Source organism: Streptomyces winkii, assembly GCF_032248595.1.
GTDB lineage: Bacteria > Actinomycetota > Actinomycetes > Streptomycetales > Streptomycetaceae > Streptomyces > Streptomyces winkii.
Genome location: NZ_JASTTH010000003.1, coordinates 567,742 through 624,284, shown reverse-complemented (window position 1 = coordinate 624,284; position 56,543 = coordinate 567,742). Strand labels below are relative to the sequence as shown.

The window sequence follows — 56,543 nt, the reverse complement described above, 5'->3', positions numbered from 1 at the left end:
AACGTCCCCGGCAGCAACGCCTCCCCCGCATGCCCCGACGCCAGCTCGATCGCCGCCTCACCGCGCTTGTTCTGCCGGGGGATGGCGCGCGAGAGGTAGTCGTCGAGGTACGAGCGCAGGGCCGGTGAGCGGTCCGCCACGTCGCGGAACTCGTCCGCGCGCAGGGCCAGTACGGTGCACTTCGTCAGCGCGGTCAGGGTCTGCTCCCACTCCCCCGGATCCGGGGTGAGGGCCTGTTCGCCCGTGTGGTCGCCGCCGGCGAGCACGCCCAGGGACATCTCGTCGCCGTACTTGCCGGTGCCGGTGCGCCTGACCTTGCCGTGGGCGACGAGGAGGAGCTGCGCCGGGTCGCCCGGCGAGACCACGGTGTCGCCGGCGCTAAACTCCCGCTGCTCGAACCGCCCGGCGAGGGCGCTGAGGGCAGCCTCGTCGGTCAGGCCGCGCAGCAGCGGGATCTCGCGGAGCTCCGCCGGGATCACGGCGATGTCGGCGCCGGTGACGACGAATTCGATCCGTCCGTCGCCGAGGGTGTGCGTCAGGCGCCTGTTGACACGGAACGTGCCGCCGGTGGCCTCGACCCACGGCAGGACCTTCAGCAGCCAGCGGGAGGAGATCCCCTGCATCTGCGGGGGCGTCTTGGTGGTGGTGGTCAGGTTGCGGGCCGCGGCGGGAGCGAGGCTGAGGCTGTGCTCCGCGGCGCGGTCGGGTGTCGGACCGGGCTGGGTGGTCATGGACCGGGAGACCTTCCGTGCTGGGGCGTGCGCTGGAACCGGCGCTGGTACGGGGGCAGGAGGCAGGGCCGTGGAAGAGGACCGGAGACGGGACCGAGGACGGTTCGGAGACAGGGCCCGAGACGGAGCCGGAGTCAGGGGAAGAGACAGAGCCGGACAAAGGGCGGGGCACAGAACCGGATAGCGGGCCGGAAATGACGCCGCCTTACGGCGGCCGCCGCTCCGTCAGCGGAACTTCAGTGCCCGATTTCGACGTCTTCGAGGATTCCCAGGGCATCCGGGACGAGTACGGCGGTGGAATAGTAGGCGCTCACCAGATAGGAAATGAGGGCCTTTTCGTCGATGCCCATGAAGCGCACCGACACCCCGGGCTGGAATTCGTCGGGAATTCCCGTCTGGTGGAGGCCCACGACTCCTTGCGCCTTCTCTCCCGTACGCATCACCAGCACCGAGGTGCTGCCGGAGCCGGTGACCGGGATCTTGTCGCAGGGCAGCACGGGGACGCCGCGCCACGCGGGCACGCGGTGCCCGTCCAGCTCGGCGCTGTCGGGGTGGATGCCTCGGCTGTTGCACTCGCGGCCGAAGGCGGCGATCGCCTTGGGATGCGCCAGCACGACGCTGGGCTCCTTCCACACGGTGGCGAGGAGTTCGTCGAGGTCGTCGGGGGTGGGCGGGCCGGAGCGGGTGTGGATGCGCTGGGAGAGAGCCGCATTGTGCAGCAGCCCGAAGTCCCGGTTGTTGACCATCTCGTGCTCCTGACGCTCCCGCAGCGCCTCCACCGTCAGCCGCAACTGCTCCTCGACCTGGTTCATCGGGTCGTTGTACAGATCCGCCACCCGCGTATGCACCCGCAACACCGTCTGCGCCACACTCAACTCGTACTCACGCGGAGCCGGCTCGTAATCCACGAACGTCCCCGGCAGCAACGCCTCCCCCGCATGCCCCGACGCCAGCTCGATCGCCGCCTCACCGTCGGGAGTGTGCCCTTCCGTCGGGGCGGAGGCGGCCGACTCGATCTGGGCGCGCAGGCTCTCGGACCTGCCCGAGATCTCCTCGAACGACTCGCGCGCGAGCGTGAGTACGGTGCCGCTGGTCAGCGAGGTGAGGGTGATGTCCCACTTGCCCGGCTCGCCGGTGAGCCGGTCGGACCCAACGTGGTCGCCGTCGGCCAGGACCCCGACGACGCTCTCGCCGCCGTACTTGCCCTCGGTCGTCTTGCGCAGCTTGCCGTGCGCGACGAGCACGAGCTGGTCGGCGGGGCGCCCGGCCTCGACGATCGTCTCTCCCGGCCCGAAGTCGCGCTGTTCGCAGCGGTTCGCGAGCGCTTCCAGCACGGCACGGTCCTCGAAGCCGCTGAGCAGCGGGAGTTCGGTCAGCTCCAGCGGGACGACCTTCACCTCGGCCCCCGTCGTGGTGAACTCGACCCGGCCGTTGCCGAGGGTGTGCGTCAGGCGCCTGTTGACGCGGAACGTGCCGCCGGGGACGTGGACCCAGGGAAGGACTTTCAGCAACCACCGTGAGGTGATTCCCTGCATTTGCGGGGGCGTTTTGGTGGTGGTGGTGAGATTGCGCGCGGCACCTGTCGCAAGACTCGACTGTGCCTGGGCCGCCTCCTCGCCGCCGGAATTCATCTCCACCGCAGTCGCCATATGGATACCGCCAATCTCCGTGTCCGCACCGACGATTCGCTCGTTGCGCAACCGAAGCTAAGCCGCCGGGCTCACGGCGGGCAATCGCTCAAAAGAGATCGCATTCCGCGGAATGCGACGCCAATTCGCTGGGTAACGGAGCCGATTCGCCGGCGAAGGTGCTCCGGAAGGGGCCTGACACCCGGTGCCTCTCCGAGGGCACCCCTCCCCCCGACTCCGCCGCCGCGGGGAGTAGGGTCGAAGCTCCACGAGGGGGTGGCCACCAGCCCGGGCGATGACCACGTTGCGGGTGATTTGAGTCTCTTTGGCCTGTTCCCACGCATGTACCTCTCGCCATGAGGTACTTACGGACGTGGAGAAGGGGGTGAGAAGTTATGCGCGCGATCGTCGGCCTGTGGCGCTGGCGCGGCAACCCGCTGTGCCGCCGCAGCGACCGCCGCGAAGCGTGGCTGGCACTAGGTGCCATGGTCCTTGCCGTCGTCCTCGCTCCGCTCGCCGGGTGGCTGGGAGGCTCCGCGGCGCAGGGAGCACTGCTCGAGAACGCGAAGGAACAGCAGCGCCGTCACCACCAGGTGTGGGCGACGGCCGAATCGGTCCAGGACCGGGCTCCGTTGGACGCCGATCCCGAGTCGGCCTCGCAGCAGCCCGACCGCCGTCACGTGGTCGCCCACTGGGCGGGCCCGGACGGCAGCGCCCACAAGAGCACCGTCACCACGCAGCACAAGGTCCAGCCAGGTGAGCGTTTCCGGATCTGGACGGACGCGCGCGGCATGCCCGCGAACCGTCCGATGGCCCCGGAGACCGCGCTCTCGTACGCCGCTCTCGCCGGGCTCGTCACCGCTGCCGGTGCTGCCGGAGCAATGGAGGCCGGACGCCGGCTGACCATGCGCCAGTTGCTGCGCCGCCGGTACGCCGTATGGGACGCGGAATGGTCCCGCATCGGTCCCGACTGGGGACGCACGGGGTCCAACAGCTGAGACTTCCGCTTACCCGGGCTCCAACCCCCGGGAGTCCGGCGGCCGATCGGCCCTGACCGGCGCCGTGCCCCGTCCGAAACCGGTCCGCAGCCCGCCCGAATCCCGTCTGAACGCACAAGCAGCGGACGGACGGTGGTCATCGTGCGCCCGAAGTGCGGACACGTGACCGCGCGCTCCCGCGCGCACGCTACGGTGGTCCGACTCCGGTGCGTACCTTTGTCAACGCACCACAGGTACTTCGAGGTTGGGGCACAACTGTCCATGGCACAGGGCTCGGTGCAGGTGACGCACGCCGGTTCGTCGCGGTGGCGGCGCCGCACAGGAGAGTACGGCTCTGTGTCGGCCGCCTTGGAGGCCGCCACCGACGGTGATGTGATCACCCTGGCGCCCGGCACGTACCGGGAGAACCTGGTGCTGGAGCGCACCGTCACCCTGCGCGGCCCCGAGCGCGCGGCCGCGGGCTCGGTGCGCATCGCCCCCGCCGAGGGCGTGGCCCTGACCGTGCGGTCCTCCGCCGTCGTGCAGCATCTCCAGATCGAGGCGCAGGACGCGGCCTCGCCCGCGCTGCTCGTCGAGGACGGTGCCGCGGAGCTCAACGGCCTGCGGGTGATGACGCGTTCGGCCTCCGGGATCGAGGTTCGCGGCGGCGCCCGCCCCACGGTGCGCCGCTGCACCGTCGACAACCCGGCGGGTGCGGGCATCACCGTGACCGGCGGCGCCGGCGGCGTCTACGAGGAGTGCGAGGTCGTCTCGGCAGGGCAGTCCGGGGTGTCCGTGCGCGACGGAGCGCATCCGCGGCTGGAGCGCTGCACTGTGCACCACGCGTCCGGCGCGGGGCTCTCGCTGCACGGCGAGGGCAGCGCGGCCGAGGCCGTCGGCTGCGAGGTGTACGAGATCAAGGGCAGCGGCGTCCAGGTCGTCGCCCGCGCCACGGGGCATCTCACCGACTGCCGTGTCCACCGCACGACGGCGGACGGCGTCACTCTCGACACCGACGCCGTCCTCACGCTCGCCGACTGCGACATCCACGACATCCCCGAGAACGCCCTGGATCTGCGCTCCCGTTCGGTGCTCACCCTCACGCGCTCCACGGTGCGGCGCTTCGGCCGCAACGGCCTGTCGGTGTGGGACCCGGGCACCCGCGCCGACGCCAACAGCTGCGAGATACACGACAGTACGGGCGACTATCCGGCCGTGTGGATCAGCGACGGCGCGAGCGTCGTACTGGACTCCTGCCGCGTGCACACCGTGCCGGACGCGCTGTTCATCCTCGACCGCGGCTCGCGCGCCGACGTCGTCGACAGCGATCTGGCCCAAGTTCGGGGCACGGCCGTCTCGGTGAGCGACGGCGCGACCGTGCAGCTCGACGACTGCCGCATCCGCGAGGCCGCGACCGGCGCGTGGTTCCGCGACCACGGCAGCGGCGGCACGCTCGCCAACTGCACGGTCGACGGCGTCGCGACGGGCTTCATCGTCACCAAGGGCGCCGACCCCGACATCGACAGGTGCACGGTCACCTCGCCCTCCGAGGCCGGTTTCTACGTCTCCGCCGAGGGCCGCGGCACCTTCCACGGCTGCCGCGTGAGCGGCTCGCAGGGGTACGGCTTCCACGTCATCGACGGCTGCCGTACGACGCTGCGCCGCTGCCGTACGGAGCGGTGCGCGCGCGGCGGCTTCGAGTTCGCGGAGCAGGGCCCCCTCGTCGAGGACTGCCGCAGCGACGACACCGCCACCGTCACGGCTCCGGGCGACAAGGGCGCGGCGGAGTCCGGCGGTGCGGCACCGCCGACGGCTCCGAAGGGGTCCGCGGACGGAAAGGGCGCGCCCCCGGCCCTGCTGCCCGCGACGGCCCCCGCCGCACAGCAGCAGCCCACCGCGCGCAAGGCGGCCGACGCCCGCAAGTCCGGCCCGGCGGCCGGAGAAGAGGCGGAGTCCCCCGCCGTACCGGCCCGGCCGGCCCAGGAGGTCCTCGGCGAACTGGACACGCTTGTGGGCCTGGAGAGCGTCAAGCGCGAGGTGCGGGCGCTCACCGACATGATCGAGGTGGGACGCCGCCGCCAGGAGGCCGGTCTCAAGGCGGCGTCCGTGCGCCGCCATCTCGTCTTCACCGGCTCCCCGGGCACGGGCAAGACAACCGTCGCCCGGCTGTACGGCGAGATCCTGCACGCCCTCGGAGTGCTGGAGCGCGGGCACCTGGTGGAGGTCTCCCGCGTCGACCTCGTCGGCGAGCACATCGGCTCCACGGCGATCCGTACTCAGGAGGCGTTCGACAGGGCGCGGGGCGGAGTGCTCTTCATCGACGAGGCGTACGCGCTCTCTCCGGAGGACGGCGGGCGCGACTTCGGCCGCGAGGCCATCGACACCCTGGTGAAGCTGATGGAGGACCACCGCGAGGAGGTCGTGGTGATCGCCGCGGGCTACACGACGGAGATGCAGCGCTTCCTGGCCGTCAACCCCGGTGTGGCGTCCCGCTTCTCACGGACCATCACCTTCGGCGACTACACGCCGGAGGAGCTGCTGCGGATCGTGGAGCAGCAGGCCGAGGAGCACGAGTACCACCTCGGGGAGGCCGCGACGGAGGCGCTGCTGAAGCACTTCACGGCGCTGCCCAAGGGCCCGTCGTTCGGCAACGGACGCACGGCGCGGCAGACGTTCGAGTCCATGGTCGAGCGGCACGCGGGCCGGGTGGCGCAGCTGTCCGACCCGAGCACCGAGGACCTCACGCTCCTCTACGCGGACGACCTGCCCGAATCGGTCTGAGAGGCCGCGGCGTCCGCCCCGGCCTCATCGGTTCCGTCGCCGGTTCCGTCCGGGCTGTCCGTGCCGGCCGTGCCGTCTTCCGCGGCGCCCTGCCTCGGTACGGCTCCCTCCGTGCCCTTCGCCGCACTGCCGGCCGCGGGCTCGTGGCTGCGCAGGCGCAGCAGCAGGCGGTCCCTCTCCTCGTCGAAGACGGGGTCGGCCTGGTACTCGCCGTGGCCGAGAATCGGTGCGGGCAGCGGGTGTTGGAGGGTTCGGCCGTATTCGAGGGGGTCGAGCAGCGGCCCGTGGTCGACGTCGGCGCCGCCGTTGACGCGCACGGGGCCGCCGATGGGATCGGTCAGCCGCCACAGATTGCGCCAGCAGTCCACCTGCTGATGGAGGTCGTGGAGCTGCCGCGGCCCGAAGTACGCGGGGAACCAGCGCCCGTAGAGACGTTCCAGCGGCGAACCGTACGTCAGCAGCGCGATCTGACCGCGGGTCACGCGGTCCAGGTGCCAGACGGCCGCCGCGGCCAGCACGCTGCCCTGTGAGTGCCCGGAGATCACCAGCCTTCCCCCGGTGCTCTCCGTCCAGGTGGCCATCCGCCAGGCCAGATCCGGGACGGCGCGCTCCGCGTAGCAGGGCGGCGCGAAGGGGTGTGCGGCGCGGGGCCAGAAGGTGCCGACGTCCCACAGGATGCCGATCGTCCGCCGGGCGGACGGGTCGCGGTAGGCGCGGCGGCCCCAGGTGATGAACAGGACGAAGGCGAGGCCGATGAGCCACGAGCCGAGCACCTGGACGGTGTCGGCGAAGCCGTCGAGGATCGCGGGCAGTCCGTCCGCGGCGCGCCCCGGCACCTCTCCGGTGAGCCAGGCGCCGAGCACTCCGGCGCCGCCGAGAAGGAGCGTCGTCGCCGCGATGGTGCCGGTCAGCCGGGGCGCCGCGTCGGTGAGGCCGGCCAGCGCGATGGTGGAGGCGATGCGGCGGGAGCGGGAGGCGTCGGGAACGGCGCCGGGGTAGCCGCGCTCCACGTCGTCGGTCATCTCCCGGCTGCGGCGGGAGACTTGGAACAGATACCACAGCGCCATCGCGAGTGCCGCGCCCAGCAGTACGGGGATGGCGGCGGACTGCCAGGTCAGCAGCGTCGGCGGGCCGTCGATGAGCCCGCCGCCCATGCCGGAGGTGCCGGGCCCGTCCAGCCAGTCGCCGACGCGCTGCGTGACACCGCCGGACATCACGCCGCCCAGCGCGCACGCGACCATCGCGACCGACGCGGAGCCCAGTCCCCTCAGCGCCGTACGGTCCGCGGGCCGCCGCCGGTGCAGCACGACGCCGAGCACGCCCATCGCCGCCACCAGCAAGCCCTGCGCGACGGCCAGCACCCCGAACGTCTCGTCCCCCGGCAGCTCACCGCCGCGCGAGACCCACTCCGGCCGCGACCACGCCGCATGCACGACCGCCAGCACCAGTACGCCGACCGCGATGCCGGGGAGTGCGCGCACGGTGAACTCGTCGAGGGCGTCGTCCGGTTCGCTCTCCTTGCGTCCGCGGCGGCACACCACGTACAGCACCCACAGCGCGCACGCGACGAGGAGGATCTCGGTCAGCCACCCCACGGCGTCCAGTGCTGCGCTGCCGCCGGGCTTGCGGTCGTGGCGGGTGGCCGCGGCGGCCACGGCGGCCGCGACGGTGAGGAACCCGGCGGCGGTGTGCGCCGCGCGCAGCCGCGCCACGAGCCGCTTGCCGTACCAGAAGCCGGGCAGGCACAGCGCCGGACGGTCGCGGGCCTCGCGGTCGTACTCGTCGACGGGCCTGCGCAGCGGCGGCTGCGACTCGTACGCCGCCCAGGTGCGGTGCGAGAGCCACCACAGCAGCAGCGTCAGCGCGGCGGGCACCACGGCGGCCAGCGCCAGCCGGCGGCCCGGCTGGCTCCACCAGCCGCCGTCTCCCGAAGGGCCCTGCGCCATGAAGGCCAGCCACGAGTGCTCCTCGGCGCACCCGGCGGAACCGGCGCACTGCCAGGCCACGAGATCGAGGGCGACCTCGCAGGCGGCGGCGACCAGCAGCACCGTGAGGCTGAGCGCGATCAGACGCACGAGCACGCCGTGCACGCGCGCCAGCAGGAGGCGGGGACCGTAATCCGCGGGCCGCATCCAGTGCGCGAGATTGGCGACCATGAACGGCAGCAGGATCAGCCACAGGGCACGGGCGCCGTTTCCGGACGTCAGGTTGGACCAGGAGTACGCCTCGGCGACCGGCCGGTCCCGGTAGTCCTGCGGACGGGCTTCCGCGTCGACGTCGTCGGTGCGCCGGTAGACGGCTGCCGTGGTGTCGCCGGTCACGCGCTCTATGCGCGGGTCCCCGAGCATCTCCTGCGGAGTCGTGCCGCCCACGCCGTGGACCAGCAGTTCCAGATTCAGACCCGGCGGCGGCTGGACCCCCGACTCCCCCGGGACGCTCCGTGCGACATCCTCCGCCGGCCCGTCGCCGCTCTCCACCGTCTGCAATTCTCCGCTCCCCCGAGCCTCTTCGCTCTCTGCCCTGCCGATGCTGCACCCTCCAGCATCCTGCCCGTGACGGGCCCTCACAGCCCGCCCACACACAAGCCACGCGAAATCGTGACGCGCGCTCCCATCTTCGGCGGTGGCAGTATGACCGCGCGGGAGAGCGCAGCGGCGAAGGGACGGACGGCACGGTGAACTCGGTGGGCGACAACCAGAACCTGCTCGCGGAGCAGCGGCGTGCGCTCATCCTGGAGGAGGTCCGCGAGCGCGGCGGGGTCCGGGTGAACGAGCTGACGCGGAAGCTGATGGTCTCCGACATGACGGTCCGCCGCGACCTGGACGTACTGGCCCGGCGCGGCGTGCTGGAGAAGGTCCACGGCGGCGCGGTGCCGCTCGCGGACGCGAGCACGCACGAGCCGGGCTTCGAGGCGAAGTCGTCGCTGGAGCAGTCCGCGAAGGAGGACATCGCCCGCGCCGCGGCGGCGATGGCCGAACCGGGCGGCGCGATCGCCCTGTCCGGCGGCACCACGACGTACGCGCTGGCCCAGCAGCTCACAGAGGTGCCCGACCTGACGGTGGTCACCAATTCGGTGCGGGTCGCGGACGTCTTCCACGCCGCACACAGCCGCCACGGAGGATCGAGGACGCGCGACGGTGCGGCCACTGTCGTCCTCACCGGCGGTGTGCGCACGCCGTCCGACTCGCTGGTCGGCCCCGTCGCGGACGCCGCGATCCGCACCCTCCACTTCGACGTGCTCTTCCTCGGCGTGCACGGCATATCCACCGAGGCGGGCCTGTCGACCCCGAACCTGGCGGAGGCGGAGACGAACAGGCACCTCGTGGGCTCCGCACGGCGGGTCGTCGTGGTCGCGGACCACACCAAGTGGGGGACGGTGGGCCTGAGTTCGTTCGCGTCCCTGGAACAGGTCGGCACGCTCGTCACGGACGGCGGCCTGCCGCACGCGGCACGCGAGCGGATACGGGAGCGGATTCCCGAACTGGTCGTCGCGGGCGGGACGGAGAGCGAACCGGCGGCGTCCGAGGACTGACGGCCGCCCTTCCCGGACGGCGCCGCCGTCAGCCCGTCCAGTCGCCCGTCGCCAGGAAGGTCTCGATGGTCTGGCAGTACGGGGCGATGTCGAGGCCCTGCTCGGCGAGCCAGTCGTCCGAGTAGTACTTGTCCAGGTAGCGGTCGCCGGGATCGCAGATCAGCGTGACCACGCTGCCCGTACGTCCCTGCTCCGCCATCTCCGAGACGATCTTCAGGGCGCTCCACAGCCCCGTACCCGTGGAACCGCCCGCGCGCCGGCCCATGGCCCGCTCCAGCGCGCGCACCGACGCCACGGCCGCGGCGTCGGGGACCTTCATCATGCGGTCGACGGCGGACGGCACGAAGCTCGGCTCCATGCGCGGGCGCCCGATGCCCTCGATGCGTGAACTGCCTTCGCAGTACGCCTCGTTGTCGCCCGTGAGCCAGCCCTCGAAGAAGCAGGAGTTCTCGGGATCGGGAACGCACACGCGGGTGTCGTACTGCATGTAGCGGACGTAGCGCGCGATGGTCGCGGAGGTGCCGCCGGTGCCGGCGGTCGCCACGATCCAGGCCGGTTCCGGGAAGCGTTCGAGCCTCATCTGCTCGTAGACGGACTCGGCGATGTTGTTGTTGCCGCGCCAGTCGGTCGCGCGCTCGGCGTAGGTGAACTGGTCCATGTAATGGCCGCCGGACTCCGCCGCGAGTGCGGCGGACACCTCGTACACCGTGCGGGGATCGTCCACGAGGTGGCACCGCCCGCCGTGGAACTCGATGAGCCTGGTCTTCTCACGGCTGGTCGTGCGCGGCATCACCGCGATGAACGGGACGCCGATCAGCTTTGCGAAGTACGCCTCGCTCACCGCGGTCGAGCCGGACGACGCCTCGATGACGGGCCTGCCGGGGCGGATCCAGCCGTTGCACAGCCCGTACAGGAACAGCGACCGGGCCAGGCGGTGCTTGAGGCTTCCGGTGGGGTGCGTCGACTCGTCCTTGAGGTACAGGTCGATGCCCCAGGCCTCGGGCAGCGGAAAGGACAGCAGGTGAGTGTCGGCGCTGCGGTTGCTGTCCGCCTGCACCTTGCGGACGGCGTCCTTGAGCCAGCCCCGGTACTCCGCGTCGCTGCGGTCCACGTCGAGGGTGGCGGCGGCGGCTCCGGGGGCGGTGACCGCCGCGCTGATGGAGGGCTGGGCGGGCTCCGGGGCGGAGGGCGGCTCGGTGGTGCTCACGCCGCCGATCATAGAAGGGCCCTCTGGTGGAGCCCGCAGCTTGCGGGCACACTTCACAGAGGGTAGGGGCGGCCGGCCCGGGGCACCCGGGGCCGCGAGGACTGGTGGGAGGCAATCGTGGCGGAGCCGGAGTACGACGCTGGCGGGGTCCGGATACGGCGGATGCTGCGCTCACTCACACGTGCGGGTCATGTCCTTGTGCGGGACGGGCAGTTGGTGCTGATGACCAGTTACGGAAGCGAGATCGACAGCGCTCCCGTCGACAAGGTCCGCATCAACGGCTACGGCCCGCCGGACAGCGCGCTGGCGACGCTCAGCGGCACCCGCTATGTGCTCCAGTTCGGCCTCGGCCACCGCGCCGGGCTGCTGAACGCGGTGCGCACGGCGCGGGCCAAGGCCGCCGCGGACCAGGGCACGCTCGGGGCCTGAGCGCCTCGCCGGATGCCTGCCCGGAACACGCTCCGGGTGGCCGGAGAGCGGTCTGCCAGGAGAGCGGTGGGCCAAAGGCGCCTGTACGAGGGGCGCCGGGAGAGCGGCGGAAGGGCGGTCCCGCTCGCGTTGCGGGACGCGGGGTGCCGTCTCATCCTGAGCGTGTGTCTTTCATCACATACTTTCTGTTTGTCGCTGTTCGCTCCCTGACCGCCGTGTCCGGGGAGCCGCTGCCGTGACCGCCCGTGCCACCGGGAGGTCGCGCACCCACTGCGCGGTCGAGTTCCAGGCGCTGCCCTCACGGATCGGGCAGGTGCGCCGCATCGTCACCGCGCAGCTGCGCTACTGGCGGCTGGAGCCGCTCATCGACGCGGCCGCGCTCGGTGTCACCGAGCTGCTCACCAACGTCCACAGGCACACCGGTTCCGACAAGCACTGCACCGTCGAGCTCGTCTTCCGCCGGGACCACCTGACGGTGTCCGTACGGGATCACGATCCGCGGCTGCCGCGGGTGCGGACGGCGGAGCCGTCGGCGACCAACGGCCGGGGGCTCGCGCTCATCGAGGCCGTGAGCGCCAGCTGGGGCATGCGCGCGCAGAACGACGGCTCGGGGAAGATCGTGTGGTTCACGCTGCCCGTCGGCATCGGCACGCCGCCCCAGCGCGGGGTGGCCGTGCCCTCGGAGCTGCCCGCCGGCTCGGCACTGCCCGACGGCTCGGCGCTGCCCGCGTTCGCCGCGGCACCGGGCGGCGGCACGGGAGGCGGGATGCCGGACGGCACGGCCGGGCCCGGACGAGGTCCGGGGTACGACTCGGCAGGCCCGGGAGCCGCGTCCCGTCCCTGAACCGGGGGCCCGCGACGCGAAGGACGCCGGAGACGTGCGGGACCGCCGCACCCGGTCCAGGTGCGGCAGCCCCACTCGTTACCCCCCGGCGCCCGGGTCCGGGCGGCCCGGCGTCACTCCGTGGCGACGGCGCGCAGCACGTTCATCCGCGCCGCCCTGCGGGCGGGCCGCAGCCCCGCGACGAGTCCGGCCGCGACGCCGACGAGCGCGACCACCGCGAGACGCAGCGGCGGCAGATCGAAGGTGCTGGTCCCGGCGGAGTCCGCGGCCCGTACCAGCGCCCAGCCGAGGATGCCGCCGAGGAGCAGCCCGCCCAGCGTGCCGAACGCCGCCACGAGCAGCGACTCCCAGCGCACCATCGCCCGCAGCTGCGGGCGGGTCTGCCCGACGGAGCGCAACAGCCCCAGCTCCCGGGTGCGTTCGTGCAGGGCCAGGGTCAGGGTGTTGGCGATCCCCAGCAGTGCGATCAGTACGGCCAGCGCGAGCAGCGCGTAGACGAGCGTGAGCATCATGTCGATGCCGCCAGCGGAGCTCTCCGCGTACTCCTCGCGCGTCTGCACCGACGGATTCCCGTACGGTCGCGCGGCCTCGGTGACCGCCGCCTTGCCGTCCGCCGGCGTGACGCCGTCCTCGAAGGCGACCGCCAGCAGCGTGTCGGAGTCCTGGGTGCGGTGCGGCGCCCAGGCCGAGCGGCCGACGACGTAGTCGCCCGCCAGCTCGTTGCTGTCGTAGACGGCCTCGACGGTGAAGCGCTGCCGGTCGCCGTCGGTGAAGCCGAGCCGGACGGTCGAGCCGGGCCGCCAGTGGTGCTTGTCCGCCTCGCCCGAGGAGACCGCGATCCCGTCCGTGCCCAGGGAGTCCAGCGATCCGCGCACCCCGGTCAGCTCCAGGACGTTCTGGAGGCGCGCCGGGTCGGTGACCGTCAGCTCCTTGCCGGCGCCCTCGACCCGCGCCACGCCCTTGCCGAGACCGAGCGCCGTGTCGACCTCGGGCAGCCGCTCGACGCGGGAGGCGAGCCGGGGGCTGAGGCCGCTGCCGCCCGCCCCGAACGCGGGGGCGCTGACGGCGACATCGCCCGCGAAGGAGCGGGAGACGGCCGCGTCCATCGTCGACTTGAGCGAGGACGCGAAGACGGTGAACAGCGACACCACCGCGACTCCCGTCATCAGCGCTGTCGCCGTGGCGGCGGTGCGCTTCGGGCTGCGCAGCGCGTTGCGCTGGGCGAGCGCGCCCGTCACGCCGCGCAGCCTCGCGACCGGGGCGCCCATGACCCGTACGGCGGCCGCGGCGGCGGCCGGTCCGAGCACGAGGAAGGCGGCGAGCAGGGCGATCGCTCCGCTCCCCGTGAGCCACAGCGAAGGGCTGCCGCCCGCGGCGCCCCACACCGTGCCGGCGACGCCCGCCACGGCGAGCGCGGCGCCCATGGCGGTACGGCCGCGCGGCACGCGCGCCGACTCGGCGGACGTCTCGCGCAGAGCGGCGAGCGGCGCCGTGCGCGAGGCCCGTACGGCTGGCGACAGCGCCGATCCGGCGCACACGAGCACGCCGACGCCGAGCGGCAGCGTGAGCGACAGGCCGCTGACGACCAGGGCGCCCTCCGGGAAGGGGAAGCCGATCGCCGGGAAGAGCGCCTGAAGCCCGGCCGCGATGCCGATGCCTCCGGCGAGACCGGCGGCGGAGGCGACCAGCCCCACGACGGCGGCCTCGGTGAGCGTGGCGCCGAGCACCTGCCGCCGCGAGGCGCCCAGGGCACGCAACAGGGCGTTCTCCCGGGTGCGTTGGGCGACGACGATGGCGAAGGTGTTGTGGATGGAGAAGACGGCGACGAGCAGGGCGATGCCGGAGAAGACCAGCAGGAGCGTGGTGAAGAGGGTCAGGAACTGACCGGAGATCATCTCCTGGTCCTCCTCGGCGACCTGCTGGCCGGTGACCGCCTCCACGCCCTTCGGCAGGACGGGCCGGAGCGCGCTCACCAGCTCCTCCTGACCGGTTCCGTCCTCCGCGCGCACCTGGATCGCCGCCGCGCGGTCGGCCTCGGGCATGAGGTACTTCTGGGCGTCGGCGAGGGTCAGCCCGGCGAAGGTCACCTGGCCCATGCCGTCCTGGCCGCCGAAGGACGCGAGCCCCACGATCCTGATGCGGACGGGGCCGGGCGTGCGCAGCGTCGTGGTGTCGCCGATGCTCAGGCCGCCGCGCCGGGCGGCGCCCTCGTTGAGCACGGCCTCTCCGGAGCGGCGCGGGGCCCGTCCCTCCGCGAGCGTGTACGGGTTGAGCCGCGAGTCCCCGATCCAGTTGCCGGCGAGCGTGGGCGGGCCCTGGCCGCCGACGGGCTTGCCGTCGGCGCCGACGATCTGCCCCATACCCTCGACGGACGGCTCCGCCGCGGCGACGCCCGGCACCTTCGCGATGCGGGTGAGGACGCCGGTGTCGAGGGGCTGCCGCGTGCCCTGCGCGTTGCCGGAGGTGGTGATGACGCTGTCGCTGCGTACGACGGCGTCGGTGCCCTCGGCTGCGTTGCCGAACATCGTGTCGAAGCTGGCGCGCAGGGTGTCACCCATGACGAGCGTCCCCGCGACGAAGGAGACGCCGAGCAGCACGGCCGCGAAGGTCCCGGCGAACCGGCGCCTGTGGGTGCGCAGCGAGGAGAAGCTGAGCCGGAGCGCGGCCCGCACGCCCCCGCGGCGTCGCGGAGGCTCGCGGCGGGCGGTCCCTCCGGGACTCCCGGGGCCGCCGGACGCGGCGGCGCGTCCCGTACTCCCGGTCGTACGGCCGGACTTGGTGACGGTGCTCATGCCGGCACCCCCGCCGCGTCGAAGGCCTTGAGCCGGTCCAGGACGCTCTCGGCCGTCGGCGAGACCATCCGGTCCACGAGCCGCCCGTCGGCGAGGAAGACCACCTCGTCGGCGTGCGCCGCGGCGACCGGGTCGTGGGTGACCATCACGACCGTGCGGTGCGTCTGCCGCACGGCGTCGCCGAGCAGCCGGAGCACCTCCTCGCCGGAGCGGGAGTCGAGGTTGCCGGTCGGCTCGTCCGCGAAGACGACGTCGGGCTCGCCCGCGAACGCGCGGGCCACGGCGACACGTTGCTGCTGTCCGCCGGAGAGCTCGGCGGGCCGGTGGTGGAGCCTGTCGCGCAGGCCGACGACGTCGATGAGCGCGTCGGTCCACTCGGTGTCCGCCCGCCTGCCCGCCAGATCACGCGGCAGTCTGATGTTCTCCGCGACGGTCAGCGTCGGCACCAGGTTGAAGGACTGGAAGACGAAGCCGATCCGTTCCCGGCGCAGCAGCGTCAGCTGCTTGTCGCTGAGCGCGCCCAGTTCGGTCTCCCCGATGTGGGCCGTCCCGGAGGTGAGGGTGTCCAGCCCCGCCGCGCAGTGCATGAGGGTGGACTTGCCGGAGCCGGAGGGCCCCATGATGGCGGTGAAGCGGCCGGCGGTGAAGCCGAGGGTGACGCCGTCCAGCGCCCGCACCTCGGCCTCGCCGCTGCCGTAGACCTTCACCGCGCCGGTGACGCGTGCGGCGAGATCGCTCATGCCGGACCGTCCTTGTACGGCCGGCCGCCCTTCTGGAGTACGGAGAGCCGGCGCCAGTACTCGTCCTCGTCGATCTCGCCCTCGGCGAAGCGCCGTCCGAGCAGATCGACGGGAGAGTTCTCCGCCCGCGGTCCGCCTGCGGGTGCGGGGCCGCGCCCGTGACCGCCCCAGTGCCAGGGCCCCCCGCGGCCGCGCCAGACGGTGCGGCGGAGCAGGACGACCACACCGGCGATCACCGCCGCCCAGATCACGGGGAAGAGCAGGATCCACGGGCCGGGGCCCGCTCCGTCGTGCCACTGTGCAAGGTCGAACATGCCGGTCAACTCCTCGGTCGCGAAGCGGTTCTGCTTCTGTTCCTTCGCTACCGAGAGTCGTCCTGGGAGGGGGTCCGCGTCGTCGTACGGCCAGCGGCTCCTCGGCTACCTCCCGGGGAGTATCAGCGGGCCGGGCGGCTGCTTCCGCCGGGCGCGGGGGTGCTCGGCGCGCCCTCCAGCGCCGGTGTCACAGGGTGACGGCGATGCCGATGTGCGGGCGCTTGCCGAGCCTGAACAGGGCCGCGCCGGAGTCGGTGAGGCGGAACTGCCATCCGTACTTGCGGGCCATGGCCCGGCGCACCCGGTCCAGTGCGCCGTCCTCCGTCATCAGCCGCGCGGTGCCCTCGGCGGGCTCTGCTCCCGTGGCCGTACGGCCACGGGCGTCGCACGGGGTGACGGTGACGCGGGCGCCGTTGCGCACCCGCTTGACCTTGCCGCTGTCGTCGCGGGTCCACACGAGCAGTTCACCGTCGTCCTCGACCGCCCAGACGGGCGTGGCGACGGGGGTGCCGTCGCGCTTGAAGGTCGTGAGGCTGACGTAGCGGCTGTCCGCGATCCGGGGTGTCATCACGTGCCGAGGCTAGTGCCCGCGGCTCCGGATCGCTGTGCGCCCGGGCCGAGTTCGCGGCGCATGCACACCCGGGGCCAGCGGTCCAGGCCCGCGCGTGCCTCCTCCGCGCGGATGCGGCGCAGGCCCGGCGTGAGTTCGTCCTCCGGCAGCACGCGGAAGCCGCAGCGCTCGTAGTACGGCGCGTTCCACGGCACTTCGGCGAAGGTGCACAGCGTGAGCGCGGGCAGGCCGGCGGCCTCCGCGCGGCCCGCGACGTGCTCGATCAGGGCACGGCCGATGCGTCGGTGCGCGCTGTCGGGATGGACGGACACCTGCTCGATGTGGGCGTTGCCGTCCACGAGTTCGGTCAGCAGGTACGCGACGGGACGGTCACCGGCGTCGTGCGTGCCGTGGGCGTGGTGCGTGCCGTGGGCGCCGGACTCCCGGTCCGGGCCGCCCGCGCCGTCCGCCGCGTCGACGGCGACCCAGAGACCGCCCGTGTGCGCGAAGCGGCGCAGCACGGGAAGCGGGGGCGGGGCGTCGTCGGCGACCCGGTCCATGCCGAGTTCGCGGAAGACGCCGCCCGCGGCGCGCTCGATGTCCTGAAGGCGCCGCAGATCCCGCTCGGCGCCGGCTCTGATGTGCACGGTCCTCATCCCGTCAGCGTTCCGAGGGGGTCGTCGAGCACGGGCTGCCATGCCAGTTCGGCGGCGCCGACGAGGCTGTTGTGCGCGAGCGAGCTGGGCAGTACGGGCACGCTGCCGGTCCTCCCCCACAGGCTGCTGTCGGCGATGACCGCCCGCAGGCGTTCGCCGTCCGTCTCCAGCAGGGTGCGGTGCAGGCCGCCGAGGACGATGCGGTCGGGGTTGAGGATGTTCACGAGGCCCGCGAGGCCCAGCCCGAGCCGGTCGATGAGGGTCTCGACGGCTGCCCGCACCGCGGGGTCGGTGCCGTACTCGGTGCGGATCAGCTCCTGGCTGCGCTCCAGCAGCGAGACCTCCGGCCCGGGTTCGCAGCCGGCGGCCTCCAGGAAGGCGAGCGGGTCGGTCTCGACGTCCAGGCAGCCGCGGCTGCCGCAGTGGCACGGGCGTCCGCCGGGGTCGACGGTGAGGTGCCCGACCTCCAGGGCGAGGCCCGAACTCCCGGTGTGCAGCCGCCCGTCGAGGACGAGGGCGCCGCCGACGCCGCGGTGCCCGGTGCTCACGACGAGCAGATGCCGCGCGCCGCGCCCGGCGCCGTGCCGGTGCTCGGCGAGGGCGGCGAGGTTGATGTCGTTCGCCGCGTAGCCCTCCCCCTGGGCCATTGCGGCCCGGGTGGCGCCCCCAGCGGTTTCGTCTCCGGACGTACTGAAGACGCCGGCCTCGGCCAGCGCCCGCGTGAAGATCTCCCGTACGGGCGCGCCCACTTCCCAGGCGAGGTGCAGCGGATTGATCGCGGTGCCCTCGGGCTCGGCGACGGCGGACGGCACGGCGAGCCCGGCTCCCACGCAGCGGCGCCTCGTGCTCGCCAGCAGCCCGGCACCGACCTCGACGACCTCGCCGATGATCCGCGCGGGATCGGCCGCGACCGTGCCGGAGCCGGTCGCCGTGGTGGCGATGTGCCCCCCGAGCCCGACGAGCGCGGCACGGAATCCGTCCGCGTGCACCTGCGCCGCGAGCACGACCGGGCCCTCCGGGTTCACCGCCAGCCGGTGCGAGGGACGCCCCTGCGTCCCCGAGGCGGCGCCCGGCCGCGAGTCGACCGTGATCAGGCCGAGCGATTCCAGCTCGGCGGCGACGGCTCCGGCGGTCGCCCGCGTCACGCCGAGTTCGGCGGTGAGCGCGGCGCGCGTGGGTGCTCTGCCGGTGTGGACGAGTTCCAGCGCCGGACCGAGGGCGCTACGGCCTCGCTCCAATTTGGTTGTACGCGTCGGGGTCACCCCTCTATTCTCGCTTTGTGCCGACACTGAACAAAATACGGTCGGCGCTGGCCGGCGCGATGGGGCTCGGCAGCCGCGGCGAAGCCGCCTCCCCGCGCCCCGCCCTGCGCCGTCTCCGTACCGCGATCACGGTCTTCTTCGCGCTGGACGGCTTCGTCTTCGCCGGCTGGGTGGTGCGCATCCCGGCGATCAAGGAGCAGACGGGGGCCTCGCCGAGCGCCCTCGGGCTGGCGCTGCTCGGCGTCTCCGCGGGCGGCGTGGTCACGATGATGCTCACCGGACGGCTGTGCCACCGCTTCGGCAACCACCCCGTGACCGTCGCCTCGGGCGCACTGCTCTCGCTCAGTGTCGCCTTGCCGCCGCTGACCCACTCCGCCGTGTCCCTCGGTCTCGTCCTGCTCGTGTTCGGTGCAGCCTACGGCGGTCTGAACGTGGCGATGAACGCCGCGGCCGTCGATCTGATCGCCGCACTGCGACGGCCCGTCATGCCGGGATTCCACGCCGCGTTCAGCCTCGGGGGCATGGCGGGCGCGGGGGCGGGCGGCCTGGTGGCCGGGCAACTGACGCCGACCCTCCACCTGCTGATCCTCACCGCGGCGGGACTGGCCGTCACGGCGCTCGCGGGGCGGGTGCTGCTCACGCACGCGGCCCCGGCCGCCGGGCCGCCGTCCGGGCGCCCGCCCGTTCCGCGGCAGCAGGGCCCCGGCGTACGGGACGCCGCAGCGGATTCCGGCCGGACGACCGGGCGGGAGTCCGGCCCGGATTCCGGTCGGGACGCCGGGCGGAAGGGCGCGGAGACGGACGCCGGGAACGCCGCGCGGGCGGACGCGCGCACGGATGCGGGCACCCGTACGGCACCGGCCCGTGCGCGCCGTCTCGTCCTCGTGCTCGGGCTGGTCGCGCTGTGCACGGCGTACGGCGAGGGCGCGCTCGCCGACTGGAGCGCCCTGCACCTCGCCGAGGACCTCCACGCGGGCCCGGGCGTCGCCGCCGCCGGATACTCCGTCTTCGCGCTCGCCATGACAGCGGGCCGCCTCTGCGGGACGCGGCTGCTCGAACGCCTCGGCCAGAGCCGCCTGTTGACGGGGGGCGGCGTCACCGCGGCCGCGGGGATGCTGCTCGGGTCGCTGGGGCCGGAGGTCTGGCTGGTCCTCACCGGTTTCGTGATCGCCGGGCTCGGGCTGGCGAATCTCTTCCCCGTCGCCGTCGCCCGCGCGGGGGCGATCGCGGGCCCGGACGGCGTCGCCGCCGCCTCGACTCTCGGCTACGGCGGAATGCTGCTCGGCCCGGTGGCCATCGGCTTCCTCGCCGAGTGGTTCTCGCTGACCGCCGCCCTGACCACCGTCGCCCTGCTCGCGGCGGTCGCGGCGGCGGTGGCCCGGTCCGTGCGCGGTGCGCTCGCCGCCGGAGGGGAGTGAGCGCGGCGCGCCCGTGCCCCTCCGGACGCGGCCCGGGAGCGGACCGCGCCACACATCAGCGGATCAACGGATCAGGTGAGGGTGAGCGTGGTGTGCAGCCCGGCCTCCGAGCTGCCCCCGGCGTAGATCCCGAACTCGCCCGGCTCGACGAGGAGTTCGCCTTCCGGGTTGTTGGTGTGGAAGCCCAGGTCGCCGGCTCCGAGCTCGAAGGAGACCGTACGGCTCTCGCCCGCTTCGAGCGTGACCCTCTCGAAGCCGCGCAGCCTGCGGACGGGCTGGGCGATGCTGGCGACCTTGTCGTGGATGTAGAGCTGCACCACCTCGTCCCCCGCGCGGCGTCCGGTGTTCTTCACCTTCACCGTCACCTTCACGCTCGCCCCGCCGTCGCGTACGGCCTGTGCGCTCACGCTCTTCTCGCTCAGTACGAGGTGCGAGTAGGCGAAGTCGGTGTAGCTCAGGCCGTGCCCGAAGGGGAAGAGCGGACCGTGCGGCAGGTCCAGGTACTTGGAGGTGTACTTGTTGTCCGGGTCGTAGGGGCGGCCGGTGTTCTCGTGCGCGTAGTACTCGGCCAACTGCCCTACGGCGCGCGGGAATGTGGCCGGCAGCTTGCCGCCGGGGTTGACCTCGCCGACGAGCACGTCCGCGACGGCGTTGCCGCCCTCGATGCCGGGATGCCAGCCCGCCAGGACCGCCGGCGCGTGCTCGACGATGCCCGACAGCACCAGGGGCCGCCCGGCGAGCACCACGACGGCCAGCGGCTTCCCCGCCTCGGCGACGCGGCGGATCAGCTCCTCCTGCACGCCGGGGAGCGTGATGTCGCTGCGGGCGGCGGCCTCCCCGCTGTGGCTCGCCTTCTCGCCCACGACCACGACGGCGGCGTCCGCAGCCCGTACCGCCGCCTCGGCCTCCTTGAAGCCGCCGGTGTCGTCGCCCGTGACGTCGCACCCGCGGGCGAACGTCACCTTCGCGTCGGGCAGGGCCTTCTTCAGCCCCTCCACGACGGACACGGCGGGGAACTTCCGGGCGCCCGGCCCGGCCCACGTGCCGTGCAGCTCCTGGGTGTCGTCGCCGAGCGGGCCGACGACGGCGACGGAGGCGGTGTCCCTGGCGAAGGGGAGCGTGTGCTCGTCGTTCTTGAGCAGCACCGCGCAGCGGGCGGCGGCCTCCCGGGCCTGCTTGCGGGCCGACCGGGTGGGCTCGGCGATCTCGCCGTCCTCGTCGGTGTACGGGTTCTCGAACAGGCCGAGCCGCGCCTTGATGCGCAGGACGCGCGTGACGGCGTCGTCCAGCCGCTGGCGGTCGATGCGGCCGGACTCCAGCAGCTCCTTGCCGTTGTCGGCGTAGGTCGTGCTGACCATCTCCATGTCGACGCCGGCACCGAGCGCGAGCGCCGCGGCGTCCGCGCCGTCCGCGGCGACGCCGTGCGGGATCAGCTCCTGCACGCCGTTGTAGTCGCCGACGACGAAGCCGTCGAAGCCGAACTCCTCGTGCAGGACGCCGGTGAGGGTGTGCCGGTTGGCGTGCGCCGGAACGCCGTTGACGGTGTTGAAGGACGCCATCAGCGTGGCGACTCCCGCGTCCACGGCCGCCTTGAACGGCGGCAGGGCGATGTCGCGCAGCCGCCTCTCGGAGATGTCCACGGTGTTGTAGTCGCGGCCGCCCTCGGGGAAGCCGTAGCCCACGAAGTGCTTCGCGCAGGCGGCGATCCGGCCCTCTTCGGAGTAGTCCTCGCCCTGGTAGCCGCGCACCTTCGCCGCCGTCAACTGCGCGGTGAGATACGGGTCTTCGCCGCTGCCCTCGGCGATCCGGCCCCAGCGCGGCTCGCGGCTGACGTCGGCCATCGGCGCGAACGTCCAGTGCACGCCCCACGACGCCGCCTCCCGGGCGCTGACTTCGGCGTCCGCCGTGACGACGTCCGGGTCGAAGGAGGCTCCCTGTGCCAGCGGCACGGGAAACGTCGTCAGGAAGCCGTGGATGACGTCGAGCCCGAAGACGAGCGGGATGCCGAGCCGCGACTCCTCGACGGCGTAGCGCTGGAGGTCGTTGCACTCCTTGGCGCCCGTGATGTTGAGGACGGAGCCCAGCTTCCCCTCGGCCGCGGCCTCGCGCGCCTTCTCGTTCTGGCCCTCGCCGGGCCCCGTGTCGGGGTTCCACGTCAGCTGCTGGAGCTGCCCGAACTTCTCCTCGTCGGTCATGCGCGCCAGCAGCTTCCGCACCCGGCTCTCGACCCGGGCGTCGACTCGCTTACGTGCGGCGGCGGTTGCGCGGCGTTCGGCACGTGCGGTCTCGGCGGATGCGTCCGAGTGCCCGGCCGGGGCGGCAGCGGCGGGGCCGGCCGCGAGTGCCGGGAGCGACGCCGACGAGGCGAGGACGGCGGCCCCCGCGGAGGCCCTGAACACGCTGCGACGGCTGGGGTTTCCGGCCACTCGGGACTCTCCTTCGACAGACTGACGAACCAAGGTCACATGGCTCCTGGATCTTGCCGGAGTGCAGTCAATCCGGCGCCGCAGGGGCGGTCAAGGGACGAAAGGGAAGGCCGCCCGGATTTTTGGAAGCGCATACATGGATGGGTCCGGGAGCACCTCCGGAACCGCCTGAGCGGACGCGCGCGTGTGTGAAGACAGCCTGCGGGACGGAGCGTTCGTCAGGGGTGCCACGCCTCGCGCCCGGCGGAGGACCACCGCCGGGAACCGGACCGGCACGAGGGGGAGAGCGATGAGGGGGCCACGGACACAGGCCGAACGGGACGCCCAGACAGTGGAGATCGGCTTCGCGCTGCTGACCGGAGCGCTGATGGCCGGGCTCGCCCTGCTGGTCTTCCTCGGCCTCTTCGCGTTGATCGCCGTCGGCCTGGGCCTGCACTCCCCGACCTACGGCGGGACCTTGCTGAAGCTCGCCGCGTGCGGCTGCGTGACCGTCTTCGTCTGGCGCGTGGCGCGCGTACTGCTGCGTGCGCCGGGCGGCCGCCTGGGTGACGGCACTTCGGGTGAGGACGGCGCGGCCGGGCACCCGGACCGCGAGGGCGCGGAGCCCGTCGGCGGTGCGGCCGCGGCGGACTTCGCGGAGGACACAGGCGTCGGTGCTCAGCCGAGCCAGCCGGGGCGTACGAGCCCCGACTCGTAGGCGAGCACGACGAGTTGGGCGCGGTCACGCACTCCGAGCTTGACCATCGCGCGGCTCACATGCGTCTTGGCGGTCAGCGGCGAGACGACGAGCCGGGCGGCGATCTCCTCGTTGGACAGGCCGATGCCGACGAGCGCCATCACCTCCCGTTCGCGCTCGGTGAGTTCGGCCAGCGCCTCGGCCTCCGCGGGCTGCTTGGAGCGCGCCGCGAACTCCGCGATCAGCCGCCGGGTGACGCCGGGTGAGAGCAGCGCGTCGCCGTCGACGACGGCACGGGCCGCGCGCACCAGCTCCTCCGGTTCGGTGTCCTTGACGAGGAAGCCGGACGCCCCGGAGCGGATCGCCTCGAAGACGTACTCGTCCAGTTCGAAGGTGGTCAGCATGACGACCTTCACCTCGGCCAGTTCGGGGTCCTCGCTGATGCGCCGCGTGGCGGCGAGCCCGTCGAGAACCGGCATCCGGATGTCCATCAGGACCAGATCCGGGCGGAGTTGGCGCACCATGCCGAGCGCCTCCTCGCCGTCGGCGGCCTCTCCCGCCACCTCGATGCCCGGCTGGGCGTCGAGCAGAGCGCGGAACCCCGCACGTACCAGTGACTGGTCGTCGGCGAGCAGGACGCGGATCACGGCGACTCCTTGGCCGGGGACGGCGACACGCTACCGCCGGCAGGCAGCGGCAGGCGGCCGGTGACACGGAATCCGCCGTCGCCGCGCGGGCCGGCCTCGGCGGTGCCGCCGAGCGCGGCGGCGCGTTCGCGCATGCCGACGAGGCCGTTGCCGCCGCGGGCGGTGCTGCCCGCCGTACCGGTGGCTGTGGCACCGGCGGCGCCGCCGGCCGCCGGGCCGTCGTCGTCGATGTCGATGCGGAGTTCGCCCGGTCCGTAGGTCAGCCGTACGCGGGCGGTGCGGGCGCCGGAGTGCCGCACGACGTTGGTGAGGGCCTCCTGGATGATGCGGAAGGCCGCCAGGTCGGCGCCGGGCGGGAGGGCTCTCGCGTCGCCCTCGGTCTCGGTGGTGACCCGCAGTCCGGCGTCCGCGGCCTGCGCGGTCAGCTCCGGCAGGCGGTCGAGGCCGGGGGCGGGGGCGCGCGGGGCGTCGCCGGAGCCGCGCAGCGTGTCCAGCACCTGCCGCACCTCCCCCAGCGCCTCCTTGCTGGCGCTCTTGATGGTCGTCAGCGCCGTACGGGCCTGCTCGCGGTCGGAGTCGAGCAGCGCGAGGCCGACCCCCGCCTGGACGTTGATGACCGAGATGCTGTGTGCCAGTACGTCGTGCAGCTCACGGGCGATGCGCAGCCGCTCCTCGTCGACGCGCCGTCGCTCCGCCTCCTCCGCCTCGGCACGGCGGCGGGCCCACTCCTGGCGGCGGGTCCGGGCGAGTTCGGCCGCCGCGAGGACGGCGGCGATCCAGGCGGCGATGAGGAGTTCGGCCTGCCAGCCGGGCGGCTGGTCGCTCACGGGAGGCAGCCGGTCGACCAGGACGTATCCCGCGAGCAGATGCCCCGCCCACACGATGCCGAGCGCGCCCCATGCCGCGTGCCGGTGGCCCGCGACGACGGCGGCGAACGCGGCGACGGCCACGCTGACGAACACGGGCCCGTAGGGATAACCGGCCGCCAGATACACGGTGGTGGCGGCCGCGCATCCGAACGCGGCGGTACGGGGGTAGCGGTAGCGGACGAGCAGCAGCAGCGGGCCCACGGTCAGCAGCAGCCTCGCGTAGACGTCGAGCGAGTTCCGCACGCCCTCCTGATTCGCCGCCGCGCCCTGGGAACCGGCCTGCTGGACGGCGAGCACCGCGAGGGACGTCAGCCACGGCACATGCCTCGACCCGGAAGCCGGTCCGCCGCCGCGCCACCAGGGCGGGCCCCACGGGCCGGGGAAGGGGCCGCCCTCGGGTGCCGCGCCCTCGGCTGGAGGAGGCGTTCCGCCGGAGCGCGCGCGGAAGCGGCAGCGCATCTCCCGGAACGGCCCGGCGACCCTCGGGCGAGGACCGGAGGGACGGCGAGGCCGGAACGGGCGGGGGTTCATGCCCGCAACGCTAGCCGTGCGGGACCGGGGGCGTAGTCAGCCTGCGGCGGGCATCGCGCCTACTCCTCGGGGAGTAGCCGAGCGGGGAGGGCCGCGCGGGAGCGCGGGACGGAGCGGGCAGGCGCCGGCAGGTGGAGCCCGGGCCGGAGACCGCGCCCGCGGGCGCAGGCGCCGCTCCGCCGCCGCGCCACCAGGGCGGACCCCACGGCCCCGGGAAGGGGCGGTGAGAGTGCGGGCCATGACGGCCGGGCCCGCGGGGGGGTGCGGGGCCGCCTGCGGGCGCGGGCGCCGGGACGGCCGGGGCGAGGGACGGGGCAGGGTCGGGACGGACAGGAGGGATGCGGCCGAAGGCCAGGCCCGTGCCCCGGGCCGAGCCCGTCAGACGAGCCCCACGTTGCGGGCCAGTGAGGCGACGGCGTGGTCGTAGAACTCGTCCCTCGACACGACGACGCGTTCGAACTGCCCGAAGAGCTCGAAGCTCACGAGCCCCGCCAACTGGGCCCACACGGCGATGAGTTCGGCGACCACGGCGGCGGGCAGGTCGACGCCGAGGCGCTCCGCGAGGTCACGCGCGTCGTCGAGGACGGGCGCGGGTGCGGCGGGCACGGCGCCCGCATCGGGGTCCGGGCCCCGCGCGGCTCCGGACGTGCCGGGCACACGCAGCGCCCCGGCGCCGTACGCGTCGGCGGCGACCGTGACCAGAGCACGGGCGGCACGGGTCGCGGAGACCGTGGTGGAGGCGGGGGCCGCGTATCCCGGGACGGGCGATCCGTAGATGAGGGCGTACTCGTGCGGATTGGCCAGGGCCCACGCGCGGTGTGCGCGGCAGACCGCCTGCCAGCGGGCGATGTGCGAATCGGCCTGCGCGGCGGACGCGTCGAGCGCCGCTTCCGTGGCGTCGCCGAGGGCGTCGTAGGAGTCGGTGATCAGGGCGGTGAGCAGGTCGTCGCGCCCCGGGAAGTACCGGTAGAGCGCCGAGGAGACCATGCCGAGGCTGCGGGCCACCGCTCGCAGCGAGAGCTTCGCCGCGCCCTCGGCGGCGAGCTGGCGGCGCGCCTCGTCCTTGATGGCGGCGGTGATCTCGTCACGCGCCCTCTCGCGGGCGCCCTGGATCTTGTTCATGCCGGAAGTCTGCCAGCTTTCCAGAGCACTGACCAATTTCGAGAGCGATGCTCTGGATTCAGCGCGGCGCTCGTGTAACACTGCTCTCAAGCGAGAGCAGTGCTCTCGCCGTACGCCCCACGCAGCCCAAGCACCCGGCCCACCGTCTGACCGCGAAAGGACCACCGATCATGACCGACGCACACGTCATCAAGCCCGACTGGCTCACCCGCCGCGTTCTCAACCCCGCCATCGCCTGGCTGACCCGCCGCGGCATGGCCGTCGCGGGCTCCCGCGTGCTCGCCGTCCGCGGCCGCAACAGCGGCGAGTGGCGCCGCACGCCCGTCAACCCGCTTCCGTACCAGGGCGAGCGCTATCTCGTCGCTCCGCGCGGCCACGTCCAGTGGACGCACAACATGCGCGCCGCGGGCGGCGGCGAACTGCACAAGGGCAGACATGTCGAACGCTTCCGCGCCACCGAGGTGCCGGACGAGCAGAAGCCGGAGATCCTGCGGGCCTACCTGGTGAAGTGGAGCTGGGAGGTGGGCGCCTTCTTCAAGGGGCTCGGGCCGCAGTCGACGGACGCCGAACTGCTCGCCGCCGCGCACAGGTACCTTGTCTTCCGGATCACCGCGGCGGACGGGCCCTCCGGCGACGGGGCCTGAACTCGCAGTCCCCCACGGGGAAGGCCGGCCGCGCCGCCGCCGCTACGGGCGGTCCAGCGTGTCCAGCGCGCGGCGCGCCATCGGGCTCGTCCGTACGACCTCCGCGAGCGAGACCGCGCCCCGCGTGAACTGCGCGAAGACGTTCCAGGCGGGGCGGAAGCCGGTGAGGGCCGCGTGCAGCATGCCGGGGCGGCGCGAGAAGACGTTGAACATGCGCCGCCCGACGCCCATTTCGACGCCCAGCCCCGCCTTCACGGCGAAGGCGTAGTTGAGGGCCTGGCTGCGGGCGTCCACGGCGTCGGCCGCCTCGGCGACCCGTACGGCCCACTCCCCCGCGAGCCGGCCCGAGCGCAGCGCGAAGGAGATCCCCTCGCGCGTCCACGGCTCCAGCAGCCCCGCGGCGTCCCCGCAGACCAGCACCCTGCCCCGGGAGAGGGGCGAGTCTTCGGCGCGGCAGCGGGTCAAGTGCCCCGTGGAGACGCTCGGTTCGAAACCGGCGAGGCCGAGCCGTCCGACGAAGTCCTCCAAGTAGCGCTTGGTGGCGGCGCCTTCGCCCCGGGCGGAGATCACACCGACCGTGAGCGTGTCGCCCTTGGGGAAGACCCATCCGTAACTGCCGGGCAGCGGGCCCCAGTCGACGAGCACCCGGCCCGCCCAGTCCTCGGCGACGCTCGCCGGCACCGGGATCTCCGCCTCCAGCCCCAGATCCACCTGGTCCATCTTCACGCCCACATGGGCGCCTATCCGGCTCGCGCTGCCGTCGGCTCCGACCACCGCGCGGGCGAGCACCGGCCGTTCGTGCCCGGAGAGCACCACGGCGACGGAGCGGCGGTCGGGCACGGACGCTCCGTGCTGCTCGACGCGGGTCACCGTCACGCCCGTACGCACCCGGGCGCCCGCCTTGACCGCGTGCTCGACCAGGGAAGCGTCCAGTTCGGAGCGGTTGACCAGACCGAAGAGCATCTGCCGGGAGCGCCTGGTGCGCGAGAGTTTGCCGTTGAGGGAGAAGGTCACGGCGTGCACGCGGTCCCGCAGCGGCAGGTCGAAGCCGGGCGGCAGGGCATCGCGCGAGGGGCCGATGATGCCCCCGCCGCAGGTCTTGTAGCGCGGCAGTTCGGCCTTTTCGAGGAGCAGCACTCTGCGTCCGGCCACGGCCGCCGCGTACGCCGCCGAGGCACCGGCGGGCCCGGCGCCGACCACGACCACGTCCCAGACCGGGTCGTCCGCGTCGGCACTCAGGGACTCCTCGCCGGCCGGGGCGGATGCCGGCGCTCCGGCGCCGTTCGTGTCCCCGGCACCGGCGGACGCGTCCGAACTGCCCCCGCCCTCCGGCCGGTTCGGCTCCTCGCCCCGGGACTCCTGCGTGCTCCCGCCCTCGTTCCGGCCCTCTGCCCCGGCTGCGTCCTCGCTGCTCACGATGTGCTTCCGCTCCGCTCGACCTCGGCTTTGCATGGCCGGTGGCATCCTACGGCGCCGCTGTGTCCGCCTCCCCTGTGGGAGGATCATCATCGACTTCCCGGCACGTTCCCTGCGCGCGCGCCGCACACGGCCTCCGCAGCGGTACGGCCGGACACCGCGCCCACAAGGAGCGTTCCATGACACTGAGTCCGGCTCGCGGGGAAGGCCCCGCATCCGAGCGCACAGCCGGCTCCGACGCCGTCGCCGCAGCCGTCGCCGACCTCATGCCGCGTGCACGCACGGAGCTGGCCGAGCTGGTCGCGTTCCGCTCGGTCGCCGACCCCGAGCAGTTTCCGAAGAGCGAGTGCGAGGGCGCGGCCCGCTGGGTCGCGGACGCGCTGCGCGCCGAAGGCTTCGAGGACGTCGAGGTGTTCGGCACCCCGGACGGCACCGAGTCCGTCTACGGTCTGCTGCCGGGGCCGGAGGGCGCCCCGACCGTGCTGCTCTACGCCCACTACGACGTGCAGCCGCCGCTCGACGAAAGCGCCTGGCACACGCCGCCGTTCACGCTGACGGAGCGCGACGGACGCTGGTACGGGCGCGGCGCGGCCGACTGCAAGGGCGGAATCGTCATGCATCTGCTGGCACTTCGGGCGCTGCGCGCCGACGGCGGAGTGCCGGTGACGGTCAAGTTCATCGCGGAGGGCTCGGAGGAGCAGGGCACCGGCGGACTTCAGCAGTACGCGGAGGCGCACCCCGGACTCCTCGCCGCCGACACGATCGTCATCGGCGACACGGGCAACTTCCGTACGGGCATGCCGACGGTGACGGCCTCGCTGCGCGGAATGGCGGGGCTCCAGGTCACGGTGGAGACGCTGGAGGGCAACCTCCACTCGGGCCAGTTCGGCGGCGCGGCACCGGACGCGCTGGCGGCGCTCATCCGCATGCTCGACTCGCTGCGCGACTCGGACGGCGGCACCGTCGTCGACGGCGTGGAGCCCTTCCCGCGCTGGGACGGTCTGCCGTACGCGGAGGAGGACTTCCGCAGGGACGCGCGCGTGCTCGACGGTGTCGGCCTCATCGGCGCGGGAAGCGTGCCGGACCGCATCTGGGCGCAGCCGTCCGTGACCGTGCTGGGCATCGACTGCCCGCCCGTCGTCGGCGCCACGCCGTCGGTGCACGCGAAGGCGCGGGCCTCGGTCAGCCTCCGCGTGCCGCCGGGCGCGGACACGGAGGAGATGACGCGGCTGCTCGTCTCCCATCTGGAGTCGCACGCCCCGTGGGGTGCGCGCGTGACCGTCGAACGGACGGGCCAGGGCCAGCCCTTCAGCGCGGACACGTCGAGCCCCGCGTACAGGGCGATGGCCGACGCGATGAGCGCGGCGTACGACGGACAGGAGATGCAGATCGCCGGGCAGGGCGGCTCGATTCCGCTCTGCGACACCCTCGCGACGCTCTATCCGCAGGCGGAGATCCTGCTCATCGGGCTGAGCGAGCCCGCGGCGCAGATCCACGCCGTCAACGAGAGCGTCTCGCCAGAGGAGTTGGAGCGGCTGTCCGTCGCCGAGGCGCTCTTCCTGCGGGAGTACGCGGAGCGCGCCTGACGCCTGGAGGCGCACGCACGTGCAGGCGGCCGTCGCCGGCGGCCGCCTGCGGGCGGCGCCCCGCGCCGCACCTACGCGGCGTCGCGTCCGCCGTGGTCGCCCACGGGGACGCCCGCCTCCAGATAGAGGGGGTGCCCCGTCTCGCGGGCGCGCAGCGCGCCGCGCAGCCTCTCCATGCGTACGGGCGGCAGGAGTTCGGCCGCCTCGTGCTCGGTGACGAAGCGCCAGCCGCGCAGCTCCGCACCCGGCAGCAGCATCCGGTCGGCCTCGGCCGCGTCGAGGAGTCCGCCGTCGAAGAGGAGGCGGATGCCTCCGTACCCGGGAGGACGGGGCGGCTCCCAGTCCGTGACCAGCAGCCGCGGGTCCGCCGTCAGCCGCAGGCCGAGTTCCTCGGCGACCTCCCGTACTCCCGCGCGCGCCGGGGCCTCGCCGGGTTCGACGACGCCGCCGGGGAACTCCCAGCCCGGCTTGTAGGTCGGGTCGACGAGCAGCACCCTGTCCTGTTCGTCGAAGAGCAGGACGCCCGCGGCGACGGTCTCGGCGGTCGGCTCGGGCGTCTGCACGATCTCCAGGGTTCCGGCGCCCTCGCGCAGGGCCCCGGCCACCTCCTCCGCGGTCTGCCGCGGGGTCAGCCCGGCGGTGTGCACGGTGTGGGCGTCCGCGGTCAGCCAGCCCAGCGCGGCCCGGTAGGCGGGCAGCTGCCCGCGGCACCAACTGCGGTCCGGCCGGCCGTCGTTGTCCACGGACTGATCGATACGCGTCCGAAGGATCGTTTCCTCCACGTGGAGGAGCACATGGCGTACGGGTATCCGGCGGGCGGCCAGCGCGCCGAATATCTCGTCACGGTACTCCTGCCGCAGCAGCGTCATCGGAACGATCAGCGGCCCCGGCACCTCGGTGAGCAGCGCCGCGGCGGTGTCGGCCACGAGGCGCCGCCAGGACGGGAGTTGCTGGTAGTCGTCGACCTGGGCGAGGCGTTCCTTGGGGAGCATGCATCTCAGCCCGGTGGCGATCAGCTCCGGGTCGCACAGGGTGCTTCCCGGTATCAACTCCAGGAGTTCGTGCGCCGCGGTGGTCTTGCCCGCGCCGAAGGCGCCGTTGAGCCACACGATCACGTCGGTTCCCCCTCTGCCGTCGCCCCCCGTTTCACGCTGCCCGCTCAACCCTGCCACGGAAACGCGCGGGGGCGGCGCCGTCGCAAAACCCCGGCGCAGGCGCCGGATTTCACCACGTCCCGCACGGCGCGGCCACACCGTACGGGCCCGCGGGCACCCGTGGAGGCACGGCGGCGGAGGCGAAAGGGGTGATCGAGGGAGCGGATGGGCTCGGGGCAGAGGGGATCGAGGAGTCGACGGCCAGGGTCGAGTGGTCAGGCCGTCACAGGCGGGCGCCACCCCGGGTCACGGCCGCTGAGGGCGAGCAGCTCGTCCAGGTCGGAGGCGTCCTGCGGAACCGGGAAGGGTTCCCCGAAGACGCCCATCTTCCGTCCCGTCGGGGCGAGTTCCTTCCAGCCTTCGAGCAGCACCGGGAAGCTCGGCTCGTACGGTGTGAAGTCCTGGCCGGTGGCACGGGCGAGGTCCCACGCGTGCACGGTCAGATCGCCCAGCACCATGCCGCCCACGGTGCGCTGCGGCAGCCCCATGCCCTGCGAGTGGCCCTCCAGCGCTCCCGGTGCCGACCAGGCCTCGACGAGGCGCGCGGTCTCCGTGTCGAAGCGCGCCCGCCAGCCGTCCCCCCAGTCGCCCACGTAGTCCGGGGTGGTGGTGAAGTCCGCGGTGGCCTTCGCGGCGAGGGCCTGGAAGCTCACCACCACATGGAAGAGGTGGTTGAGCAGGGCTCTTACGTCGTACTCGCTGCACGGTGTCGGCTCGGACAGCTGCGCGTCCCGCACGCCGCGGATGACGGGGCGGGCATGGCGGGCGGCGCCGTCCAGGAGCCGGGAGATCTCATTCGTCATGTCCGGAACGCTATGGCCGCCACGGGTGCCCCGGCTTGAAGAAACGCGACACCCGCACCGGCATAGGATCGCCGCCATGGCAGGTGAGAGCGCCGGGCGCGGAGAGCACGGCGAGTGGGGCCCGGGGCATGGCCAGGACCCCCGTGACGCCGCGGACCGTTACGGCCCCGACGTGCCCCGCCGTGACACCAGGGGCATCGTCGACGCCGCCGAGCTCTTCTCCCGTGTGCGCTTCCGGCGCCGCGCGTCGGCCGCGCCGCTGCGCCCGTACGTCGAGCACTACTGGCTGATCGACTGGGACCTGGAGCAGCCCTATCTCTCGCAGGTCGTGCCGCACCCGTCGGTGAACGTCGTCTTCCAGCGCCGCGACTCAGGGCCGCCCGGCGGCGAGGTCGCGGGCGTGGGCCTCGGTCTGTTCTCGATCACGCTGGAGGGCACGGGCCGGGTGTGCGGCGTCCAGTTCCGTCCCGGCGGGTTCCGGCCGTTCCTCGCCCGCCGGGGACGCGGGACCGTGGCGGGGCTCACGGGCCGCCGGCTCCCGCTGGACGCGGTCTTCCCGGCGACCGGCGGCGTCCCGGGCGAGGTGCTCTCGCCGGACGAGGAGGACGCGCGGGTCGAGGCGCTGGACGCCTTCCTGCTCGGCCTGGGCCCCGAGCCGGACCCCGCCGCCGGGCACGCGATGGAGCTGGCACACCTCGTACGGACCGACCGCGGCATCACGCGGGTCGAGCAACTCGCCCGCCGCGAGGGGGTGTCGGTCCGGTCGCTCCAGCGGCTCTTCGCCTCCTGCGTGGGCGTGAGCCCCAAGTGGGTCATCCTGCGCTACCGCATCCACGAGGCGCTGGAGCAGGCCGCGGGGGACCCCGGCATCGACTGGGCACGGCTGGCCGGCGAGCTCGGCTACAGCGATCAGGCGCACCTCGTACGGGACTTCACGTCCACGGTCGGACTCCCGCCCACGGAGTACGCACGCGCCGTCGCGGTGCCCGGCGCATAGGCACGGCCCGCGGGGAGCCGGAGCGCCGTCTCGTCGGGCGTGCGGGCACAGTTCCCGCGTTGTGACGGTCCCGCAGCACCGCGCACGGGCGCGTACCCGTGAGCCCGGGGTTGCGTCTCCTCAGCGCTCGCCCAGGTCGCGGCAGGCCGCGGCCGCCCCGATGAGGCCCGCGTCGGTGCCCATCTGCGCCGGTGCGATCTCCAGCCCCTTCACGAACGACAGCGTCGCGTACTCCCCCAACGCCCGCCGCAGCGGCGCGAAGAGCACCTCCCCCGCCTTCGCGACTCCCCCGCCGACGACGGCTATCTCCACCTCGACGAGCGTGGCCGTCGCGGCGATGCCGGCGGCCAGCGCGCGGGCCGCCCGCTCGAACGACGCGGCGGCAACGGGGTCGCCGGCCCGAGCCGCCGCCGCGACCGCCGCCGCGGAGGCGTCGCCGTCCGGGCCCGGCCGCCAGCCCCGGTCCAGGGCGCGGCGGGCGATGTTGGGACCGCTTGCGATGCGCTCGACGCAGCCGCGTCCGCCGCAGGGGCAGCTGTCGCCGTCCAGGTCGACGCTGATGTGACCGATGTGGCCCGCGTTGCCGCTGGGGCCCGGGTGAAGTTCGCCGCCGAGGACGAGGCCGCCGCCGACGCCCGTGGAGACCACCATGCACAGCGCGTCCGTACGCCCGCGCGCGGCTCCCTGCCAGTGCTCGGCCGCCGCCATCGCGACGCCGTCGCCGACGAGGGTCACCGGCAGTCCGCCCGTACGCTCGCGGACACCCCGCACCACCGGATACTCGCGCCAGCCGGGGATGTTGACGGGAGATACGGTGCCGGCCTTGGCGTCCACCGGGCCCGCGCTGCCGATGCCCACCGTGCGGGCGTCTGGCCAGAGCGGCGACTCTGTCAGCTCGTCGACGACCTCGTACAGCGCGGACATGACCTGCTCGCCGTCGCCACCGGGAGGCGTCGGGCGCTGCGCCCGTACGAGCAGCTCGCCACCGCTGTCCACCAGCGCGCCCGCGATCTTGGTGCCGCCGATGTCGAGGGCCGCGACGAGGTCCGTGTGCATGGGTGATGTACTCCCGGGGAGGGGGCCGGAGACCCGCCCCCGGACGGGAACGGTCGAGGGATCAGTCTGGCGTTTTCTGACAACGTTGTCCAGACTGCTGTGCGAGACAGCTATGCTGCTCGCTGCCGCTCCACGCCACGAGGGGGATCCGAGAGCCGTGCCCGACACCGCACGTTCCGCCGCCGTCCGCACGTCCGGGGCCCGCTACGGCACCCGGCCCACCATGAAGGACGTCGCCGCCCGCGCCGGCGTCGGACTCAAGACCGTCTCCAGAGTGGTCAACGGCGAGGCCGGGGTCTCCCCCGACACCGAGCGCCGGGTACAGGAGTCGATCACCGCTCTGGGATTCCGCCGCAACGACAGCGCGCGCATCCTCCGCAAGGGGCGCACCGCCAGCATCGGGCTCGTACTGGAAGACCTCGCCGACCCCTTCTACGCGCCGCTGAGCCGCGCCGTGGAGGAGGTCGCCCGCGCTCACGGCGCCCTGCTCATCAACGGCTCCAGCGCCGAGGACCCCGGACGCGAACAGGAACTGGTCCTCGCGCTGTGCGCCCGCCGCGTGGACGGCCTCGTCATCGTCCCGGCCAGCGACGACCACCGCTATCTGGAGCCCGAGATAGCCGCAGGGGTCGCCACCGTCTTCGTCGACCGGCCCCCGGGGAAGATCGAGGCGGACCAGGTGCTCGTCGACAGCTTCGCCGGCGCCCGCGAGGGCGTCGCCCACCTCATCGCGCACGGACACCGGCGCATCGGCTTCATCGGCGACCTGCCCCGCATCCACACCGCGCACGAACGCATCCGGGGCTACGAGGCGGCGATGGCCGATGCGGGCCTTCCGGTGCACGCGAGCTGGCTCGCGCCCGGCGCGACGGACCCCGAGCGCGTACGGGCGGACGCCGAGCGCATGCTGGGCGGCCCCGAACCCGTCACCGCCGTCTTCGCGGGCAACAACCGTGTGACGGTCACGCTGGTGCGGGTGCTGGCCGAACTGGAGCGGCCCGTGGCGCTCGTCGGCTTCGACGACTTCGAACTCGCCGACATGCTCTCGCCGCCGGTGACCGTCGTCGCGCAGGACCCGGCCCAACTGGGGCGCACCGCGGCCGGCCTGCTCTTCCGGCGGCTGGAGGGCGCGCACGACCCGCCGCGCCTGACGACGCATCCCACCCGGCTCATCGCCCGGGGCTCGGGCGAACTGCCGCCCGCCTGACGGCCGTTGGCGGACGGCTGCTCACGGCCGCCGCCGGACGGGACTGCCGCCGGGAGCCCGGCCGCCGAACGCGGTGACGGCCACCGGGAGTCCGGCCGTCACCGCGGCGACAGGTCCCGCGCCCGCAGGTCCCGCGCCCGCACGAGCGGGCTTTCGCCGTCCGCGTCCTCGGCTCCGCCGCGCCGTACGGCTACACGCCGTACGCCTAGCAGACCGGAAGTCCCGGCACCGGCTGGTCGTTGTCGCCGCCCTTGATGTAGACGTCGCTGACGAACACGCCCTTGTTGCCGCTGTCGTCGTCGGTCTTCGCCCACCAGACGTTCGTCCAGCGGCCGGACGTCTCGCGGTGGGAGAGCTTGGCCTGGCAGAAGAAGTAGTTGGTCCCGGCGTTGAGTTGGCCGACCGGCTTGTGCGCGGCGTCGTAGGACGTCGCCGTCTTCCACACGGTGCAGTCGAACTTTCCGCCGCCGCTGGGGTGGCAGACCGGCTCCGGGGGCGGCGCGCCGCCCCCGCCGGTGCCGCCCGTGCTGCCGCCGTCCCCTCCGCCGGACGAGCCGTCCGTACCGCCGGAGTCCGCGCCGCCCGTGGACTCGCCCGAGCCGCCTCCGCCGTCCTTTCCGCTTTCGTCGCCCTTGACGTCGTCGGAGCCGCCCGCCGCGGCGCCGGGCTCGCCGTCCGCGCTCTCGTGGCCGCGCGGTGTCCGGCCCTCGCTCTCCGGCACGCTGCTGCCGCCCTTGCCCTTCTGCTCCCCGGCGCCCGCGGACCTGCCCTCGCCGGAACCTCCGCCCGCTCGGGCGGAGTCGTCGGCCGGGCCGGACATCACGGCGTACGTCGCGCCGGCACCGGCCAGCACGACCGCGGCCGCCGCGGCGGCGATGACGGCGCGGCGGCGCCCGCCCGCACGCTCCCCGCGCGTGCGGACCGTGTGCCTGTCGGTGTCGTCGTCGAGACCGCCGGAGGGAGCGCCGGACGCGGGCGGCACCCCCAGTCCGGGCACGGGTGGGGCCGCCGGCGCCTGTCCCGGCGGCGCGCCGAACGAGGGCTGAGGGATCTGGTGTTGAGGGAGCCCGGCACCGCCGGGAGCGGCCCCCGCGGGCGGCTGCGGCCCGAACTGCCCCTGCGCCGCGGCGCCTTGGGCAGCTCCGGCCCCGGCGGCCTGCCCCGGCCCGGAACCCGCCTGTCCCGCTCCTTGGCCTTGTCCCTGGCCCGGCCCGTCGCCCTGACCCTGGCCCGGCCCCGCTCCCGGCTCCACCTTCCCGAGCCGCATCGTCTCGGAGGGGCCCGAGGGAGCGGCCGTGCCGTTCGCGACGGCCTCCAGCAGCGCCGTGGCACGCTCCGCGTCGGCCCGCTTGTCCGGGTCCTTCTCCATGAGCTCGGCCAGTACGGGGGCGAGCGGCCCGGCGCGCAGCGGCTCGGGGAGCGGCTCGACGACGATCGCGTTGAGCGTGGACCACGTCGAGGTGCGGCGGAAGGGCACGGCACCCTCGACCGCGGCGTAGAGCGTCGCCCCCAGCGCCCATACGTCGCACGCGGCGCGCGGTGCCTCGCCCCGCGCCCGCTCCGGCGCCAAGTAGTCGAGGGAGCCCACCAGTTCGCCGCTCCCCGTCAGCTGCGTACTGGAGCCGTCGTCCGGGTCCTCCACGGCGGCGATGCCGAAGTCGGTGAGCACGACACGGTCGGAGCCGTTCTCCAGCAGCACGTTGCCGGGCTTGACGTCGCGGTGCAGCACCCCGGCGCGGTGGGCCGCGGCGAGGGCGTCCATCACCTTCGCGCCGATGGCTGCCGCCTCCTGCGGCTCCACCGTGCCGCGCTCGCGCAGCACGTCGTCGAGCGAGGGGCCCTCGATCAGTTCCATCACGATGACGGGCCGGCCCTCGTGCTGGGCGACGTCGTGGACGGAGACGACTCCCGCGTGCCGCACGCGTGCCGCGGCCCTCGCCTCGCGCTGCATGCGGGTGCGCAGATCGTCCAGTTCGCCGCTGCCCGCGTCGGTGAAGGTCCGCAGTTCCTTGACCGCGACCTCCCTGCCGAGCACTTCGTCGACGGCGCGCCAGACCACGCCCATGCCGCCGCGGCCGAGGCGGCCCGTCACCCGGTACCGGCCCGCGAGGATCCGGCCCACCTCCGCCGGCCCGGTGTTGTCTCTTCCGCCGCCCTCCGGCGGCTGCTCCCCCGGTGTCCGCACTACCCGTCCCCTTTGCCGCGTTAGTCGCGCGCCGACGTGCCGCGAGGCGATCGCCCCGGACCGGTCGTCCCGGACCCATCGTCGCGTACCGAAGGGCCAGACTACGGGCCCGAGTCGACTTCCGCCTCCGCCGTACGACCGGCGAGACCGTCGAGCTCCGCCCGCGTCAGCCCGGAGTGCCGGGCGACCTCGCCGGCCGAGAGCGCACCGCAATCGAGGCCGCGCAGCAGGTAGTTGCTGAGCGCGCGGGCCGTGGCGGGCTCGTCCATCACCGCGGCGTCACCGCCGGCGTTGCCGGTGTAGGCGGCCAGCCGCGCCGCCGCGCGCTCCATGCCCTCGCGGTAGAAGGCGTAGACGGCGGCGTAGCGCGTGGGCAGATGGCCGGGGTGCATGTCCCAGCCCTGGTAGTAGGCGCGGCCCAACGACCGCCGTACGAGGGCGTGATGGTGCCGCCATGCGTCGTGCACCTGCTCCCTCGTGCCGGTCGGGACGATGTTCGTCGAACCGTCGGAGAGACGCACGCCCGTCCCCGCCGCGGCGGTCTGCATCACGGCCTTGGCATGGTCGGCGGCGGGGTGGTCCATGGCCTGGTGGGCGGCGCTCACACCGCACGCGGCGCTGTAGTCGAAAGTGCCGTAGTGCAGCGAGGTGGCGCGGCCGCCGGCGGCGTCGATCATGAGGGCGACGGTGGCCCGTCCGTCCGCGCCGAGGACGGACTGGGTGGTCTCGATCTGGATCTCGAAGCCGATGCGCCCGGAGGGCAGGCCGCGGGCCTTCTCGAACTCCCCGCACAGCCGGGCCATCGCCGCGACCTGCTCGGGGTGGCTGACCTTGGGGAGGGTGAGCACGAGCCCGCCGGGCAGACCGCCGGCGTCCATCAGGCCCGTGAGGAAGATGTCGAGGGTGCGGATCCCGCGGTCGCGCACACCGGCCTCCATGCACTTCATGCGGATGCCCATGTACGGGGGTGCGCCGGGCTCCTCGCAGGCGGCGGCGACCAGCCGGGCCGCGCGGGCCGCCGCGGTGTCCTCCTCGGCGTCGGGGCGCAGGCCGTAGCCGTCCTCGAAGTCGATGCGCAGGTCCTCGACGGGCTCGCGCTCCAGCTTCGCCCGCACGCGGTCGTAGACAGGGTCCGCGAGCTGCGACGGCAGTCCGAGCACCGTGGCGAACGAGGCGGCGTCCGGGGCGTGTTCGTCGAGCAGTTCCCGTGCCTGCTCGCCCCAGGCGCGTACGGTCCCGGGCGAGACGGCGTCCGCCGGTACGTAGACGGTGTGCACGGGCTGGCGGGTGGCGCGCTCGCCCGGGTAGCGGCGGGCCAGTTCGCGGTCGACGGGGGCGAGCCGGGCGGCGATCTCCGCGCTCACGCTCTCCGCCAGGCTCGTGGCCACCGCGCGGTCCTCGGACACACCGGCCTCCTCTTCCGTCAAGCGGAATCAACAATTCGTTGAATGAAGTCCGAAGCTATCCGCGGCTGTCACGGGAGGTCAACCACACGGAGTGCCTGCGACGACGGCCGTACGGCGCCGGACTCGGTGCGGCGGCGGACCGACGCGCGCCGCCCCCGCACGCGTCGGCGTACGGGGGCGGGGCGCTGAGGCCGGGAGCGGGCCGGAACGGCTCGGGGTGCTCAGCCCTTGCGGGTCTTGACCTCTTCGGTCAGCTTCGGCACGACCTCGAAGAGGTCGCCGACGATGCCGTAGTCGACGAGGTCGAAGATCGGGGCCTCGGCGTCCTTGTTGATGGCCACGATCGTCTTGGACGTCTGCATGCCCGCCCGGTGCTGGATCGCGCCGGAGATGCCGGTGGCGATGTACAGCTGGGGGGAGACGCTCTTGCCGGTCTGCCCGACCTGGTTGGAGTGCGGGTACCAGCCGGCGTCGACGGCGGCCCGGGAGGCGCCGACGGCCGCACCGAGCGAGTCGGCCAGCTCCTCGATGATGTGGAAGTTCTCGGCGCCGTTGACGCCCCGGCCGCCGGAGACCACGATCGCGGCCTCGGTCAGCTCCGGGCGCCCGCTCGACTCGCGGGGCGTGCGGGAGACGATCCGGGTGCCGGTCGCCTTCTCACCGAAGGAGACGGACAGCTGCTCGACCGCGCCCGCGGCCGGAGCCGCCTCCGGCGAGGTGGAGTTGGGCTTGACGGTGATGACCGGAGTGCCCTTGCTGACACGGGACTTGGTGGTGAAGGCGGCGGCGAAGACGGACTGCGTGGCCACCGGCCCCTCGTCACCGGCCTCCAGGTCGACGGCGTCGGTGATGATGCCGGAGCCGATGCGCACCGCGAGGCGGGCGGCGATCTCCTTGCCCTCCGCGGAGGACGGGACGAGCACGGCGGACGGCGAGACCGCGTCGTACGCGGCCTGGAGCGCGTCGACCTTCGGCACGACGAGGTAGTCGGCGAACTCGCCGGCCTCGGCGGCCAGTACCTTCACGGCGCCGTACTCGCCGAGGGTCTTCGCGGCCTCGTCGGCGCCGGGGCCGAGGTGCACGGCGACGGGGTCGCCGATGCGGCGGGCCAGGGTGAGCAGTTCGAGGGTCGGCTTGCGGACGGCACCGTCCACGTGGTCGACGTAGACAAGGACTTCAGACATGGGGTTGCTCCTGCGGGAAGGTGGGGCGGGTCAGCGTGCGGTCGGCGGCGTCGCTCGGTCGGGCCTCAGATGAACTTCTGGCCCGCGAGGTACTCGGCGAGCTGCTTGCCGCCCTCGCCCTCGTCCTTGACGACGGTGCCCGCGGTGCGCGCGGGGCGGGGGGTGGCGTCGTCGACCTTGGTCCAGGCGCCCTCAAGTCCGACCTCGTCCGCCTCGATGTCCAGGTCGTCCAGGTCCAGGGACTCAACGGGCTTCTTCTTGGCCGCCATGATGCCCTTGAAGGACGGGTAACGCGCCTCCCCGGACTGGTCGGTGACGGAGACGACGGCCGGCAGCGAGGCTTCGAGCTGTTCGGTCGCGGTGTCGCCGTCGCGCCGCCCGCTGACCTTGCCGTCGGCGACGGAGACCTCGGAGAGCAGCGTCACCTGCGGCACGCCCAGGCGCTCGGCGAGGATCGCCGGCAGCACGCCCATGGTGCCGTCGGTGGAGGCCATGCCGCAGACGACCAGGTCGTATCCGGTCTTCTCGATGGCCTTGGCCAGCACGGCCGAGGTGCCCAGCACGTCCGTACCGTGCAGGTCGTCGTCCTCGACGTGTACGGCCTTGTCGGCACCCATGGACAGCGCCTTGCGCAGCGCGTCCTTCGCGTCGTCGGGGCCGACGGTGAGCACGGTGATCTCCGCGTCGTCGGCCTCCTCGGAGATCTGGAGGGCCTGCTCAACCGCGTACTCGTCCAGCTCCGAGAGCAGGCCGTCCACGGACTCGCGGTCGGTGGTCAGGTCCTCGGCGAAGTGCCGGTCGCCGGTGGCGTCGGGCACGTACTTCACACAGACAACGATCCTCAAGCTCACGCCGGCTCTCCTACTGCTTGTCCTACGGTCCGGTCCGTCGCTGAACCAGCACCCTGTTCTCGATATTACTCGCCAGTACACACAGCGCGTACCCGGTTCTCAAGCCCGCGAACTGTGACCTTGCCAACCCCCGGGCCCGCCGGAGCACGGGCCCAACTCAATCACGGCGGCCGCACGGCGGCGCGATCGGTGACCGCGCTGTCACCGTGCCGAGGCGGTGCGGAAGGGTCAAGGTGGGGCCGCCGGATGCGACATCTCTCACGGCGCGCCGGGGCCGCCTTCTTCTCCCGGCTTCTCCTGCTCGCCGTCCACGGAGCGGGCGCGGTCGCCCTCCTCCGCCGCCACCGCGGCGCCCAGCGCCGCGATCACGTCCGCCGTGCGGGGCTGCCCGTAGGCGCGGCTCACCTCGCGGCCGTCGGCGTCCAGGACGAGCACTGCCGGGGTGCGCACGATCCCCGACTCCCGTACGAGCGCGAGGTGTTGCTCGGCGTCGACCTCGGCGTGCCGCACGCCCGGCACCATCGCGCTCACCTCGCGCAGGACGCGCCTCGTCGCGCGGCACGGCTGGCAGAAGGCGCTGGAGAAGTGCACGAGGGTCGCCCGGCGGCCGAGGGCGCCGGGTCCGAGCGCCGCGGCGTCGAACTGCGCTCCCCCGTCGCCGTACCGCTGGTTCACTCCGCTCTCCTCGCCTTGCGTGTCCGTTTCCGCCTCCGCGCCGTCCGCAGTGTGCAGCGCGCGCCGCGTCCGCCGCATTCCGGCCGCCGGGCGGGCATCGGCACGGTCGCGGGTGTGGCCTTCGGAAGGCCGATGAGGAACCATCGGCGGCGGACGGAAGTTACGCATCCGTAGGTACGGCTGCGCACCTGGCGGGACTCTCCCTCCCAGGCATACAGGAAGGCCTCCCGACATGCCGGAACTCGTCTATCCGCCCGTGATCGCCACGGCACGCGCCTGGTTCAGGGCGCTGGATCTGCGCTTCGACATCCAGGGCACCGAGCACGTGCCGCGACGGGGCGGAGCCGTGCTGGTGAGCAACCACATCAGCTATCTGGACTTCGTCTTCGCCGGTCTCGCCGCGCTGCCGTCGAAGCGGCTGGTGCGCTTCATGGCCAAGGAGTCGGTCTTCCGGCACAAGGTCTCCGGGCCGCTGATGCGCGCGATGAAGCACATACCCGTCGACCGGTCGCAGGGTGAGGACGCCTACAAGCACGCGCTGAGGGCGCTCGATTCGGGCGAGGTCGTCGGCGTCTTCCCCGAGGCGACCATCTCCCGCTCCTTCACGCTCAAGGACTTCAAGTCCGGAGCGGCCCGGCTCGCGCAGGAGGCGCGGGTACCGCTGGTGCCGGTCGCCCTGTGGGGCACGCAGCGGCTGTGGACCAAGGGCCACAAGCGGAACTTCAAGCGCAACCACTTCCCCGTCGGCATCCGCGTCGGGGAACCCCTGCACGCCGGGGCCGGTGAGCAGCCGGCGGGCCTGACCTCGCGCGTGCGCGAGCGCGTACAGGAGCTGCTGGAGGCGGCGCAGCGCGCCTACCCGGGCGCCCCGGACGGGCCGCACGACTCGTGGTGGCTGCCGGCCCACATGGGCGGCACCGCGCCGACGGCGGCCGAGGCGAAGTCGATGTAGCCGTTTCCGGGCCGGAGTCGGGCCCGGGGGCCTGGGACCGGGACCGGACGCACCCGGCGCCGGGTCAGCGGCCCATCTCCTCGCGGAGCGCCGCGACGAAGCCGTCGACGTCCTCCTCGCTGGTGTCGAACGAGCACATCCAGCGCACGTGGCCCGCGGCCTCGTCCCAGAAGTAGAAGCGGTAGCGCTTCTGGAGTCGCTCGCTGACCTCGTTCGGCAGCCGCGCGAAGACGGCGTTGGCCTGGACGGGATAGAGGATCTCGACCCCGTCGACGTCCTTGACGCCCTCCGCGAGCCGGCGGGCCATCGCGTTGGAGTGCCGGGCGTTGCGCAGCCACAGGTCGCCGGAGAGCAGGGCGTCCCACTGCGCGGATATGAAACGCATCTTGGACGCGAGCTGCATGGACAGCTTGCGCAGGTGCTTCATGGCCCGTACGGATCCGGGGTCGAGGACGACGACGCACTCGCCGAAGAGCATGCCGTTCTTGGTGCCGCCGAGGGAGATCACGTCGACGCCCGCAGCGTTGGTGAAGGCGCGCATGGGACGGTCGAGCGCCGCCGCCGCGTTGGCGATGCGGGCACCGTCGAGGTGGACCTTCATGCCGCGTTCGTGGGCGTGGTCGCAGATGGCCCGGATCTCCTCCACCGTGTAGAGGGTGCCGAGTTCGGTGCTCTGCGTGAGGGAGACGACCTGCGGCATCGCGCGGTGCTCGTCGTCCCAGCCGTGCGCCTCGCGGTCGATGAGCTCGGGAGTGAGCTTGCCGTCCTCGGTGGGCACGGTCAGCAGCTTCAGGCCGCCGACGCGCTCCGGGGCGCCGCACTCGTCGACGTTGATGTGGGCGCTCTCCGCGCAGATCACCGCGCCCCAGCGGTCGGTGAGCGCCTGGAGCGAGACCACGTTGGCGCCCGTGCCGTTGAAGACCGGATAGGCCTCGGCGCGGTTGCCGAAGTGGCTGCGGACGGTCTGCTGGAGGTGGGCGGTGTACTCGTCGGCGCCGTACGCGGGCTGGTGGCCTCCGTTGGCGAGGGCGAGCGCCGCCAGGATCTCCGGGTGCGCGCCGGCGTAGTTGTCGCTGGCGAATCCGCGGATCCCGGGGTCGTGGCGGCGCTTCGCGTCGGTGGTCAGGGCTTCGGGGTCAGCCACAGGCGTTTTCCGTTCACTTCCTCGGTGGGCTTGCTCCACGTCCCGGCGATGGTGTCGGCCAGATCCTTGACGTCGGTGAAGCCCGCGAACTTCGCCTTGGGGCGGTCGGCCCGCATCTGGTCGCTCACCAGTGCCTTGACGACCAGGATCGCAGCCGCCGCGGGCGGCCCCTCCTCGCCCCCCGCCTTCCGGAACGAGTCGCCGAGGGCCAGCGTCCACGCCTCGGCCGCCGCCTTGGACGCGGAGTAGGCGGCGTTGCCCGCCGTGGGGCTGCTCGCACCGGCGGCGCTGACCAGGAGGTAGCGGCCGTTTCCGCTGCGCGCCAGCGGCGCCTCGAAGGCGAGCGAGGTGTGCTGCACCGTGCGGATCAGCAGATCGTGCAGCGTGTCCCAGTGGGCGAGGTCGGTCTCGGCGAAGGTCGCGGAGCCCCGCCAGCCGCCCACGAGGTGCACCAGCCCGTGGACCTTCCCGAACTCCTTCTCCGTACGGGACGCCCACTCGCGTGTCGCCGCCAGATCGAGCAGGTCGACGGTCTCCCCCGTGACGCTCGCGCCGCCGTGGGCGAAGCGTGCGGCGTCGACCGCCGTCGCGAGGCGTTCCACGTCGGCGTCGGCCGCGACGACCGTGGCCCCCTCCTCGGCGAGCCGGAGCAGCGACGCCGCGCCCGCGGGCCCCGCCGCTCCGGCGACGGCGATGACGGACCCTTCGAGGCTCCCCTTGCCGTCGCCCCGGTATCCGCGTGCCGTCGTGTTGCCCATGCCTGCCGCCTCCTGGTCCTCCGCGCCCGCCGGTTCGCCGTGCCGCCCGCCCTGTGTGCTCAAGCGGCGGCCCGTACCGGGGGCTCCGCCGTGATGCCCTTGGTCGATGCGACCACGGAACGGAGCTTCTTCGCGAGTGCCTCGTAGAACATGCTCAGCGGAAACTCGTCCGGAAGCACCTCGTCCACGAGCTTGCGCGGCGGCAGGGTGAGGTCGAGCGCGTCCGGCCCCTTGGCCCAGGTGGAGCCCGGGTGCGGCGCGAGGTAGGTGGAGACCAGCTCGTAGGCCTTGAACCAGTGGACGAGCTTGGGCCGGTCGATGCCCGCGCGGTAGAGCGTCTCGATCTCCTCGCGCAGCCGCACCGTCACCTGGCGGGCCTGGTCCCAGTCGATGGCGAGCTTGTTGTCGGTCCAGCGCAGGGCACCGTGCTGGTGGAGGTAGGCGAAGAGGAGCTGGCCGCCCAGCCCGTCGTAGTTGCGGTTGCGCTCGCCGGTGACGGGGAAGCGGAAGAGGCGGTCCAGGAGCACGGCGAACTGCACGTCGCGGCCCTGCGGGTAGCCCTCGGCCTCCAGGCGCACGCCCTCGTGGAACGCGGTGAGGTCGCAGCGCAGCTCCTCGAGCCCGTACATCCAGAACGGCTGCCTCTGTTTGATCATGAACGGGTCGAAGGGCAGATCGCCGTGGCTGTGCGTGCGGTCGTGGATCATGTCCCAGAGCACGAACGTCTGCTGGCAGCGCCCCTGGTCGGTGACCAGACCGCGGGCGTACTCGGGCAGTTCGAGGCTGGTGACGTCGCAGGCGGCGTCCACGACGCGGCGGAAGCGCGCGGCCTCGCGGTCGCAGAAGATGCCGCCCCAGGAGAAGCGGGAGGGGGCCTCGCGCACGGCGACGGTCTCCGGGAAGAGGACGGCGGAGTTGGTGTCGTAGCCGGTGGTGAAGTCCTCGAAGGTGATGCCGCAGAAGAGCGGGTTGTCGTAGCGGGTGCGCTCCAGCTCGGCCAGCCAGTCGGGCCAGACCATGCGCACCACGAGGGCTTCGAGGTTGCGGTCGGGATTGCCGTTCTGCGTGTACATCGGGAAGACGACAAGGTGCTGGAGGCCGTCCTGCCGGTTCTGCGCGGGCTGGAAGGCGAGGAGGGAGTCGAGGAAGTCGGGGACGCCGAATCCGCCGCCGGACCAGCGGCGCAGGTCCGCGATCAGCGCCTCGTGGTAGGCGGCGTCGTGCGGAAGCAGAGCCGTCAGGTCCCGTACGGAGTTGCAGATCTGCTCCAGGTCGGATTCGACGGCGGCGCGGGACGGCGCGCCCTCCGCCCCGAAGTCGATCGAGCCGTCCTTCGACTGTGCGGGACGGATCGCCTCGACGGCGTCCTTCAGCACGGCCCATGCCGGGTGTTCGACCACGCGCTCTGCGGAACCCCCGGCGTCCACGGCCTTGGACGAAAGCATTTCCGTCATGACTACCCCTCCACAGAAGAACCTGGCGTCATGGAAACGGTAGCCGGGGGTGGTCGCCCTCTCAAGTGGAGAGGCAGGAAATTATCCGCTCGAACCCCCACTGTGACCGTCGATCTTCCTGTCAGAGGCGGTTGCGGCGATGACTTTGCCCAGTCCGGCCATGGCCTCCGACGCGTCCGGAAGCAGCTCGCCGACGTTGAGGAAGCCGTGGAACATCCCCGGGAAGTGGGCCTCGGTCACCGCGACCCCGGCCTCGCGCAGCTTCGCCGCGTACGCGCGTCCCTCGTCGCACAGCGGGTCGCAGCCCGCGGTGATCACATGCGCGGGCGGCAGCCCGGACAGATCCGCCCGCAGCGGGGCCGCGTAGTGGTGCGTCAGGTCGGCGCCGGGGCCGAAGTACTGCGCGCCGAACCAGTGCATGGCCGTCTCAGTGAGGAAGTAGCCGTCCGCGTTGACGCGGCGGGACTCCGTCTCGGCCATGGGGTCGGTCGAGGGGTAGATCAGCGACTGGTGCGCGATCCGCGGGCCGCCGCGCTCGCGCGCCATCAGCGTGCACACCGCGGCGAGGTTGCCGCCGGCGCTGTCGCCCGCGACCAGCAGGGCGTCCGGGTCCCCGCCGAGCGCGGCGATGTTCTCCGCGGCCCAGCACACCGCGGCGTAGGCGTCGTCCGCGGGCTCGGGGAAGCGGGCCTCCGGTGCGAGCCGGTAGTCGACGGAGACGACGACGGCACCGGACGCGCGGCACATGGCACGTGCCGTCGCGTCGTGCGTCTCCAGATTGCCGAGCACCCAGCCGCCCCCGTGGAAGAAGACCACCGTGGGCGCGCGCCCGGGGGCGGGCTCCTCCTCGTACGGGCGGTATATCCGCACCGGCAGCGCGGGCGCACCCTCCGGCCCCGGTATCAGCCGGTCCGTGACCTCGCGCACGGCCGGTTCCCGCGGCGGCTCCGGCATCGAGACGGCGAGGATGCGGCGGGCCTCGGCGGCGTCGTGGACGGTGGCGCCGACGTCGGGGAAGACGGCGGTCATGGCCTCCATCAGCTCGCGGGCGCCGGGGGCGAGACGTTCGGGTCCGGGGGACGGGGTGGTGCCGCTCACGTTGCTGCTCCTTCGTCGCGTGTGTGCGTTCCGTCTGCTGTGCGTCCTGCTCGTGTACGGGCGGCTCGTGTACAGCTGGTTCGTGTGCGGCCCGTCCGCGTACGGCCGGTGGGCCCGCGTTCATCCGGCGCGGGGCGGGGCCGGGCGTACCGGACGGCTAGTCTGTCCGCCGCGCACGGCACTCCGTGCGCCGTGACCACAGGGAAGAGAGAGGGCGCCGTGTCTCTGCTCATCGTCGGCCACCGGGGGTTGATGGGCGTCGAGCCCGAGAACACCCTGCGATCCTTCGTGCGCGCCGAGCGCGAAGGTCTCGACGTCATCGAACTGGACCTGCACCTGAGCAAGGACGGCGAGCTGGTGGTGATGCACGACGGCGACGTCTCGCGCACCACGGACGGTTCGGGCGCCATCGGCGACTTCACGCTGGCGGAGCTTCGCGAACTCGACGCCGGCGAGGGCGAGCGCATCCCCGTGTTCGGGGAGGTGGTCGACGCCGTGGACTCACCGCTCCAGGCCGAGATCAAGGACCGGGCCGCGGCGCGGGTACTGGCCGGGGTGATCTCCGAACGCGGCCTGCACGACCGCGTCACCGTCATCTCCTTCCACGACGAGGCGCTGCGCGAGGTCCGCGAGCACCTCCCGGAGATGCCGCTGGTGCTGGTCACCGGCCGCTCGACCCCCACGGCGCCCGAACGCGCCCGCGAGCTGGGCGCGTTCATGGTCTCGTGCGAGTTCCGGTGGCTGGAGGCGGAGACGGTGGAGCGCTGCCACGCCCACGGCATCCAGGTCATCACCTGGACCGTGAACACCGGCGAGGAGCTGGCCCGCGTGCGCGAGCTCGGCCTCGACGGCCTGGTGACCGATATGCCTGAGATCAAGAGGGCGGCCCGCCGAGCGTCTTGACCAGCAGCTCGAAGGCAAGGTCCTCACGCTGGGGGATGCCGAACCGCTCGTCGCCGTACGGGAAGGGCGTGAGCTTGCCGGTGCGGGTGTAGCCGCGGCGCTCGTACCAGGCGATCAGGTCCTCGCGCTGCCGGATCACCGTCATGTGCATCTCGCGCGAGCCCCACTCGGCGGCGACCGTGCGCTCGGCCTCCGCCAGGACCGCCTTCCCCAGCCCGGCGCCCTGGAGTTCGGGACGGACGGCGAACATCCCGAAGTAGGCCGCCTCGCCGCGCCTCTCCAGCTGGCAGCAGGCCACGAGGCTGCCCGCCCGCTCGACGGCGAGCATGATGCTGCCGGAACCGGCGACGACCGCGCCCACGCCCTCGGGGTCGGTGCGCTGGCCTTCCAGCAGGTCGGCCTCGGTGGTCCACCCGGCGCGGCTGGAGTCGCCGCGGTAGGCCGACTCCAGGAGTGCCACAAGAGCGTCGATGTCGTCGTGTGCGGCGATGCGGAAGGTCGGCTCGCCGGTCTCCTTGACGTTCTCCATGGTGAGCGACCTTAATACCGCGCCGCCGGAATAGGGTCGGCCGTCATGGTGCACGTACTGAGCAGCCGCATACTGCTGCGGCCGACCGATCCCGAACGCACCCGCGACTTCTACGGGCGGACTCTGGGGCTCGCGGTACACCGCGAGTTCGGAACGGGCCCGGATCGCGGCACCGTCTACTTCCTCGGCGGCGGCTTCCTGGAGGTCTCCGGACGCTCCGGCTCCCCGCCCGCGCCCGGCCTCCAGCTGTGGCTCCAGGTGCGGGACGTACACGCGGCGCAGCGCGAACTGGACGCGGCCGGGGCCGAGATCGTGCGGGATCCCGTACGGGAGCCGTGGGGGCTGATCGAGATGTGGATCGCCGATCCGGACGGTGTGCGCATCTGCGTCGTCGAGGTTCCCGAGGATCATCCGCTGCGCTACCGGCCGGGGATCTGACGGGAGTCGCGGAGAGTTCACGAGGGGTTCGGGGCGCTCGCCGGGGCGCTCGCGGGGGCAGTGGCGGGGCGGCGCCGTCCGGCGCGGGTCCGGCCGGATCCGGGCCGTTCCCGAGTGCTCCCCCATTGCGCCCGTGCGCTCCCGTGTGAAGGCCCCCTGCGGGCAGCCTCTCCCAGAGGGGGGCGAGCGGGGAGGTCGGTGATGCACGGCTCAGCGACGGTCGGCTGGCTGCTGACCGTACTGTGCGCGCTCGTCGCCGGTGTGTGCCTGCTGCGTGCGGGGCGAGCCGGGGGGATGCGGCGGCGCACCGCCAGGAGCGAGGCCCTGATGGGCCTGGGGATGGCGGCGATGGCGCTGCCCGGCGGCGCATCGGCGGCACCGGCCGCCCCGCTCGTGTTTCTGGTGCTGTTCGGAGCCGTGGCGGTGCGGGAGCTGGCGCTCCTGCGGGAGACGCGGTGGCCGTCCGTACGGCGGCGGGGGTCGTGGCCGGGGCAGGAGGAGCACGTCCACCACCTTCACCACCTGGTGGGCGCCGCGGCCATGATCTATATGTCGCTGGCGATGGCGGCGTCCCACGGCGCCGGCACCGGCACCGGTACGGGCGGTCACGCTGCCGCGGGCTCGGCGGGCGCCGGGCTGCCGCTGCTGACGGGTGCGCTGCTCGTCTACTACGCCGTCTATGTGCTGCGTACGGGCATGTCACTGCTCCCGGCGCCCGCGTCCACGGGGGCGGCCCCCGGCGGGACGGGCACGGTCGGTTGCCGGACGGCCCGGGGCCCGGGCGCGGGGCCCGCCGGCGAGCCGCCCGCGGGATGGCCCGGCGACTGCGCCGTGCGCGACCTCCCCGGACTCGCGGCGGCCTGCCGAGTCGCCATGGCCACCGGCATGTTGGCGATGCTGCTGATGATGTGAGGCGCCCGGTGCTCTGAGTCCCCTGAAGCTCTGAGTCCTCTGGTGCTCTGAGGCGTCGGTCACTTCTGTACGGGGCGCCGTACCGTCCCGCAGCGCCAGGCTCATAGTCTGGCGCTCATGATGGTCCCGCTGGCGCTGCTCGTCCTCGCGGGGCTGGCCGCCGCGGTCGCCCCCCGGGTGCTCACCCGGTCGTCCTGGCCCGAACGCGAGCCGGTGCTCGGGCTGTTGGTGTGGCAGTGCGTCGTCGTCGCCGTACTCCTGTGCTGCGTGCTGGCCATGGCGTTCTCGGCCGCCGCCGCGTGGCAGGTCGTCCGGGGCCACGTCTTCGCCCCGGCGCCGAGCGGCGTCGAGGAGGCGTACGGGCTCGGGCTGGGCTCGTACGGGCCATGGGCGGGAGCCCTCGCGGTGCTGCTCGCCTGCGGCGGCGCCTGGACGGGCGCGATGCTGCTGCGCGAGGTGTACGAGGCGCGCGGGCGGCGCCGCAGGCGCCGTGCCGAACTGCGCGAGCGCGCCCCGCGGCTGCCCGGTGAGGAACCCGGGGACGGCGACCGCCTGGTGGTGCTGGAGGGAGAGAAGCCGGACGCCTGGTGGCTGCCCGGCGGCACGCCGCAGCTCGTCGTCACCACGGCCGCGCTGCGCAGGCTGAAGGGCCGCCGGCTGGACGCGCTGCTGGAGCACGAGCAGGGCCACGCACGCGCCCGGCACGACTGGCTGATGCACTGCTCCTCCGCGCTCGCGGCGGGCTTTCCCCGGGTGCCGGTCTTCGCCGCGTTCCGCGACCAGGTGCACACCCTGGTCGAGATGGCCGCCGACGACGTCGCCTCGAAGCGCTACGGACGCCTCACCACCGCGCTGGCGCTGGTCGAACTCAACGAGGACCGCGGGGTGTTCGGGCCCGCGCCGACCCCGCTGGCCCAAGTCCCCCACCGCGTCCACCGGCTGCTGTCCGCCGCTCCACGGCTCACCGTCTCGCGGCGGCTGCGGATGACGGCGGCAGCGGTGCTGGTGATGGCGGTGCCGCTCGTCGTGGCATTCGTCCCGGGTCTCTCAGCGCTGCGATAGCGGCGGACCCTCCGGCCGGGCGAGGATCGACCCATGCAGGTACCGACGCACGCCCCGCCGCCCCCACCGGCCCCGCCCGCGAACCGGCCGGCGCCCGCCGCACCGTGGCTGCGGACCGCGCTCACGCTGGGCATCCTCGGATTCACAGTCGTCGTGCTGGTCGCCGCGGACTGGCGGCCCCTGCTGGACGTCGACCGTTCCGTCGCGAATCGGCTGCACGCACGAGCGTTGGCGCACCCCGGCTGGACAGAGACCAACCGCGTCCTCACCGACTGGGTGTGGGACCCGGTGACCATGCGGCTCGTGCTCCTCGCGGCCGCGGTGTGGGTGTGGCTGCGCCGGGAGCGGCTGCTCGCCGTGTGGTGCGTGGCGACGGCCGCCGTCAGTACGGGAGTTCAGCAGGGGCTGAAGGCGCTGCTGGACCGCGAGCGCCCGCACTGGCGGCACCCCGTCGACTCGGCCCACTTCGCCGCCATGCCCTCGGGGCATGCCATGACGGCGGCCGTCGTGTCCGTACTCGTGGTGTGGCTCGTGCAACGCTCGGGCGCTGACAGGCCGTTGAGGGTGCTGGTGATCGTTGCGGCGTGCGTGTCGGTCGCGGGGGTGTGCCTGACGCGGGCCGCCCTCGGGGTGCACTGGCTCACGGACACGCTCGTCGGGGCGCTGCTGGGCGCCGCACTGGCGGCGGCGTCCGCCGGAACGTGGAACGCCGCGATGGAGAAGGGCAGTCGGCGGTCCGGGACGGCCACCGGCTGACGCCGCCGCTGGCGCGGCTCGCTCAGGGCGTGACGACGTCCGTCTGGATGGCGAGCTTGAACTGAGCGTGCATGAGCGGCGTGGCGATCTTCTTGTCGTCCTTGCCCCGCGCGGAGATCTTCAGCCCGAGCGGCACGTCGCGGTGCACGAAGAACTGCCACATGTACGACTTGTACTGGCCGCCGCCGGTCTCCGCCGCGTCCGTCGTCGCCGTCGAGTCGTAGCCGTCGCCGAGCGGATCCCGTACGAAGCGGGCGCGGTACTCGTGCGGATCGCCGTCCTTCTCCCAGTGGACCATCGCCGAGACGAAGCCCCAGCCGTCGTGACTGGGGTGGATGAGACCGGAGCGCGCGTCGGGGAACTGGGAGGTGTCGCCGTCGCGTTGGGCGGCGTGCATGTTCCAGGGGTCGTAGGACTCCTGCTCTCCGTAGGGGAAGCGGACGAGGTAGTAGCCGTCGTCGTCGTACTTCACGCGCTGCGAGCCGGAGGAGTGCTGTGCGTCCCAGATGAGCGAGACCACCGCTAACGGCATGGGCTCTCCTAGTAAGCCGCGGATACCGGAAGGTGCGAAGCAGGCAGGCGAAGATCGTGGCGCACGTGCCCGTCCCAAGCGTGTTCGTTCACTGATTCTATTGCTCGTACGGAGTTCAACAACGGTTCGCGCAGCGGCAGTTGAAGCGGCGCACGTCGCGGCCGGGATACGGGCGTGAACGGGGTGCACACAAGCCGAAGGCCCCTGCTCCTCCGTGCCGGAGCAGCAGGGGCCGCAGCAGACCGGTATTGGGCGATCCCCCGCGTCGCCCAATACCGGCGGCCGTGCCGGACGCGGGCCTGGTCGGGGCGGTGCGTCCGAAGTCGACACGAGTATATTGGCTCGGAGCCAGTCAACATAGGAGTTAACAGGATGTCCCCTCGGAGCGCCTCGGTCAACGAAGAGTTGCGCCGGCGTTCGCGCGAGCGGCTGCTCCAGGCGACGGTCGATCTGGTCGGCGAACGCGGCTTCGAGGCGACGACCTTGGGCGACATCGCGGACCGCGCAGGTTCGGCGCGGGGCCTCATCTCGTACTACTTCCCCGGGAAGCGACAGCTCTTCCAGTCCGCCGTGCACCGCCTGATGCACCTTACCCTCGAAGAGGCCCTGGGGCGCAGGCCGTTGCCTGAAGGCGCGGACGCGGGCAACGAGTCGCTGGCGCGGGCCATCGACGCGGTGCTGGGTCTCGCGGAGGACCGTCCAGTGCTGATGCGTGCGCATATGGCCGGAATCCTCCAGCAGGAGGGCTTCGTGCAGTGCCCCGAGCAGCAGCGGCTGGCGACGCTGCTGAGGGAGACCGTCGAGCGCTACGGATCGTCCGACCCGGACGTCGACTATCCGCTGCTGCGCGCGCTGTTGATGGGTGCCGTGGTCGCGGTGCTGCTTCCGGGCGCGCCGATGCCGATGGCGCGGCTGCGCGCCGAGCTCTTCGCGCGGTACGGGCTGGAGTGGGGGCTGGGCACCCCTCCCGAGGAGAGCCCGGAGGCTCCCGAGCGCGATGCAGCCGGGCGGCAGGCCGCCGAAGCCCGGCCCCCGGAGGCGTCGCAGCCCCGTCCCGAGCCGTACGAGGTGCTGCGCCAGACGCAGCCGTCCGCCGCCGGGCCGCACCGGCCCAGCGCGAACTGAGCCGCGGGCGCGCGGAGAGCCGCCGGACCGTCGCACCCGGCCAGGAACCCCGCACGCGCCGCTCTGACGTGCGGCGACGTACGCGGCGGCGCCATTGTCGGTGGCTGGGTGCAGACTGTGCCCACTTCAATCAGCCCGGACAAAGACGTCATGGAGGCGGGATCAGACATGTCAGACGTGCTCCTCGCGGTAGGCACCAGAAAAGGGCTCTTCCTCGCCCGGCGGCCGGTGGACGGACGGGCCGGGGGCTGGGAGTTCGACGGTCCGCACTTCAACGCCCAGGCGGTCTACTCGGTCGCCTTCGACACCAGGCGCGCTTCCGGCCCCCGCATCCTCGTCGGCGGCGACAGCGCGCACTGGGGGCCGTCGGTCTTCCACTCCGACGACCTCGGCGCGACGTGGACGGAGCCGCCGGAACCGGCCGTGAAGTTCCCGCAGGACACGGAGGCCTCGCTGGAGCGTGTGTGGCAGCTCCAGCCGGGCGGTGCGGACGAGCCGGACGTGGTGTGGGCGGGGACCGAGCCCGGCGCCCTGTTCCGCTCGGAGGACGGCGGCAGCAGCTTCGAGCTCGTGCGCGGGCTGTGGGACCACCCCACGCGGAAGGACTGGGTGCCCGGCGGTGGCGGCCTCGGCCTGCACACCATCCTGATCGACCCGAGGGACGCGCGCAGGGTGACCGTCGCCGTCTCCACGGGCGGCGCCTACCGCACCGCGGACGCCGGCAAGAGCTGGGAGCCGTGCAACCGAGGCGTGGAGGCGGTGTTCCTCCCGGAGAACATGCGCTTCCCGGAGTACGGGCAGTGCGTGCACAAGGTCGCGCGCGACGCCGAAGATCCGAAGCGGCTGTACCTCCAGAACCACTGGGGCGTCTACCGCAGCGACGACGACGGCTCGAACTGGACGTCCATCGGCGGGAGTCTCCCCTCCGACTTCGGCTTCCCCGTCGTCAGCCATCCGCGCCGCGGCGGCGTCGCCTACGTCTTCCCGCTCAACGCCGACTCCGACCGGGTCCCGGCGCAGCGCCGCTGCCGCGTCCACCGCACCGGCGACGCGGGCGCCAGCTGGGAGGAGCTCGGCGAGGGGCTGCCCGAGACGGCGCACTACGGGCCGGTGCTGCGCGACGCGATGTGCACCGACGGCGCGGACCCGGCGGGCATCTACTTCGGCAACCGCAACGGCGAGGTCTTCGCGAGCGCCGACGAGGGAGAGCACTGGCGGCAGCTGGCCGGACATCTGCCGGACGTACTGTGCGTGCGGGCGGCCGTGATCGGCTGATCGTCTGATGGGGCGTCAGTGAACGGGCGGTGTCACGGACCCAGTAGAGTAACCGCCCGTGGCTGCACGACCGTTGAACGAGATCGTCGAACCGGGCTGGGCGAAGGCGCTGGAGCCCGTCGCTGAACGGGTCGCCTCCATGGGCGAGTTCCTCCGCGCGGAGATCGCCGCCGGCAGAACCTACCTCCCCGCCGGGGAGAACGTGCTGCGCGCTTTCCAGCAGCCTTTCGACGAGGTGCGGGTCCTCATCGTCGGACAGGATCCGTATCCGACTCCCGGCCATGCCGTGGGGCTGTCGTTCTCGGTCGCGCCGGACGTGCGCCCGCTGCCGGGCAGCCTGGAGAACATCTTCCGGGAGTTGCAGTCCGATCTCGGCCTCCCGCGTCCGTCGAACGGCGATCTGACGCCCTGGACGCACCAGGGTGTGCTGCTGCTCAACAGGGCGCTGACGACGGCGCCGCGCCGTCCCGGAGCCCACCGGGGCAAGGGCTGGGAAGAGGTCACGGAGCAGGCGATCCGCGCGCTGGTCGCGCGGGAGCGGCCCATGGTCTCGGTGCTGTGGGGGCGGGACGCGCGCAACCTCCGGCCCCTGCTGGAGAGCAGGCCCGTCGTGGAGTCGTCTCACCCCTCGCCCATGTCGGCGGACCGCGGGTTCTTCGGCTCGCGACCCTTCAGCCGCGTCAACGACCTGCTCGCGCAGCAGGGAGCAGCCCCCGTGGACTGGCGGCTGCCGTGACGGTGCCGGCGCCGGGCCCGGAGCGGTCCGCGTCCGGCGGCGCGGCGCAAGAGCGGGTGTGGGTGCTCGGAGCCGACTCGGGGGGCTCGGGGCTGCGCATCGCGCTGGCCGACGCGTCACGCCCGGGGGCGGCCCCGGAGACCGTGGGCACGGCCGGCTCGTCCGAGCCCGTCCGCACCGGCGCCGACGGCATCGACGCCGAACACATGCTGGCCCAACTGGTGCCCGCCGCACGGAGCCTGCTCGCCGAAGCGGGCGAGGAGGACGCGGGTCTGGACGCCGTGTGCGTCGGCGCGGCGGGAATGGCGACCCTGGGCGCGGGCCTGCGCGCGAGCCTCCCCGGGGCGCTGAGACGGGAGTTCGGCACCCGGCACGTCGCACTCGCCGCCGACGGCGTGACCGCGTACGCGGGCGCTCTGGGCGAACTGCCCGGCGCCGTGGTCGCGGGGGGCACCGGTCTCATCGCCACGGGCACCGACCTGCGGGCCTGGCGGCGCGTGGACGGATGGGGGCATCTGCTCGGCGACTGCGGCGGCGGCGCCTGGATCGGGCAGGCCGGTCTCCAGGCCGCGATGCGCGCGTTCGACGGCCGGGAGGGAGGCTCGCGGCCGCTCCGGGAACGGGCCGAGGCCCGCTTCGGCACGCCCCTGAGCGGGCTGCCGCCGCAGCTGTATCCCCGTACCGACCGGCCCGCGGTGCTCGCCGCCTTCGCGCCCGACGTCGCCGCGTGCGCGGCCGACGGCGACCCCGTGGCCGTCACGTTGATGCGCGCCGCGGCGTGGGAGATCGCCACGGCCGCGGCGGCCGCCTGCCCCTCCGCGGAGGGCGCGGCCGTGGCTCTGACCGGCGGCCTCTTCCGGATCGGCGCACCGCTCGCCGAGCCGCTGCGGGCCGAGTTGGCCCGGCGCGTGCCGCACGCACGTATCCGCTCCCCTCAGGGCACCCCGCTGGACGGCGCGCTGCTCGTCGCCGCCCGGCTCACCGAGGGTGCGCTCCGGCTTCCGCCCGACCCCGCGCTGCTGTCCCTGAGTTGAGAAACCCGGCAAACAGGAACAACTTCCGCACGGATCAAAAGGGCATTTCAGGCCAGTCTCCCCCGCCTGAACTGCCGCGTCCCACAAGGCGTTAACATGCGGGCGCATGAGCTCCCCCACTGACCCGGACAACGGCCTGCCAGTACGAATGCCGCGTCCACGCAGGCCCGGAAGGCACCGCAAGCCGGAGCCTGTTGTTGCACCAGAGAACGCCCCTGCGCTGGTACTCGCCGTGCCCGGCACCCCCTCCGGCACCGTCCGCGGCATCGCCGAGGAGATCCTCAGCATCGCCCGCTCGGAGCTGCCGGGGATGGACGCCCGGATCGGTTACGTGGAGGGCGACGGCGAGGAATACCCCACGCTCGGGAGTGTCCTGTCCCAGACCGCCGCCGACCAGCAGGCCGCCGAGGAGCGCGCCGCCGAACTGGCCGCCGTCGAGGCCGCGGAGAGCGGAACGGAGGGCGCCCATGCGGAGCCCGCCGCCCGCCAGGCCCCGAAGACGGGGGCGGAGGAGCGCCTCGTCGCGCTCGTCATCCCGC

The 56,543-nt window shown here is 73.3% G+C and carries 50 protein-coding genes and 1 pseudogene (2 of these 51 only partly in view); 22 read left to right on the top strand and 29 right to left on the bottom strand.

Annotated features, from left to right (window positions below):
- Together QQM67_RS11260 and QQM67_RS11255 are read right to left on the bottom strand one after the other, a co-directional pair.
- Nucleotides 1–731, bottom strand: the 5' portion of a protein-coding gene (locus QQM67_RS11260; protein ID WP_314173552.1) for a family 2B encapsulin nanocompartment shell protein. The gene continues 664 nt to the left of window position 1, outside the view; the window shows 731 of its 1,395 coding nt (coding positions 1–731); the start codon lies at nt 729–731; the stop codon falls past the left edge of the window.
- 236 nt (nt 732–967) lie between these two features.
- Nucleotides 968–2,380 (bottom strand): family 2B encapsulin nanocompartment shell protein, encoded by a 1,413-nt coding sequence (locus QQM67_RS11255; RefSeq protein WP_314173551.1) that lies wholly within the window; start codon nt 2,378–2,380, stop codon nt 968–970.
- Nucleotides 2,381–2,754: 374 nt separating this feature from the next.
- Between QQM67_RS11255 and QQM67_RS11250 the strand changes: the two genes are divergently transcribed.
- Nucleotides 2,755–3,357: an Rv1733c family protein gene (locus QQM67_RS11250; protein ID WP_314173550.1), complete on the top strand. Its 603-nt coding sequence runs from the start codon at nt 2,755–2,757 to the stop codon at nt 3,355–3,357.
- Between the two features lie 261 nt (nt 3,358–3,618).
- The gene (locus QQM67_RS11245) at nt 3,619–6,117 is read left to right on the top strand and encodes a right-handed parallel beta-helix repeat-containing protein (RefSeq protein WP_314173549.1); all 2,499 of its coding nucleotides are present in this window, start codon (nt 3,619–3,621) and stop codon (nt 6,115–6,117) included.
- Here the strand turns inward: QQM67_RS11245 and QQM67_RS11240 are convergent.
- Nucleotides 6,087–8,465, bottom strand: coding sequence for a hypothetical protein (locus QQM67_RS11240; RefSeq protein ID WP_314173776.1), 2,379 nt, complete (start codon nt 8,463–8,465; stop codon nt 6,087–6,089). The genes QQM67_RS11245 and QQM67_RS11240 overlap by 31 nt on opposite strands.
- Before the next feature lie 335 nt (nt 8,466–8,800).
- Between QQM67_RS11240 and QQM67_RS11235 the strand changes: the two genes are divergently transcribed.
- A complete protein-coding gene (locus QQM67_RS11235) occupies nt 8,801–9,649 on the top strand; it encodes a DeoR/GlpR family DNA-binding transcription regulator (RefSeq protein ID WP_314173548.1) in 849 nt (282 codons plus the stop codon).
- Between the two features lie 28 nt (nt 9,650–9,677).
- Here QQM67_RS11235 and QQM67_RS11230 read toward each other — a convergent pair whose 3' ends face one another.
- Nucleotides 9,678–10,868, bottom strand: coding sequence for a pyridoxal-phosphate dependent enzyme (locus QQM67_RS11230; protein WP_399066192.1), 1,191 nt, complete (start codon nt 10,866–10,868; stop codon nt 9,678–9,680).
- A 105-nt stretch (nt 10,869–10,973) separates the two neighbouring features.
- Here QQM67_RS11230 and QQM67_RS11225 point away from each other — a divergent pair, with 105 nt between their 5' ends.
- Together QQM67_RS11225 and QQM67_RS11220 are read left to right on the top strand one after the other, a co-directional pair.
- Nucleotides 10,974–11,285: a hypothetical protein gene (locus QQM67_RS11225; RefSeq protein ID WP_314173546.1), complete on the top strand. Its 312-nt coding sequence runs from the start codon at nt 10,974–10,976 to the stop codon at nt 11,283–11,285.
- Nucleotides 11,286–11,520: 235 nt separating this feature from the next.
- On the top strand, nt 11,521–12,129 hold the full coding sequence (locus tag QQM67_RS11220; RefSeq protein ID WP_314173545.1) for an ATP-binding protein: 609 nt from the start codon (nt 11,521–11,523) through the stop codon (nt 12,127–12,129).
- 113 nt (nt 12,130–12,242) lie between these two features.
- On the opposite strand, the gene QQM67_RS11215 is transcribed toward QQM67_RS11220, so the two are convergent.
- The 6 genes from QQM67_RS11215 to QQM67_RS11190 all read right to left on the bottom strand — a co-directional run bounded on the left by QQM67_RS11215 (nt 12,243) and on the right by QQM67_RS11190 (nt 18,443).
- The gene (locus QQM67_RS11215) at nt 12,243–14,801 is read right to left on the bottom strand and encodes an ABC transporter permease (RefSeq protein WP_314173775.1); all 2,559 of its coding nucleotides are present in this window, start codon (nt 14,799–14,801) and stop codon (nt 12,243–12,245) included.
- Nucleotides 14,802–14,917: 116 nt separating this feature from the next.
- On the bottom strand, nt 14,918–15,661 hold the full coding sequence (locus QQM67_RS11210) for an ABC transporter ATP-binding protein (protein WP_314173544.1): 744 nt from the start codon (nt 15,659–15,661) through the stop codon (nt 14,918–14,920).
- On the bottom strand, nt 15,658–15,975 hold the full coding sequence (locus tag QQM67_RS11205) for an SHOCT domain-containing protein (RefSeq protein WP_314173543.1): 318 nt from the start codon (nt 15,973–15,975) through the stop codon (nt 15,658–15,660). The genes QQM67_RS11210 and QQM67_RS11205 overlap by 4 nt, the downstream gene beginning before the upstream one ends.
- Before the next feature lie 187 nt (nt 15,976–16,162).
- A complete protein-coding gene (locus QQM67_RS11200; protein WP_314173774.1) occupies nt 16,163–16,543 on the bottom strand; it encodes a PPOX class F420-dependent oxidoreductase in 381 nt (126 codons plus the stop codon).
- On the bottom strand, nt 16,543–17,172 hold the full coding sequence (locus tag QQM67_RS11195) for a GNAT family N-acetyltransferase (RefSeq protein ID WP_399066376.1): 630 nt from the start codon (nt 17,170–17,172) through the stop codon (nt 16,543–16,545). The genes QQM67_RS11200 and QQM67_RS11195 overlap by 1 nt, the downstream gene beginning before the upstream one ends.
- A gap of 5 nt (nt 17,173–17,177) precedes the next feature.
- On the bottom strand, nt 17,178–18,443 hold the full coding sequence (locus QQM67_RS11190; protein ID WP_314173541.1) for an ROK family protein: 1,266 nt from the start codon (nt 18,441–18,443) through the stop codon (nt 17,178–17,180).
- 17 nt (nt 18,444–18,460) lie between these two features.
- On the opposite strand from QQM67_RS11190, the gene QQM67_RS11185 reads away from it, so the two are divergent.
- The gene (locus QQM67_RS11185; RefSeq protein WP_314173540.1) at nt 18,461–19,861 is read left to right on the top strand and encodes an MFS transporter; all 1,401 of its coding nucleotides are present in this window, start codon (nt 18,461–18,463) and stop codon (nt 19,859–19,861) included.
- Between the two features lie 71 nt (nt 19,862–19,932).
- On the opposite strand, the gene QQM67_RS11180 is transcribed toward QQM67_RS11185, so the two are convergent.
- A complete protein-coding gene (locus QQM67_RS11180; protein ID WP_314173773.1) occupies nt 19,933–22,056 on the bottom strand; it encodes a glycoside hydrolase family 3 N-terminal domain-containing protein in 2,124 nt (707 codons plus the stop codon).
- Between the two features lie 520 nt (nt 22,057–22,576).
- Between QQM67_RS11180 and QQM67_RS11175 the strand changes: the two genes are divergently transcribed.
- A complete protein-coding gene (locus QQM67_RS11175) occupies nt 22,577–22,984 on the top strand; it encodes a DUF6332 family protein (RefSeq protein WP_314173539.1) in 408 nt (135 codons plus the stop codon).
- Here the strand turns inward: QQM67_RS11175 and QQM67_RS11170 are convergent.
- The 3 genes from QQM67_RS11170 to QQM67_RS11160 all read right to left on the bottom strand — a co-directional run bounded on the left by QQM67_RS11170 (nt 22,945) and on the right by QQM67_RS11160 (nt 26,132).
- A complete protein-coding gene (locus QQM67_RS11170; protein ID WP_314173538.1) occupies nt 22,945–23,610 on the bottom strand; it encodes a response regulator transcription factor in 666 nt (221 codons plus the stop codon). The genes QQM67_RS11175 and QQM67_RS11170 overlap by 40 nt on opposite strands.
- Complete coding sequence (locus tag QQM67_RS11165) at nt 23,607–25,010, bottom strand: sensor histidine kinase (protein ID WP_314173537.1); 1,404 nt, start codon at nt 25,008–25,010, stop codon at nt 23,607–23,609. The genes QQM67_RS11170 and QQM67_RS11165 overlap by 4 nt, the downstream gene beginning before the upstream one ends.
- A gap of 378 nt (nt 25,011–25,388) precedes the next feature.
- Nucleotides 25,389–26,132 carry a TetR/AcrR family transcriptional regulator gene (locus tag QQM67_RS11160; RefSeq protein WP_314173536.1) on the bottom strand — a complete coding sequence of 248 codons (744 nt, stop codon included), beginning with the start codon at nt 26,130–26,132 and terminating at the stop codon, nt 25,389–25,391.
- 170 nt (nt 26,133–26,302) lie between these two features.
- On the opposite strand from QQM67_RS11160, the gene QQM67_RS11155 reads away from it, so the two are divergent.
- Nucleotides 26,303–26,776, top strand: a complete 474-nt coding sequence (locus tag QQM67_RS11155) for a nitroreductase/quinone reductase family protein (RefSeq protein ID WP_314173535.1) — start codon at nt 26,303–26,305, stop codon at nt 26,774–26,776.
- Nucleotides 26,777–26,818: 42 nt separating this feature from the next.
- Here QQM67_RS11155 and QQM67_RS11150 read toward each other — a convergent pair whose 3' ends face one another.
- Complete coding sequence (locus QQM67_RS11150) at nt 26,819–28,015, bottom strand: geranylgeranyl reductase family protein (RefSeq protein ID WP_399066372.1); 1,197 nt, start codon at nt 28,013–28,015, stop codon at nt 26,819–26,821.
- 356 nt (nt 28,016–28,371) lie between these two features.
- Between QQM67_RS11150 and QQM67_RS11145 the strand changes: the two genes are divergently transcribed.
- On the top strand, nt 28,372–29,778 hold the full coding sequence (locus QQM67_RS11145; protein ID WP_314173533.1) for a dipeptidase: 1,407 nt from the start codon (nt 28,372–28,374) through the stop codon (nt 29,776–29,778).
- A 71-nt stretch (nt 29,779–29,849) separates the two neighbouring features.
- Here QQM67_RS11145 and QQM67_RS11140 read toward each other — a convergent pair whose 3' ends face one another.
- Nucleotides 29,850–30,893 carry an NUDIX hydrolase gene (locus QQM67_RS11140; RefSeq protein WP_314173532.1) on the bottom strand — a complete coding sequence of 348 codons (1,044 nt, stop codon included), beginning with the start codon at nt 30,891–30,893 and terminating at the stop codon, nt 29,850–29,852.
- A gap of 254 nt (nt 30,894–31,147) precedes the next feature.
- Complete coding sequence (locus QQM67_RS11135) at nt 31,148–31,735, bottom strand: TIGR03086 family metal-binding protein (RefSeq protein ID WP_314173531.1); 588 nt, start codon at nt 31,733–31,735, stop codon at nt 31,148–31,150.
- A 76-nt stretch (nt 31,736–31,811) separates the two neighbouring features.
- Here QQM67_RS11135 and QQM67_RS11130 point away from each other — a divergent pair, with 76 nt between their 5' ends.
- Nucleotides 31,812–32,732 (top strand): helix-turn-helix domain-containing protein, encoded by a 921-nt coding sequence (locus tag QQM67_RS11130; protein ID WP_314173530.1) that lies wholly within the window; start codon nt 31,812–31,814, stop codon nt 32,730–32,732.
- Nucleotides 32,733–32,852: 120 nt separating this feature from the next.
- Here the strand turns inward: QQM67_RS11130 and QQM67_RS11125 are convergent, their stop codons facing one another.
- The gene (locus QQM67_RS11125; RefSeq protein WP_314173529.1) at nt 32,853–33,788 is read right to left on the bottom strand and encodes an ROK family protein; all 936 of its coding nucleotides are present in this window, start codon (nt 33,786–33,788) and stop codon (nt 32,853–32,855) included.
- Nucleotides 33,789–33,945: 157 nt separating this feature from the next.
- On the opposite strand from QQM67_RS11125, the gene QQM67_RS11120 reads away from it, so the two are divergent.
- Nucleotides 33,946–34,995 (top strand): substrate-binding domain-containing protein, encoded by a 1,050-nt coding sequence (locus QQM67_RS11120; RefSeq protein ID WP_399066179.1) that lies wholly within the window; start codon nt 33,946–33,948, stop codon nt 34,993–34,995.
- A 205-nt stretch (nt 34,996–35,200) separates the two neighbouring features.
- Here QQM67_RS11120 and QQM67_RS11115 read toward each other — a convergent pair whose 3' ends face one another.
- The 5 genes and pseudogenes from QQM67_RS11115 to QQM67_RS11095 form a co-directional block, all read right to left on the bottom strand.
- The gene (locus QQM67_RS11115) at nt 35,201–37,180 is read right to left on the bottom strand and encodes a protein kinase domain-containing protein (protein ID WP_399066176.1); all 1,980 of its coding nucleotides are present in this window, start codon (nt 37,178–37,180) and stop codon (nt 35,201–35,203) included.
- 101 nt (nt 37,181–37,281) lie between these two features.
- Complete coding sequence (locus QQM67_RS11110; RefSeq protein ID WP_314173528.1) at nt 37,282–38,586, bottom strand: DUF6986 family protein; 1,305 nt, start codon at nt 38,584–38,586, stop codon at nt 37,282–37,284.
- 221 nt (nt 38,587–38,807) lie between these two features.
- The gene (locus QQM67_RS11105; protein WP_314173527.1) at nt 38,808–39,770 is read right to left on the bottom strand and encodes an electron transfer flavoprotein subunit alpha/FixB family protein; all 963 of its coding nucleotides are present in this window, start codon (nt 39,768–39,770) and stop codon (nt 38,808–38,810) included.
- 65 nt (nt 39,771–39,835) lie between these two features.
- Entirely contained in the window at nt 39,836–40,621 is a 786-nt protein-coding gene (locus tag QQM67_RS11100; protein WP_314173526.1) for an electron transfer flavoprotein subunit beta/FixA family protein, read from the bottom strand.
- Nucleotides 40,622–40,963: 342 nt separating this feature from the next.
- A pseudogene (locus QQM67_RS11095) lies at nt 40,964–41,374 on the bottom strand (thioredoxin family protein); the annotation flags it as partial.
- Between the two features lie 154 nt (nt 41,375–41,528).
- Between QQM67_RS11095 and QQM67_RS11090 the strand changes: the two are divergent.
- Nucleotides 41,529–42,248, top strand: a complete 720-nt coding sequence (locus QQM67_RS11090) for a lysophospholipid acyltransferase family protein (protein ID WP_314173525.1) — start codon at nt 41,529–41,531, stop codon at nt 42,246–42,248.
- Nucleotides 42,249–42,312: 64 nt separating this feature from the next.
- On the opposite strand, the gene QQM67_RS11085 is transcribed toward QQM67_RS11090, so the two are convergent.
- From QQM67_RS11085 to QQM67_RS11070, 4 genes are all read right to left on the bottom strand, one after another.
- Complete coding sequence (locus QQM67_RS11085) at nt 42,313–43,392, bottom strand: threonine aldolase family protein (RefSeq protein ID WP_314173524.1); 1,080 nt, start codon at nt 43,390–43,392, stop codon at nt 42,313–42,315.
- Nucleotides 43,371–44,150: an SDR family NAD(P)-dependent oxidoreductase gene (locus tag QQM67_RS11080; protein ID WP_314173770.1), complete on the bottom strand. Its 780-nt coding sequence runs from the start codon at nt 44,148–44,150 to the stop codon at nt 43,371–43,373. Before QQM67_RS11080 ends, QQM67_RS11085 begins: the two co-directional genes overlap by 22 nt.
- Before the next feature lie 59 nt (nt 44,151–44,209).
- Complete coding sequence (locus QQM67_RS11075) at nt 44,210–45,604, bottom strand: DUF6421 family protein (RefSeq protein WP_314173523.1); 1,395 nt, start codon at nt 45,602–45,604, stop codon at nt 44,210–44,212.
- A gap of 81 nt (nt 45,605–45,685) precedes the next feature.
- Entirely contained in the window at nt 45,686–46,702 is a 1,017-nt protein-coding gene (locus QQM67_RS11070) for an alpha/beta hydrolase (RefSeq protein WP_314173522.1), read from the bottom strand.
- 219 nt (nt 46,703–46,921) lie between these two features.
- On the opposite strand from QQM67_RS11070, the gene QQM67_RS11065 reads away from it, so the two are divergent.
- Nucleotides 46,922–47,605 (top strand): glycerophosphodiester phosphodiesterase, encoded by a 684-nt coding sequence (locus QQM67_RS11065; RefSeq protein ID WP_314173521.1) that lies wholly within the window; start codon nt 46,922–46,924, stop codon nt 47,603–47,605.
- On the opposite strand, the gene QQM67_RS11060 is transcribed toward QQM67_RS11065, so the two are convergent.
- The gene (locus tag QQM67_RS11060) at nt 47,577–48,134 is read right to left on the bottom strand and encodes a GNAT family N-acetyltransferase (RefSeq protein ID WP_314173520.1); all 558 of its coding nucleotides are present in this window, start codon (nt 48,132–48,134) and stop codon (nt 47,577–47,579) included. The two genes, QQM67_RS11065 and QQM67_RS11060, sit on opposite strands and share 29 nt — an antisense overlap.
- Nucleotides 48,135–48,179: 45 nt before the next feature.
- Here QQM67_RS11060 and QQM67_RS11055 point away from each other — a divergent pair, with 45 nt between their 5' ends.
- The 4 genes from QQM67_RS11055 to QQM67_RS11040 all read left to right on the top strand — a co-directional run bounded on the left by QQM67_RS11055 (nt 48,180) and on the right by QQM67_RS11040 (nt 51,302).
- Complete coding sequence (locus QQM67_RS11055) at nt 48,180–48,572, top strand: VOC family protein (RefSeq protein ID WP_314173519.1); 393 nt, start codon at nt 48,180–48,182, stop codon at nt 48,570–48,572.
- Between the two features lie 201 nt (nt 48,573–48,773).
- Nucleotides 48,774–49,484, top strand: coding sequence for a DUF5134 domain-containing protein (locus QQM67_RS11050; protein WP_314173518.1), 711 nt, complete (start codon nt 48,774–48,776; stop codon nt 49,482–49,484).
- 117 nt (nt 49,485–49,601) lie between these two features.
- A complete protein-coding gene (locus tag QQM67_RS11045; RefSeq protein ID WP_314173517.1) occupies nt 49,602–50,546 on the top strand; it encodes a M56 family metallopeptidase in 945 nt (314 codons plus the stop codon).
- 33 nt (nt 50,547–50,579) lie between these two features.
- Entirely contained in the window at nt 50,580–51,302 is a 723-nt protein-coding gene (locus QQM67_RS11040) for a phosphatase PAP2 family protein (protein ID WP_314173516.1), read from the top strand.
- A gap of 22 nt (nt 51,303–51,324) precedes the next feature.
- Here QQM67_RS11040 and QQM67_RS11035 read toward each other — a convergent pair whose 3' ends face one another.
- Nucleotides 51,325–51,834, bottom strand: a complete 510-nt coding sequence (locus QQM67_RS11035; RefSeq protein WP_314173515.1) for a hypothetical protein — start codon at nt 51,832–51,834, stop codon at nt 51,325–51,327.
- Nucleotides 51,835–52,206: 372 nt separating this feature from the next.
- Between QQM67_RS11035 and QQM67_RS11030 the strand changes: the two genes are divergently transcribed.
- The 5 genes from QQM67_RS11030 to QQM67_RS11010 form a co-directional block, all read left to right on the top strand.
- A complete protein-coding gene (locus QQM67_RS11030; protein WP_314173514.1) occupies nt 52,207–52,959 on the top strand; it encodes a TetR/AcrR family transcriptional regulator in 753 nt (250 codons plus the stop codon).
- A gap of 168 nt (nt 52,960–53,127) precedes the next feature.
- Complete coding sequence (locus QQM67_RS11025) at nt 53,128–54,234, top strand: WD40/YVTN/BNR-like repeat-containing protein (protein ID WP_314173513.1); 1,107 nt, start codon at nt 53,128–53,130, stop codon at nt 54,232–54,234.
- A gap of 58 nt (nt 54,235–54,292) precedes the next feature.
- Nucleotides 54,293–54,970, top strand: a complete 678-nt coding sequence (locus QQM67_RS11020; RefSeq protein WP_314173512.1) for a uracil-DNA glycosylase — start codon at nt 54,293–54,295, stop codon at nt 54,968–54,970.
- Nucleotides 54,971–54,972: 2 nt separating this feature from the next.
- Nucleotides 54,973–56,004: an N-acetylglucosamine kinase gene (locus tag QQM67_RS11015; RefSeq protein ID WP_314173769.1), complete on the top strand. Its 1,032-nt coding sequence runs from the start codon at nt 54,973–54,975 to the stop codon at nt 56,002–56,004.
- A 106-nt stretch (nt 56,005–56,110) separates the two neighbouring features.
- Nucleotides 56,111–56,543, top strand: partial view of a hypothetical protein gene (locus QQM67_RS11010; RefSeq protein ID WP_314173511.1) — the start only. 557 nt of this gene lie beyond the right edge of the window; only the first 433 of its 990 coding nucleotides appear in the window; its start codon is at nt 56,111–56,113; the stop codon falls past the right edge of the window.

Coding starts and splice junctions, on each gene's coding strand:
- QQM67_RS11255 (WP_314173551.1), bottom strand. CDS start 2,380: ATGGCGACTGCGGTGGAGATGAATTCCGGCGGCGAGGAGGCGGCCCAG.
- QQM67_RS11250 (WP_314173550.1), top strand. CDS start 2,755: ATGCGCGCGATCGTCGGCCTGTGGCGCTGGCGCGGCAACCCGCTGTGC.
- QQM67_RS11245 (WP_314173549.1), top strand. CDS start 3,619: ATGGCACAGGGCTCGGTGCAGGTGACGCACGCCGGTTCGTCGCGGTGG.
- QQM67_RS11240 (WP_314173776.1), bottom strand. CDS start 8,465: ATGCTCGGGGACCCGCGCATAGAGCGCGTGACCGGCGACACCACGGCA.
- QQM67_RS11230 (WP_399066192.1), bottom strand. CDS start 10,868: ATGATCGGCGGCGTGAGCACCACCGAGCCGCCCTCCGCCCCGGAGCCC.
- QQM67_RS11210 (WP_314173544.1), bottom strand. CDS start 15,661: ATGAGCGATCTCGCCGCACGCGTCACCGGCGCGGTGAAGGTCTACGGC.
- QQM67_RS11205 (WP_314173543.1), bottom strand. CDS start 15,975: ATGTTCGACCTTGCACAGTGGCACGACGGAGCGGGCCCCGGCCCGTGG.
- QQM67_RS11200 (WP_314173774.1), bottom strand. CDS start 16,543: ATGACACCCCGGATCGCGGACAGCCGCTACGTCAGCCTCACGACCTTC.
- QQM67_RS11180 (WP_314173773.1), bottom strand. CDS start 22,056: ATGACCGACGAGGAGAAGTTCGGGCAGCTCCAGCAGCTGACGTGGAAC.
- QQM67_RS11175 (WP_314173539.1), top strand. CDS start 22,577: ATGAGGGGGCCACGGACACAGGCCGAACGGGACGCCCAGACAGTGGAG.
- QQM67_RS11165 (WP_314173537.1), bottom strand. CDS start 25,010: ATGAACCCCCGCCCGTTCCGGCCTCGCCGTCCCTCCGGTCCTCGCCCG.
- QQM67_RS11160 (WP_314173536.1), bottom strand. CDS start 26,132: ATGAACAAGATCCAGGGCGCCCGCGAGAGGGCGCGTGACGAGATCACC.
- QQM67_RS11155 (WP_314173535.1), top strand. CDS start 26,303: ATGACCGACGCACACGTCATCAAGCCCGACTGGCTCACCCGCCGCGTT.
- QQM67_RS11145 (WP_314173533.1), top strand. CDS start 28,372: ATGACACTGAGTCCGGCTCGCGGGGAAGGCCCCGCATCCGAGCGCACA.
- QQM67_RS11135 (WP_314173531.1), bottom strand. CDS start 31,735: ATGACGAATGAGATCTCCCGGCTCCTGGACGGCGCCGCCCGCCATGCC.
- QQM67_RS11130 (WP_314173530.1), top strand. CDS start 31,812: ATGGCAGGTGAGAGCGCCGGGCGCGGAGAGCACGGCGAGTGGGGCCCG.
- QQM67_RS11125 (WP_314173529.1), bottom strand. CDS start 33,788: ATGCACACGGACCTCGTCGCGGCCCTCGACATCGGCGGCACCAAGATC.
- QQM67_RS11105 (WP_314173527.1), bottom strand. CDS start 39,770: ATGTCTGAAGTCCTTGTCTACGTCGACCACGTGGACGGTGCCGTCCGC.
- QQM67_RS11090 (WP_314173525.1), top strand. CDS start 41,529: ATGCCGGAACTCGTCTATCCGCCCGTGATCGCCACGGCACGCGCCTGG.
- QQM67_RS11080 (WP_314173770.1), bottom strand. CDS start 44,150: ATGGGCAACACGACGGCACGCGGATACCGGGGCGACGGCAAGGGGAGC.
- QQM67_RS11075 (WP_314173523.1), bottom strand. CDS start 45,604: ATGACGGAAATGCTTTCGTCCAAGGCCGTGGACGCCGGGGGTTCCGCA.
- QQM67_RS11060 (WP_314173520.1), bottom strand. CDS start 48,134: ATGGAGAACGTCAAGGAGACCGGCGAGCCGACCTTCCGCATCGCCGCA.
- QQM67_RS11055 (WP_314173519.1), top strand. CDS start 48,180: ATGGTGCACGTACTGAGCAGCCGCATACTGCTGCGGCCGACCGATCCC.
- QQM67_RS11050 (WP_314173518.1), top strand. CDS start 48,774: ATGCACGGCTCAGCGACGGTCGGCTGGCTGCTGACCGTACTGTGCGCG.
- QQM67_RS11045 (WP_314173517.1), top strand. CDS start 49,602: ATGATGGTCCCGCTGGCGCTGCTCGTCCTCGCGGGGCTGGCCGCCGCG.
- QQM67_RS11040 (WP_314173516.1), top strand. CDS start 50,580: ATGCAGGTACCGACGCACGCCCCGCCGCCCCCACCGGCCCCGCCCGCG.
- QQM67_RS11035 (WP_314173515.1), bottom strand. CDS start 51,834: ATGCCGTTAGCGGTGGTCTCGCTCATCTGGGACGCACAGCACTCCTCC.
- QQM67_RS11030 (WP_314173514.1), top strand. CDS start 52,207: ATGTCCCCTCGGAGCGCCTCGGTCAACGAAGAGTTGCGCCGGCGTTCG.
- QQM67_RS11025 (WP_314173513.1), top strand. CDS start 53,128: ATGTCAGACGTGCTCCTCGCGGTAGGCACCAGAAAAGGGCTCTTCCTC.